Source organism: Romboutsia sp. BSD2780061687b_171204_C1 (genome assembly GCF_015560225.1).
GTDB lineage: Bacteria > Bacillota > Clostridia > Peptostreptococcales > Peptostreptococcaceae > Romboutsia_C > Romboutsia_C hominis.
The window spans coordinates 173,015-230,685 of sequence record NZ_JADMRK010000004.1 but is presented as its reverse complement, the minus strand read 5'-3'; the positions used below and the strand labels follow the sequence as shown (position 1 = coordinate 230,685).

The following is a 57,671-nucleotide window of genomic DNA, read 5'->3' as shown; positions in this document are numbered from 1 at the left end:
GAGGCTAATATAAAAACAACAGTGCTATATTCAATAGACAATATAAGTAAAAAGGATTTTGACAATAATAAAGATTACATATCTTTAATGAATAAAAACTTAGAAACACTAAATTTAGTTTTAAAGTAGGGATAAATATGGATAAAGTAATTAAATTTAACGATGTAAGCTTTGGATATGAAGATAAAGTTATATTAGATAATATAAACTTAAATATAAATAAAGGTGATTACATAGGTATTATAGGGCAAAATGGTGTTGGTAAAAGTACTTTGCTTAAGCTTATGATAAATAAATTAAAACCAGTTAAAGGAAGTATTGACTTACTTAATAAAAATATAAATAACTTTGATGAATGGAATAAAATCGGTTATGTAGACCAAAAATCAAATTCATTTTCTAGTTCATTTCCTATAACAGTAGAAGAAGTAGTATCATTAAGTGTAGTATCTAAGGTAGGTTTGTTTAAAAGAGTAAGTAAAAAATACAAAAAAGAAGTTGATGAAGTTTTAAAATTAGTAGGAATGTATGAGTATAAAGATAGACTAATAGGAAGTTTATCCGGAGGTCAACAACAAAAAGTATTTATAGCTAGAGAACTTGTAAAATCACCTGAAATACTATTTTTAGATGAACCAACAGTTGGAATAGATGTAAACGGACAAAAAGAATTTTATAAAATACTAAAAGAGTTAAATAAAAAATTAAATTTAACTATAATAATAGTATCTCATGATTTATTTATAGTTAAAGAAGAAGTTAAAAAATTAGCATTAATAAAAAATAAAAAAATAGAATTAATAGAAAATAGCAAAAAAGATATAGATGAATCTATAATGCTTAATTTATTTAGTAGTTAAAGTGGGGAGGCAATATTTTGGAAATTTTTCAATATGATTTTATGGTAAGGGCACTTACAGCTTCCTTAATAGTTGGGCTTATATGTCCATTAATGGGAATGTTTATAGTATTTAAAAAATTATCGTTAATAGGAGATAGTCTGTCACATATAGCACTATCAGGTATAGCATCAGCTACTATAGTAGGTGTAAATCCTTTAATAGGATCTTTAGTAGCATCAAGTATAGCAGCTATAATAATAGATAGATTAAGAACTTACTTAAAGGAATATGCTGATTTGTCAATAGCTATAATAATGGCTTTAGGAGTTGGAATATCAGGTATACTTATAAGTATATCAAATACAAACTTTGATTTATTCTCATTTATGTATGGAAGTATAGCTACAGTAAGTAGTGAAGATATAAAAATAATCATTATGGTAGCAATTATAATTATTTTATTTGTAAGTTTATTATTTAAAGAATTATTATATATAACATTTGATGAGGAAAATGCAAAATTTTCTAAAATACCTGTAAAACTTATTAACACAATATTTATGATATTAGTTGCAGCAAGCATAACAATAACACTTAGAATAGTTGGGGTATTATTAGTATCATCCCTTATTTCAATACCAGTAGCTACAAGCTTAAAAGTAGCAAAAAGTTTTAAACAATCAATATTTTATTCAGTATTATTTGGTGAGATAGCTATAATAAGTGGGGTATTAATATCTTTTTATTTAGACATAGCACCAGGAGGAACTATTGTTATAATAAGTGTATTAGAGCTTTTAGGAGTAACTGTATTTTCAAAGTTAATAAATTCTAAACATAAAAAAATAGTATTAAACAAATAATAAAAGAGTAGGTTACTACTCTTTTTAATTTTTAAATTTAAAATGATTCTAAAAAAGTAGAAAAATCAACAGATATAGAGAAAAATAAAATATAATTTGAAAAAATATACAAAAAGTGTTGACGAAACAAAAAAAAACGAATATAATAATATTTGTGGTTGAGAGAAGTAAACAAAACAAATGACCCATTAGCTCAGTCGGTAGAGCACCTGACTTTTAATCAGGGTGTCCCGCGTTCGAGTCGCGGATGGGTCACCACTTTGGGATTATAGCTCAGCTGGGAGAGCACCTGCCTTACAAGCAGGGGGTCACAGGTTCGAGCCCTGTTAATCCCACCAAAACTTATAGTTATTTAGATAGTAGAGCAGATAACTTGCAATGAGTAAGTTGCTGTAAGCTTATGTTATTAAATTATATAAGACCCATTAGCTCAGTCGGTAGAGCACCTGACTTTTAATCAGGGTGTCCCGCGTTCGAGTCGCGGATGGGTCACCAGTTTTGAAACCTCATAGATATCTATGAGGTTTTTTTGTAAAAAAATTATATTATATATATAAAATATAATTTTTGGGGTAAGAATATCTTAAGGCTATAAAAAATAATAAAACATTGAAGGGTGAATCATATGGAGAATGAACAAGACTTTATAAAACAAAAATTTAGTTATATAGAAAGAAAATTAAATAGAGAGCTTATAGGGCAAAAAAAATTTATCAAGGAAATATGTGAGTATTTTGAAGAAAAATTTATAAACAAAGAAAAAGGAATATTATTTTTAATAGGGGATAAAGAAACTGCTAAAAAAACTAGTGTAAGAAGGATATTTGAATACCTAAATAATTCAGATTTTATAGATAATACACATATACAAGAAATAGATTTAGCATCATATAATTTTAATTTAGGATATAGCGCATTTTTAACAGATTTATATGAAAAACTAAGTAGTGATTCTTCTTGTATACTATTTAAAAATAGTGAAAAAGCTAGTGAAGATATGCTAAATGTATTATCAAATGTATATCCAAATACTTGCTTAAACTTAGACAATAATTACATAATAAAAAATAAATTTTTAATACAAGCAAATGATGAAGATGAGGATACTATAAATAATATAGTTTGTCATAATAAGTTCTTAGTATATACAACTAATGATGAGAAGTTTAATATAGAAGAACACTTTACTAAGTCATTTAGCAATAACATAGATAAAGTATTATATACTAAGCCTCTTAATAAGGAGGAAAGAAATAAAATAGTAAAAAGAGAAGTTCTAGAAACTATAAAAATAAAAGAAGAAAATCACAACGTAAAAATAGTATTAGATATTAAAGAAGATGATCAAAGCGATGAATACTTTGGAATTTGCAAATACTTACAAGAAACATATAAAAAAGATTCAAATTTTGGAATTAGTGAATATGTATCTTACAAGCTATGTAAACCTTTAACAAACTTGATTTTAAAAGAAAATATTAAAGAAAATAGTACAATATTAATATATGTAGATAATGACGAAATATATTGCAACATAAAAAATGAAATATTCTCACTTAGTGATTATTCAACACCTACATTAGAAGAAGTTGAATACAAATTAAATTCTATTATAGGAATGAAAGATTTAAAAGAATTTTTAACAAGCGTTAAAAACAACTACAAAGTACAAAAAATTAGGGAAAGACTTGGACTAAAAACATCTAATATATCATTAAATATGATATTTGCAGGTAATGCAGGAACAGGTAAAACTAATGCAGCTAGAGTAACTTTTGAATATTTAAATGCACTAAATATATTATCTAAAGGTATATATAGGGAAGTTAGCAAAGCTGATTTTGTAACAGAAAACCCAGCAGAAACAGCTAAAAGAACTATAGATATAATAAATTCTGCTATGGGAGGAGTATTATTTATAGATGAAGCATACTCACTATGTGAAAGTGATGATGATAAAGTAGGAAAAGAAATAATAGATGCATTATTAAAAGGTATAGAAGATAATAGAGATGATTTAGTTGTAATACTTGCAGGATATGAAAAAGATATGGATGAATTTTTAGCATTTAATCCAGGTCTTAAATCAAGATTTTTAAACACTATACATTTTGAAGATTATACTCCGTATGAAATGTATGAGATAGCTTTAAATATTGCAAAATCAAAAGGATATAGAATAGCAAAAAACGTTAAAAATGAATTAATAGACTTATTTGCGAAAAATCAAATAAGTGGTAAAAATGATTTAGGTAATGCTAGATTTGTAAGAAATATAGTTGAAAATGCTATATTAGATTCATCTAAAAAGTATATAAATGATAAAAGTAAGGAAATAGATTTGCTAGAAAGAGACAATTTCAACTTTAAAGCAAAAGCAAAATTTAATTTAGAAGAAAGACTAAGCCAAATAGTAGGTTTAAATGAAGTTAAAAGCTTACTTAGAAACCAATATAAGCTTATAGTTGCACAAGAGAAGAGAAAAGCAGCGGGAATAGATACTAAAATAGAGCAAAACTTAAATATGGTGTTTGTAGGTAATCCAGGAACAGGAAAAACTAGTATAGCAAGATTAGTATCAGAAATGCTAAATAGCATGGGTCTTTTAAAGGTAGGTCAGATGATAGAAACGGATAGATCAAGTTTTATATCAGAGGTACCAGGTGAAACTAGTAAAAAGACTGAAGAAAAGTTTAAAGAGGCTATAGGAGGAGTTTTATTTATAGATGAGGCCTATACATTAGCTAATGATTCATTAGGTAGAGAGGCTACAGAAACACTTCTTAAGCTTATAGAAGACTATTCTAAAGAGGTTGTAGTAATACTTGCAGGATATGAAGAAGAGATGGAAGATTTCTTTGATGTTAATATAGGATTAAAATCAAGATTCCCAATTTGGACAACTTTTGAAGATTACAACCCAAATGAACTATTAGAAATGGCTATTAATTTAATAGATTCAACAGGATTCAAATTATCTAAAAATGCATATGTATCTCTTAAAAAAAGCTTTGAAGATATATATGAAGAATCAGATTCTACATCAGGAAATGGTAGAATGGTTAGAAATTATGTAGAAAATCTAATAAGAAATCAAAGCATAAGAATAGCAGAAGAAAACATAAGCACTTATGAAATGAATCTAATTACAACTAAAGATATAGAAAAAATTAAAGTATCAGAGTATGAGTTTGATTTAGAAGAAAAACTTAAATCTCTTAAAGGAAATGAAAAAGCAAAAGAATTTTTAAGAAATGAATACAAACTTATTAAAATACAAGAAAAGAGAGTAAAACTAGGCAAAAAAAATAATAGAAATAAGTATAGTAACATAGTATTTACAGGAAATGTAGGAACAGGTAAAAAATCTATTTTAAACATATTAGCAGAAATGTATTACTCAAGGGATATGATAAAGTCTAAGAATATAGTAGAAATTGATATAAGAGAAATAATAGGTGAAATAAATAGTGGCTTAAAATTAGAAGATATACTAAATAAATCTTTAGGTAAAATAGTATTAATAGATAAGGCTCACTTATTATTAGATATTAATAATTACAAAGAAATAATTTCTATACTTTTAAAATTTATAGATAACAATAAAAATAAAATAAAAATAGTTTTATCTGGCCAAAAAGATAAAATGAAAGAATTAGTTTTATTAAATGAGTCTTTAAATTATAGATTCCCTATATGGTTAGACTTTGAGGACTATACAAATATTGAATTATATGAAATATGCCTAGACATATTAACTAATAAAGGATTTATATTAAGTAAAGAATCAAAAGACAGCTTAAAAGAAGTGATCTATAGTCTTTACGAGAATGATAATTTAAAGCTTAGAAATAGTCTTATGATAAAAAATTATATAGAAAAATTAGTAAGAGTTCAAAGTGTAAGGGTATATGACAACAATATATTACAAAGAGATATAAATAATATAGAAGTAGAAGACATAATAAGTAGCAAAGAAATATTTGTAAATGAAAATACATTTATAAGTAATAATGTAGAGCCAATTGCTGATAATAATTTAAAAGAGAATTATAAAATTAATAACTCTAATGAAAATTTATCCTATGATGTAGGAAATGAATTATTAAAGATAAAAAATTTATATGACTTAGGTGTAATAGATGAAGTAGAATTTAAAATACTTAAGGGAAAAATAATAAATAATATATAATGTATGCTAAAAATGAGTATTTACTAAATTTATTTAAAATACTCATTTTGGTATAAGTATACAGTAAAATTTAAAAAGGACATTTGATAAATGTCCCTTTTTTGTGTAAAATTTAAGTACTAAAAAGAAATAGGAGAATATTATGAGCCTTAAAGAATTTGAATTTATAGACGAGTCAATTGATTTATTAAACTCCTTAACACCTACATTAAATATGCTATCAAAAGAACTAGAGAACTATTTTGAAAATATACTTGAATCTAGTGACCAAGAATATTTAAATGTTAATTCAAGAGTAAAAACAGAATATAGTTTAAGAGAAAAAATAATAAGAAATAGATATTTAAAAAGATATGAGACACCACAAGAGCTTATACATAATCTATCAGACTTAATAGGTGTAAGACTAGAGTGTAGATTTATAGAAGAAGAGAAATTAATATATAAAGTATTAAAGTCTTATTTTGATACTACAGATGATAATATATATTTTTATAATAAAAGTAATGACAAGGTTAAGATAAGGCTAGATAAAGAGCAGCCACGAAAACAAAAAAATGGATTTGAAATATATAGAATAAATGGTTTATTTACATATGGAAAAAACAAAATAAATTTTGAAATACAGATAAAATCCATGGTAAATATATTTTGGAGTGATATAGAACATCAAGTTATATATAAAAATAATACTTATGTAATGGTAGATAAATTTTTAAGTGATGTTATGGCATCAATAAAAAATAATCTAGCAATGATAGACAACCAGCTTTTATCTGTTTATAAATCTTTTAATGAAAACACTTCAAAAGATAAAACATTAAAGCAAAAGTCTATGGAAAAGTTTTTAGCTAAAATTGCATATGATACTTTTGCTGAAAAAATGGAAAAAGATATAGGATTTATAGTAGATTTTAAAAAGCCTTGTGAAACTATTATAAACTATTCATTTAATAAGAATAAAGATGGCTTAGATATAAGTGAAGATACAACAATACAAGGTCTTATGAGGCTAAATGAGATAGCTAAGAAAGATATAGACTTTAACTCGAAAATAAAATTTGGTAAAAGCCCTGAATTTGAAGATGAATTTTGTGAAAAACTAGGTAGCTTTATAATGAGCAAGCTAAACTGTGAATTTATATGGAACTTATTCTTTAGGATACTATTTGAAGTAGAGCCTCTTAATAATAAAAAGGATTTCGAAAACTTTATATTATTTATAAAAGAAAAAATAGTCCCTATAAAACATCAAGGTAAACTAGAGCTTAATTTTAAATCAGATAGTAAATATATATTACATGATATATATATGGAGGTAGCAAGTACATTAATACAAATAGATTCTATAGAGATATTATATGAACAAAGTTTAGATAGTATAAATAATGTAGTTAGAAATGAAATAAATAGCATATGTAGAAATATAGACTCTTATAATGAATACAAAATAAAACGAGATAAGTATATGGATAACATAAATAGAAAAATTAAAGATGCTATAATTGGATAAAAATAAAGAGTTGCTTTATAAGGCAGCTCTTTATTTTTATAATATAAATTAGAAATTATGTAGAAAAAAGTAATATTGTATGATATTTTATATATGGAAAGGATGATTTAAGTGAAAGCTAAGAGTAAGGATAATGTAGTTATTTCATCTTTATTATTTTCTATATTAGCTCTAGTTGCATATAAATTGTTTTATGATGTAAATATGCCACTATTTTGGGTAGCTTTTGTATGTGAAAGACTTTATAGCTTAGGAGCTAAAGAAGATTTTGACAGATGCTTAGACGATTTAGACTATGATGAAGACAATAAAAAGATTTTAATAAAAATTATAGGATTAATAGTCATTATAATAGGTATATTTATTTATATAACTTTTACAGAACCAAAAATATTAATTTACATAGCAATAGGCGAAGTTGTAGATATAATTATACAAAAACCATATAAAAAATTAATTAATAAAGATAATTAACATATAGAAAAAGAGTAAGTTAATCCTTACTCTTTTTCTATAGTTATAGTATATAAACTATTAAATGACTCTAAAGGTTTAAGTTTATTTATATAAGCTTTGTTAGTATATATTTTATCCGAATTTACACTGTCAGCTAGTCCAAACCATGGTTCAATACATACAAATGGAGCAGTAGAGTTTGTATCTTTGTAGTAAGGAGTCCATATTCCAACTAGTGGAAAATCTTTAAAATTAATGTTTATGTAATCTTTAGATTTATTAGATTTTAAGTTAATACTATCTATATTAGTATATATTAATGCATCCTTTTCAAAAATCTTAGGTTCTAATCTTAAATTGTTTAAATTATAAACTTCTTTTACACTATTAAAATAAGGACCCTCTAAGCTTATTCTTTTTACTATATCTCTAGATTTAAACTCTAGGTAGTAATTGCACAAATCATCATATATATTAAATGCCGGGTGTGCTCCTATTGAAAAATACATATCTTTTGTATCTTTGTTTAAAACAATCCAATTAGTATTTATGCTATTATTAATAATAGTATATTTTATTAAAAGTTCAAAAGAATAAGGATATAGTTTTTTAGTTTCATCACTAGATATTAATCTATAAGTTATTGAGGTATTATCATTATAAATAATTTCAAAATCCATATCTCTAGCAAATCCATGTTGACTCATATTATAGAACTTATCTTCTATATAAGTTTTGTTGTCTTTTAATCTACCGACTATAGGAAATAATATAGGAGAGTGTCTTGACCAATGAGTGCTATCTCCATTCCATAGTATTTCCTTTTTTAGATCTTTAGAGTATATTCTAGTTAGTTCAGCACCACTATTTTTAGATTCTATTATAAGTTTATCATTTTCTAATATATTCATATTATCACCTCTTAGATAAGCATATTATATATAATATAATTTCGCAATATATGTAAAGGTTAAATAAACTTATATTAGAGAAAATAACTTTATAAATATTGTTATGCTGTATATTTAAATGATATAATTATGAATTAACAAATACTATGTAAGTATATAATATATAGTAGTTTAACTAGAAAGGAAGTTTAACATGGAAGAAATATACAGATTAATAGAAGAGAAAATAAAAAATTCTGGATACCAAAGAAGTGTAAGTGGTGAAGAAATATATGAAGAAATATGTGATGAAATAGAAGATAAAGATAATGGTAGCTACATATTTATGTCTAAGAAAGAAGATGATGTTTTATTTGAATATAAAATAGACGTAATGGATGAAAATTTTAATTTATCTTATTTAGATATAAATTCACCAGAAGGAAAGTTTCATATAGATTTTGATGCAGAGTAATAAAAAATGTAAGTTTTTATTAAATAGAGTAAAAGAAATAGGGGATAAATAGTGATATGGCTAATTATCCCCTATTTCTTTTCAATTATTAAAATTATTAAGGGTATAAAGCTTAATTTATATAAAAAACATTTAAAAAGTAACAAAAAAATTTCAAAACGGTAACAAAAAAATTTCAATATATTAAATTTCATATAATTTAGATGTAAAGTATGCTAATATAAAATAAGCTTAAAGACGACTATTTTCGACATATAAATAAAAATAGTAGGTGGTGTGAAAATGAAAGACAAAAAAGATAAAAAAATAATGGGGATAATAATAGTTGTGTTAGTAATATTTGGTGTACATACAGCATACTCTCAGTATAATAATGGCAATATTAAAAGATTTAAAGATCATGTGGTATTTTACCCACAACATCAAGATGATGAGGTTTTATGGGGAGGAACTGCTATAGTAGATGCTATTAAAGAATGTGGAACGGACAATGTATATGTAACTTTAGTATCAGATGGGTCGGGAGTTAATGTGTTTAAAAATAACCCAAAATTTAAGGGTATAGATAGAAAAGAAAAAGAAAGACTAAGAAACAATGAGTTTAAAGCATGTCTAAATAAACTAGGAGTAAAAAAAGATAATGTAATAATACTAGCAGATGAAGCTAAAAAACCAGGAACTCATTATGATCTAATGGAAAAGACTATACTAAACTTTGAAAAAAAGTTAGGAAGCGTTACACATATAGCACATCACTATAAATATGATGATCATATAATGCACAGAAAAAATGGTCAAGTATTAAAAAAGCTTAGTGATGAACATAAAGTAGATGATGCAAGATATTTTATGAAGCCTAACTATGTATCAAATATACCTAACGATAAAAGAGATATATACAAAGTTAATAATATGAAGGACTATAATACAGTAAAGAGTGCTTTAGAAGAATATAAAAATGTAGATAATAAAAATGAAAAGTATGGAATTGGATATACTTCAGCCCATAGTTACTTTGATTATTTATTAAATGATCCTAGTTTAACATCAATTTTAAGTATATATTAAGTAAAAAATAAGTGTAGGACACGTCCTACACTTATTTTTTACAAAAAGGGTAGCTTTTCTTTTTTTATAGTGATAAATTAGATTTACAAAAAATTAAACAAGGTGGATAAAATGAATATAAATATAGAAGAAATATTAAAAACATATACAGATAGAAGTAAATACAATTCTGGACATTACATATACAAAAATGGAGTAATTTTAAATAATTATGCTAAACAAAATGGCAGTAAATGTATATTTTATGGAACTGTGTTAGATGAACAAAGAAGAAGAGATTATACATCAATGATAAGTATAAATACTAAAACTAGAGAAATATCAAATGTAAGTTGTGATTGTTTTTCAGAGTCACAAAGTATAAAATCTAATAATTTATGCTCTCACATAGTAGCGATAGTACTAAAGGGTATAGAAGATTTAAATAATGATAAAGAATATGAAAGTAAAGAAGGCACAAAGTTAAATCCAAATATAACATTTAATATATTATCATCAAAAGATGGTTATATGAATGCAAGACTAGAAATAGATGGAATAAGTGAAGGTGAATATAAAAATATATATAATGCATATAAAGAAAACAATAAATTATATAGATTTAAAAGTGGAAATTACTTGGATTTAAGTGAGAAGAATTTAAAAGAATCATTAGAACTAATAGATACTTTGGGGATGTATGAAAATCTTACTTCTATGAAAATAGACAATAATAAATCACTATATCTAAAAAAATATATAGAAGATAATGATAGTTCTATTATAAAAGGAAGTCATCATATAGACAATATAGTCGAGAACTTTAAAAAAGTAGAAAATTTAAAAATTGATCAGCCTAATATAAATGCAAAACTTAGAGAGTATCAGATTAAAGGATATGAATTTTTAAAAACTTTGTCTAGATATGAGTTTGGAGGAATTTTAGCAGATGAGATGGGGTTAGGTAAAACAATACAAACAATAGCTTTTTTACAATCTAATGAAAATAAAAAAGCTATTGTATTAACACCAACATCACTTATTTATAATTGGCTTGAAGAATTTAAAAGATTTTCTCCTAATCTAAAAATAGGTCTAGCTTATAAGTCTAAAAGAGAGGATGTTATAAACCATATAGATAATTATGATGTAATACTTACAACTTATACAACCTACAAAAACGATACAGAAAAATATAAAAATATAAAATTTGATTACTGTATAATAGATGAAGCCCAGAATATAAAAAATCCAGATTCTATAATAGCTAAGTCTGTAAAAAAAATTAATGCAAAAGTTAAGTTTGCGCTAACTGGAACTCCAATAGAAAATAACTTAATAGAGTTATGGTCTATATTTGACTTTGTAATGCCAGGATATTTATATGATAAATCAAAGTTTAAAAAAATATTTTTAGACAAAGGTAATATAGACGATTTAAAAAAGCTTATAAAACCATTTTTATTAAGAAGAACAAAAAAAGAAGTTATAAATGAATTACCAGAAAAAATTGAGCAAAAGTATTATGTAGAGCTTAACAAAGAACATAAAAAGGCATACTTAGGTTTACTTAGTTTAGCTAAAAATAAAATTCAAATAAATGATAATATGTCTGTATTATCTTATTTAACTAAGCTTAGACAGTTAGCGATAGCCCCTGAATTAATGGTTAAAAACTATGAGATAAAAAACTCTAAATTAGAGGTGCTTGTAAAATTGTTAAAAGAAAATAAAGACAAAAAAATATTAGTATTTTCACAGTTTACAAAAGTATTAGAGAAAATAAAAGATAGATTAGACTATGAAAATATAAGCTATAGCTATTTAGATGGAAAAACTAACCCAAAAGATAGAGTTAATTTAGTTAAAGATTTCAATAAAAATAATGATAATGTGTTTTTAATATCGTTAAAAGCAGGAGGTACAGGTTTAAATTTAACTAGTGCATCTATAGTTATACACTTTGACCCATGGTTTAATCCTGCAGTAGAGAATCAAGCAAGTGATAGAGCTCATAGAATAGGGCAAAAAAATGTTGTTAATGTTATAAAACTAATATCTAAAGATACAGTAGAAGAAAAAATTATAAGATTACAAGAAATGAAAAAAGAATTAGTAAAAGAGCTTATAGATAGTAATACAGATAGTGGAAATTTTCTTAGTAAAATGTCAGTAGATGATATAATAGATATAATGTTTGACTAAAAAATTAGAATATAAAATCAAAAATACGAAAAACTACATATAGATGTGATTAATCATAAAAAGGCTAGGATTAAATCTTAGTCTTTTTTATATACATAAATAGTAAATAAGTACATGTATTAACTTTTAAATAATACAAAAGATATATATGTACTTGTGAAAGGAATGAATATAAGTGTATATGACAAAAGATAAATCGTTTTATAAAAGTATAATAGATATATCAATACCAATAGCTATACAAAATTTAATAACAGTATCTGTTAATATGGCAGACACTGTTATGTTAGGTAGACTAGGCGAAGTAGAGTTATCATCAGCAGCTATAGCTAATCATCTTTTTTTTATATTGATGATATTAATGTTTGGGATTTCTGGAGGCTCTAACGTTATGTGTTCTCAATACTATGGGAAAAAAGATATAAAATCAATACACAAGGTAATTACTATTACATACTGGCTAAGTATAGCACTATCAATATTATTTGTATTAGTGGCTATGGTTATGCCAGGTGCATTTATGAAGCTATTTACAGATGATATATCAGTTATATCAATGGGGGAGAAGTATATAAGGATAGTTAGTATAAGTTATGTATTCTATTCATTAACAGTTTCTACTGTCGGTGTACTTAGGTCCATTAAAACTGTTAAAATACCTATGATCATACATAGTATATCTTTATTTATAAATATATTTTTAAATTATATATTAATATTTGGAAGGTTTGGGATAAGTCCATTAGGAATTAAAGGAGCAGCTATTGCAACTGTTATATCTAGGATAATAGAATTTTTTATAATATTTGCATATATAATTTTTAAAGAAAGTAAAATAAAATATAGGTTAAATTATATTTTGAAAATAGATAAAATAATATTTAATGATTATGTAAAAGTAACATATCCCATATTTTTTAATGAACTATGTTGGTCAGTAGGATCGTCTATGATATCTATAATAGTTGGTAGGATGGGGACTAGTGTAGTTGCAGCAAATAGCATAAATAATGTAGTAAATCAATTTGCAACTTTATTTATACAAGGATTATCTAGTGCTTCATCAGTTATAATAGGTAATGCTATAGGCAAAGGAAACTATGAAAAAGTAAAAGAATATGCAAACACAATAAGCATACTAAGCATAATAGTTGGAGTTATATCAGCTTTAATGATTTATTTATGTAAAGATGCCATATTAGGATTTTATAATATATCACAAGAAACGAAATTAATATCAAAAGAAATAATGACAGCAACAGCTATAGTAGCATTGTTTAGGTCTTTATCTTCAAATCTTATGATGGGTGTTTTAAGAGGAGGAGGAGATAATAAGTATGTATTTAAATATGAAATGATATTTATGTGGGGATTATCTATACCACTTGGATTTATAGGTGCATTTATATTTAATTTACCAATATCTATTGTATTTTTTCTATTAAAAAGTGATGAAATATTAAAAGGTATAGTTGGATTTATAAGAGTTAAAAGTGGCAATTGGATAAATGATGTAACTCGAGATAAAAAAGATATGTAAATTATATATTATAAAACATTGTATCTATAAATACTTTTGTATTTCTAAAAATGTCTATGTAAAAAATAACATAGACATTTTTAATTGTTGCTATATTCAGAAAATTTATAATTATTAAAATTAATAAATAAAAAAGACTCAAATAAATTTGAGTCTTTAAAACGTATCTATATGATTATAATATAGTTATGTTTTCAGCTTGAGGACCTCTAGCACCTTCAACTATATTAAAGCTTACTTTTTGACCTTCTTCTAAAGTTTTGAATCCATCAACTTGTATAGCTGAGAAATGAGCGAATACATCATCTCCACCTTCTACAGATATAAATCCAAATCCTTTTTCACTATTGAACCATTTTACTATTCCTTGAATCATTTTCAATTCTCCTATAAACCTACATCAAGATTGTTTCTTGATTTACTGTAATTTAAGTGTAACACTTATTTAAGCAAATGTACACACTTTTTTTATTTATTTAAATAATTACCTTAAATACTAATAAATATACCTAAATTTTCTAAAAAATATAAAAAAAATGATTGTACAAAAACTAACAATATTATGGTATATTCTTATAAGAGGAGGAATATTATGTCTAAATTTTATATAAAATACTTATGTATGTTTATAGGATTGGGGTCATTTATGACTTATTTACCTGTATACTTAGAAAAAACATTAAACTTTAGTCCATCGCAAATAGGGATTATAGTATCAATACCATCTATAATTGGTATAGCACTTGTACCTATATGGGGGATTATAAGTGATATTATAAAAAAACAAAAGCTTATATTATGGATAAATGTATTAGTAGCATTTTTACTGGGATATTTATATTCAAAAACAACGTCTTTTATACCGATATTTATAGTAGCGATATTTTTTGAAATGTTTAGAAATTCATTATTGCCACTTGCAGATACTATAACAACTTCATATTGTAAAGAACAAAATAAAAATTATGGAAAAGTAAGGGTATTAGGTTCTATAGGATATGCACTATCTGCTTTTATTTGTGGTCATATAATGAATTTAACAGGAAATGATTTGGCATTTTTCTACATGTTTATGTTTAGTATGCTACTATGTTTATTTATAACTCCATATTTAAATACACCTAAAGAAATGGAGTCTAAAGAAAAGTTAAATTTAAAAGTAGATATAAAAAAATTATTTACTAATAAACAATATGTGTTAATACTTTTAGCAAGTATAAGTATTGTTGCCTTAAGTGATGGGGTAAGCGCCTACCAAGGTATACATTTATTAAACTTAGGAGCAGGCAAGGAACTTGTAGGAATGTTGACTGTGTTTATGGTAGCTCCAGAACTTTATTTTATGGTTAAGACCAAAGATCTTTTAAAAAAATATGGAAATACAAAAATGATTACTGTAAGTGCAATTGCACTTTTTATTAGATGGATAATATATACATTTACAAATAATATAGCATTATTTATATTAGCATCAGCTTCTCATGGTGTAGCAATAGCTATAATGACTATAACTGTTTTTGACTTTATAGGAAACGTAGTAGAAAAAAAATTATACACTACAGCCATGACTATATACACTTTTTGTATAGGAATTGGGTCATCAGTTATAAAACTTATATATGGAAATATAATAGACTTATATGGAATGAAAGCCATATTTATATGCTCAATAATAATTTCTATCATAAGTTTTGGAATTATATTTGCAATAAATAAATTAGAATATAAGAATATAAATAATACAAATATAATAAGCGAATAAAAAGGAAGAACATAATTATGTTCTTCCTTTTTTAGATTACCTAACTATAGTATATATCATATATACTATATATAAAGCTATTAATATAAAACCTTGTTTTTTTACAAGACAATTATCTTTTTTCATAAAGATATAAAGTAAAACTGTTATAAATGTCATAAATATTATATCTATAAGAGCAAATGTACTTATAGATATCGGACTTATAGTTGTAGCTAAACCTAAAACTAAAAGTATATTAAATACGTTTGAGCCTATTACATTACCTATAGCTATTTCAGTTTCACCCTTTTTTATAGCCATAATAGAAGTAACAAATTCAGGAAGTGAAGTACCAACTGCAACTATTGTAAGTCCAACTAAGTTTGCACTCATACCAAATGATGTTGCAATAGTCGTGGCAGAATCAACAACCATATCTCCACCAACAATAATTCCTGCTATACCAATTAAACTTAATATAATTGTTTTAAACATGGGAACATCTTCACTTACTTCAGCTTCTATAGCTATAGCACTTTCACCACCAGATAAGTCTTCTTCATTATTAGAGTTTTTAGCACTTTTTACAGTATTTATTAAGAAGTAGGCAAATACTAATAAGAAAAAAATACCTTCAAATCTATTTATATGTAAATCAAGTGAAAATAGTAACAACATAAAGCTTATACCTATTAAAAATGGAGTATCTTTTTTTATAGTATCTTTTTGAACTGGTAACTTTGCAATTATTGCAGATACACCTAACACTACAAGTATGTTAAAAAAGTTAGAGCCTACGATGTTAGCAACACTCATATCATTTTGTCCTGCTAATGAAGATGTAATACTTACTGCGGCTTCAGGTGCAGATGTACCCATAGCTACTATAGTAAGACCTATAACCATAGCTGGAACATTAAATTTTCTAGCAATTGAAGCAGCACCATCGACAAATATGTCAGCACCCTTTATAAGGAAAATAAAACCTAATATTAATATTATAAATGCCATTAATATTCCTCCAAAAATATATATTTATAAAGGACAGTATACCACTTTATGTATTCTTTTGTAAATCATTAAAATATGATGAAACTTAGTTATGCAAAGAATATAATAGATATTTATAATATTAAATTAAGTATGTAACTAATTATCTGCTCTTAATAAATTTAAGTCTTTACCACTCATTATTTTATTCATATTTCTCATAGAACACATCTTACCGCACATTGTACAGCTATCATCATGTTTAGGAGTTGACTCTTTTCTATATCTTCTAGCTTTTTGTGGGTCAATAGCAAGTTCAAACATTTTTTCCCAATCAAGTTCTTGTCTAGCTTTACTCATTTGATTATCTATATCTCTAGATTTAGGAATTTTCTTTGCGATATCTGCAGCATGAGCAGCTATTTTAGTAGCTATAATACCTTCTTTAACATCATCTAAGTTAGGTAGTCTTAAATGTTCTGCTGGGGTTACATAACATAAAAAGTCAGCTCCATAACTAGCAGCTAAGGCACCTCCAATAGCACTTGTTATATGATCATATCCAGGGGCTATATCTGTAACTATAGGACCTAGCACATAAAATGGTGCACCATGACAAAGTTTCTTTTCAAGTAACATATTAGACTCAATTTCATCTAATGACATATGTCCAGGACCTTCTATTATTACTTGAACATTTCGTTTCCACGCTCTTAGAGTAAGTTCACCTAATATCATTAATTCTTTTATTTGACAAGCATCTGAAGAGTCATTTATAGACCCAGGTCTTAGAGCATCTCCAAGGCTTAATGTTAAGTCATATTCTTCGCATATATCAAGTAATTCATCAAAGTATTCATAAAAAGGGTTCTCACGTTGGTTAAGCTCCATCCAAGCATACATTAAAGAACCGCCTCTAGATACTATATTAGTAAGTCTTTTGTTTCTTTTAAAAACAGATGCAGTTTCTTTGTTTATACCAGCATGTACAGTAACGAAGTCTACACCATCATTTGCATGATTTCTTACTACATCTAAAAATTCTTTAGCAGTTATATCTTTTAATTCTTTATCGTAAAAACCAACAGCATCGTATATAGGAACAGTTCCTATCATAGCATTAGAAGATGATATAAGTTTTTTTCTAAATTCTTTGGTTTTACCAAAAGAACTTAAATCCATTATAGCTTCGGCTTTCATATCTAATGCCAAATTAACCTTTTTCATCTCTTCATCAATATCACAACAATCTTTTGATATACCTAAATTTACATTTATTTTGGTTCTTAGATTTTCGCCTACACCTTCAGGATTTAAAGATTTATGATTTTTATTAGCAGGTATTGCTACTTTACCTTTAGATATTAGCTCTCTCAAAATATTAACATCCATATTTTCTTTTTTTGCTACTATTTCCATTTCTTTAGTAATTATCCCCTTTTTAGCAGCATCCATTTGAGTAGTATACATCATATTAAAATCCCCCTTATTATATTTTAATAAATAAAAAAAGCCTTACCATAAGGCAAAGCTTCTCAAAATATGTATTAATAAATAGACTATATTTGTTTTATAGCTATTAATAAACACAAAAGTAACTTTCCTACGGTAGTATAAACTACATCAGGTTCGAAGGGTTAATGAATTTATCATTTCTCAGCCTAAAAGGCACCCCTAGTTAGATATCTTTTCAAAAACATTGTAGTTCTTTATTTATGTATTGTAAAGAAATTTTTTGTACTTATAAAAACGGAAAGGCACCTATCAAAAGATAAGTGCCTTTATTTGGGCTAGCGTAATACTTATATAAAATATAAGTTCCCACTTAACTTAAGAATATCATAATGAATATTATTTGTAAATAAAAAAAGCAATTATAAAAAATTATCAATGCCTTATGTGTTGAAAAAACTATATATTAAAAAGAATAAAAAAAATAAAATATAATAATAGATTAAGAATACTTTTATTGGTGTATATACAATATATAGTATTTGGTTTAAATATTATATCTATAAGTGGTAGATAATGATTAGTAAAACATTAAATAAAAGGTGGGAAAAATGAACTGGATAGAACTAAATAATCAAGTCATAATAAAAAATAAAGAAGGAAAATATCAATTAGAAAAAGATAAAGAAGCATTATACAGTTATATAAATGAATATATAAAACCTAGAACAAAGGTATTTAATAGTCTTGAAGAAAGGCTATCATATTTAATAGATAATAATTACTATTCTAAAGAAGTAATAGAAAGATATGATATAGACTTTATAAAAGAAATAGAAAGAATCATAAAAAATTATGGATTTAAATTTAATTCATATATGAGTGCAAATAAGTTTTATCAAAACTATGCACTTAAGACTAATGACAATAAAGAAATATTAGAAAGCTATAATGATAAAGTTCTTATAGTATCTTTAGCACTTGGAAATGGTGATAAAAATTTAGTAAGAAAATTAGCAGAGAAACTAGTAAAACAAGAATTTCAACCAGCAACACCTACATTTTTAAATGCAGGTAGAGCTAGAGCAGGAGAAATGGTATCGTGCTTTTTGATATCTATAGAAGATAGTACAGAAGGTATATCATATGCAATTTCATCAGCAAATCATTTGTCTAAAATAGGTGGTGGGGTAGCACTTAATCTATCAAGGTTAAGAGCTTCAGGAGACCCTATTAAAGACATAGAAGGAGCAGCAGGCGGTGTGGTAGGAGTTGCTAAAATGCTAGAACAGTCATTTACCTACTTTAACCAAATGGGTGCAAGACAAGGTGCCGGGGCTGTATATTTAAGTGTATTTCATCCAGATTTTGAATTACTTATGGATACCAAAAAGATAAATGCAGATGAAAAAATAAGATTAGCATCATTATCTTTAGGGGCATTAATACCAGATAAATTTATGGAATTGGCAGAGAAAAATGAGGTGGCTTATGCATTTTATCCTCATTCTGTTTATAAAAAATATAATATAAATCTTGATGAGATGGATATGGAAAAATGGTATGATATTTTAAAAAATGATGAAGATATACGAAAAAAAGAAATAAATCCTAGAAAAATGCTAACAAAGATAGCACAGATGCAACAAGAAAGTGGATACCCATATGTTGTATTTTTAGATACTGCAAATAGAGAACATATACTAAAAGACGTTGGTAAAATCAAAATGTCTAATTTATGTTGTGAAATATTTCAATATCAAACACCATCAAATATAAAAGGATATGCTGGAGAAAATATATGGGGACAAGATATAAGTTGCAATTTAGGTTCTTTAAACATTGCTAATGTAATGGATAATAAAGATATAGAAAATTCAATTGATACTGCAATAAGAGCATTAACTTTTGTTTCTGATAACACTAGTATAAATGAAGTGCCAACAATCAAAAATGGAAATGATTCGTCACATGCAGTAGGTCTTGGTGCTATGAATTTACATGGATACTTAGTGAGAGAAAATATACTTTATACATCAGAAGAAGCAATAGACTTTTGTAATGTATTTTTTGCAATGGTTAGACATTTTGCTATAAAGTCATCTATGAATATAGCTAAAGAGAGAAATAAAACATTTGTTGGGTTTGAAAAATCAGAATATGCAAAAGGAAAAGATAGTAATGTATTAAAAAAATATTATAAAAATTCATACTTACCTAAGACAGATAAAGTAAAAAAATTGTTTGAAGGTATACATATACCTACAACTAAAGAATGGGAAGCTTTATTAGATGAAGTAAAAGTACATGGATTATATAATGCATACTTAACAGCAATAGCACCAACTCAAAGTATTAGTTATGTTCAAAATGCAACATCAAGTATAATGCCAATTACAGAGCCGGTTGAAGTTAGAACATATGGTGATTCTACAACTATATATCCTATGCCCTTTTTAACTAATGAAAACATGCTTTATTACCAATCTGCATATAGAATGGATATGAGAAAAGTTATAGATATAGTTTCAACAGTCCAAAATCATGTTGACCAAGGTATATCAACAACATTATTTGTAACAGATGATAAAACAACTAGAGATATAGCTAGATTATATATATATGCTTACAAAAAAGGACTAAAAAGTCTTTACTACACAAGAACTAAAATGACTAGAGACAACAATGAGTGTCTTATGTGTTCAGTATAAGGGGGAGTACTATGACATTTAAATTAGAAAAAATACACAAAGCAGTAAACTGGAATAAAGAAGATGATGGATTTACTCAAGCCTTTTGGGAACAAAATGTAAAACAATTTTGGTTACCAGAGGAAATATCAGTTTCAAAAGATTTAAAAGTATTTAATGAATTAAATGAAAAAGAAAAAGAATTATATAAAAAAGTATTAGGTGGACTTACATTACTAGACACTAAGCAAGGAAATGATGGGGTACCATCTATGATGAGCCTTACAGATAACCTTCAAAGAAAAGCAGTATTATCATTTATGGGAACTATGGAAGAAATACATGCTAAAAGTTACTCATCTATATTTATGACACTGCTTTCTAATGATGAAATTGAAGAATTATTTAAATGGATAGAAAGTGAAGAAACACTTCAGAAAAAGGCGGACTTAGTACTAGCCCAATATAAAAATACAAAAGATGAAGAAAGTTTATATTTATCTATGGTAACAAGTGTATTCTTAGAAAGCTTTTTATTCTACTCAGGTTTTTTCTATCCACTATATCTAGCAGGCCAAGGTAAAATGGTTGCAAGTGGAGAAATAATATCTCTTATACTTAGAGATGAATCACTACATGGAAAGTATATAGGACTTCTTTCTCAAGAAATATATGAAAAGTTTGAAGAAGCTAAAAAAGAAGAATTAAAAGATAGAATGTACAAAATACTTGAAGATTTAATGGAAAATGAAATAAACTATACAAACACTATATACAAAGATAGCGGTCTTGAAAGTGAAGTTATAAATTTCTTAAAATACAATGCTAATAGGGCATTAGAGAATTTAGGGTTTAATGAATACTATAAAGTAAGTGAAATAAACCCAATAGTACTAAATGGACTAAGTACAGAAACCAAAAATCACGACTTTTTCTCGACTAAAGGTAATGGATATCAAAAAGGTGTATATGAAGAATTAAAAGATGAAGATTTCTTAATATAAAAAAATCACTTGGATAAAACCAAGTGATTTTTTAGTTTAATGTTTTATATTAGGTAAAAGCATTTTAATAATCTTATAAATCAAAAATACATAATAATATCATTTAAATTTGATAAAAATATATAAGAAAGTTTAAGGAGGTATTAAAATGTCTAAAAAACCAGCAATAAGTAATGCTAAACAAGCTCTAAATCAAATGAAACTAGAAATAGCAAATGAACTAGGAATATCAAATAGTCATATAGATGGATCTAATGATACATCATATAAAAATTGACATATAGGTGGAAACTTAGGTGGTGTGATGAGTAGAAGATTAGTAGAAATGGGTGAAGAACAGCTACTAAGAGAATATAATAAAAAAAATAAATAATTAACAGGCATTGAGTTGAAAGTCAGTAAACAACTCAATGCTTTTTTTAGTAATTAAAACCATTTTAGTGTAAAAAGTTGACGAATTAAGTAGATGAAATTATAATGAAAGTACAAAGTATAACCACGATTAATAGGTAGGCTATATAAAGGAGATTAAGGATGAGTTCAGAGTTAGCAAGACTAAAAGAATTGTATGAAATATTTTTAGATATGGAAAAATATTCAGTATTATTACCAACAGAAAAGAGGCTTTCAGATTTCGTAAAGGTTACGTTAGACAAAGAACATGAAGTAGTGTATTTAAAAGAAGAAAAACAAGAAAGAAAGTTAAATTCAGATGGGTTTAAGATAAATTTAATTTGTATATTAGAAAGTGTAGAAGATTTTTTAGATAATTCTAATATTATTGATAGATTTAGTGAAGTTGAAGAAGGAAAACTTAGTGAAGAAGAATATATAAAGTATGCAGGTGGTATTTGCTTGGCTAGAGGTAAATATGATAAGATAATTTCAAAACTTTATGTTATATAAATATATATTATGCCTTTAAGTAGATGCTTAAGGGCTATTATTAAAAAAGACAGAATTTATTTCTGTCTTTTTTTAATAATAAACTGAAAAATAAAGCTATATAAAATTAATGACTAAGGAGCATGATTAAAGGGATAGTAATATTATTACTAAAAAAATATATTATATACATTTATGTTAAATAAGTAGTTAAATATTACAAATTTATAATAACTCTTGAAAAAATAATGACGTGTGAGTTAAGATGATTTTAAGAAAATAAAAAATAAGATTATAGATGCGGGTATAATGATTAGATTTAACTAAGGTTATAGGGATTTTGACATATAAAGATATTTATAAATAATAAATGAACAGAAGGAGCATATCATATGAGAAAATTATTTACAGAGTGGGCGATGGATATAGCCGAAGATAGTAAAGTTAGAAGTACGTGTGTTTCAAGACAAGTAGGAGCTGTAATTATAAAAGGAAAGCAAATTATAGCTACAGGTTATAATGGAAGTCCTGCTGGAACTATTCATTGTTCAGATATTGGCTATTGCGAGAGAAAAAAAAGAGGTATACCTTCAGGACAAGGCTTAGAACTATGTCGAGCTGGGCATGCTGAAGCAAATGCTATAATACAATGTGCTAAACATGGAATAAGCTGTGAAGGAGCTACATTGTATGCTACTACTCAACCTTGTGTATTTTGCTCAATATCTATTATTCAAGCAGGAATAAAAAAAGTAATATTTAAAGGAGAGTATCCTACAGGCTTAGGGCAGCAGCTATTTGAAGAAGCTGGAATAGAATACATTAAATATGAAGATGCATTAAAACAAGAGCAAGAAGAACAAGAAGCTAAACGTGAGAAAGAGAAGAAACGTGTTCAAGAATTCTTAAGTAAGCCAAGGAGCTATTAAAAGGCTAGGCTAAACAATTTAGCTTTTATAGAAAAATATATAATAATTCATTGTTTATTTATATTCAACAATGATTACTGTAAAAAGATATATTAAATATAAACAAAGCTACTTAACATATGTTAAGTAGCTTTGTTTATATTTAATAGTGTTGAGTTTAATATAATATTTTACCTTAAATACTTTCTATAGTAATATACAATCATAAAAAAAGCACCACATGAAGCATCTATTAAATCTATCATGGTATCTTTTAAACCGCCAGATTGCGTATTCATCTTAAATAAGACATCTAGTAAATATTCACATATTTCACAAATTGCTGATATGCCCATTGCAAAGAAGAAAAGAATCATACATATTAAAAGTTTATTATTTTTACTACTAATATTTTTTAGTATATTAAATCCAATTTTAACAGATATAAATCCAGACCAAAAATGAAGAAAATCATCATAAAATGGGATTATATCGTAAAGTCCATAACATGAACCTAGTAAAAAAGAAGATAATATAAAAATGTTTCCAATTATGTACAATGGGCAGTCAAGTATAGCTAAGTTTTTTAAATAAGCTTTAGTAAGCACAAAAGTAATTATAAGCGAAATTAAGCTAATTACGCTTTTTCCAAATTCTTTGTTAAATAGAAAAAATATTATAGATAAAATATAAATAATGTAAAGTAATATACTAAATTTCTTAATATCTTTATGTTTCATAGCAATTCCTACCTTCCATAATTATTATATTATTATGTGCATACGTATAAATAAAATGTAAGTTTAATTTATATAATTTAATTTAGCTGAAATATAAAAAAATAAATAGAAAAATAAATTATTTTGTTTTAAAACTTACTAATTTGGGTATATATGTATTAGAAATATTAGAAAAATAGTAAAAAATGGTATAATACAAATTAACAATAGGAGTGATGAGCATGAGTTTAGCAAAAAAAATAGAACAAAAGAAAAAAGCTAAAAAAGCAAAAGAAAGAAATAAAAAGATAAAAATAGCTACACTAGGTGTTGCAACAGGTGCTATAACAGGAATACTAGGTGGGGTTTTATTAGCTCCTAAGTCAGGAAAAGAAACTAGAGAAGATATAAAAAATACAGCTAAAGATATAAACACAAATGTAAGTGAAAAGGCTGCCAAAACAAAAGAAAAATTAACTACAAATGTAAATGAATCTAAGAGAAGAATAAAAGAGTATTTAGATAGTAAAAAGAAAGAAAATGAAGACGTAGTAGATACTAATGTTGTAGAATTATTACAAGCTCCACAAGAAGCTAAGGATAAAGAATAATTGCTATGGAGAATAACATTATGTACATAGATTTAAATGTAATATATATAATACTAGCATTATTAGGTATAGGTGCATTAATATTTTTAATAATAACTTTAAAAAATATTAATGAATTTATTAAAAATATCAATACAGTGGTATCAACAAATTCTGATGACATACATACAGTAGTAGGTAAATTACCTAATTTAGTTGATAATATCAGCGATATTAGTGAAAATGTAAAAGACGTTGCGGAAGTTGCAACAGATGTAACAGCAGATATAGTAGTGGCTAAAGAAAATGTAAAATCTAATGTTGAGATATTTACTGAAATATTAAATATATTAAAATCTGTATTTATTAATAAATAGTCATAAAAGTCATAATTAAATCATAATTTAATTATGACTTTTTTTATTTGCTAATATATCATAATAAATTAAGATGTATAAAAAATTAATATATATAATTTATAAGTAGATTTATTAGAATAATTAAAAAATAATATTGACAAAATTGTGAAAATTAACTATTATATAAATAATTAAATAATTCTTATCAAGAGTGGCGGAGGGACTGGCCCGACGAAGCCCAGCAACCAGTATTATTATACGGGTGCTAAATCCTGCAGCATAAGCTGAAAGATGAGAGTATAATTTTTGCTGTCAAAGCCTGAGTTATCTCAGGTTTTTTTTATTAAAAAATATCAGGTATATTTAAATAAATTAAAATTATACTCTTTAGAAGTTTTAATATAAAGGGAGGTATATTATGAAAGAAGAAGCAAAAAAAGGTAGTATATTAGGATTATTACCACTGGGTGTATTTTTAATAGTATTTTTAGGTAGCGGGGTAATAACTGGGGATTTTTATAAAATGCCAGCAATAGTAGCATTTATAATCGCAACTATAGTAGGATTTTCTCTTAATAGAAAAGTTAGTTTAGGAGAAAAGATAGAAGTATTTTGTAAAGGAGCAGGTAATATAGATATAATATCTATGATTATGATATTTATACTTGCAGGTTCTTTTTCAAGTGTAGCTAAGGCAATGGGAGGTGTTGACTCAACTGTTAATTTAAGTTTATCAATTCTTCCTCCTAATCTTTTAGTATCAGGGTTATTTGTAATAGGATGTTTTATATCTATATCTATGGGAACATCAATGGGAACAATAGCAGCACTTGGGCCAATAGGCATAGGAATTGCAGCTAAAACAGGAATACCAGCACCATTAGTAATAGGAGCTGTTGTAGGTGGAGCTATGTTTGGAGATAATTTATCTATGATATCAGACACTACAATAGCAGCAACCAAAACTCAAGGATGTGAATTAAAAGATAAATTTAGAGTAAATTTCTTAATAGTTTTACCAGCAGCTATTATAACTGCTATATTATTAGCTACTATAACATCAGGGTATAGTTTAGGTGGTAGCACAAGCTATAGATATGATTTTATAAAAGTTTTACCATATTTAGGCGTTTTAGTAGGGGCTTTATGTGGAGTAAATGTATTTGTTTTACTTAGTTTTGGAGTAGTATTTGCAGGTGCAATAGGATTATTTACAAATTCATTTGGGTTATTTGGATTTATAGAAGCTATATCAGGTGGTATATCAGGAATGTATGAATTATGTCTACTTGTTATAATAATCGGAGGACTTGTAGAACTTATAAAATTAAATGGTGGAATAGACTTTATACTTAATTTTATAAGTAGTAAAATAAAAACTAAAAAAGGTGCAGAGTTTGGTATAGCAGCATTAGTAAGTATAGTAGATTTATGTACAGCAAACAACACTATAGCAATAGTAACAGCAGGGCCACTTGCAAAAGATATAGCTACAAAATTTGATATAGATAATAGAAAAACTGCAAGTATATTAGATATATTCTCATCTTGTTGGCAAGGCATAGTTCCATATGGTGCACAAGTATTAACAGCTGCAGGGATGGTAGGAATATCTCCTGTTGAATTAATTAAATATCTACATTATCCTTGGTTAATGTTAGCTTGTGGAATAATAGCTATAACATTTGGTATTCCAAACTTAAATAAAGTTAATAAAAGGAAAAAAGAAGTAGCTTAATGTAACTATAAAATTTTAGTTTCATATAATATAAAAAAAGAAATACTGGAGGAGATTATGGCATTAGGTGACTATGATTTCTTAGTAGGAGTAGTATCGACTTTTATAATAACATCATCTTATGAAATATCAATATATACTATAAATCAAGCTCGATGTATAGTTAAATCATATAAGTATATGAAACATAATAATACTTAAAAAGTGAAGTTTTAAAACTTCACTTTTTTTACGCTTAAGGAAATTATGATATTTCAAAAATTAGTAGATAATTATTACAGTTAAGTAATACCAATCAGTTTAGCGAGTGTAAAAAATAAACTTAATATTTTACATTCGTACAATAATAGTTAAATTAACTGAAATATCACATAAAGTTTATAATTAGCATAATTATAATAAATATTATTATGAGAAGGTGAAATATTATTTATGAATAGATACTATAGACAGATAGATTACAGCAAATTTGATAAAAATATGGAAGAGTTTGTAAATGAGAATCATATAAAAAGTGATACAGGCTATATTATAATTACATCTACTAAAGATAAACTTACCTATATATTAAAAAAAGTAGATGATAGATTTAAGGTACTGCACGTTTGGAGTAGCACTGTAGGAAAAAGCTCAACTCCTACAATAAAGGGTATATTTAAGTCAGGTATAAAGTATCCTGCTATAGGGGGAGAAAAAAGTTCAGCAAAATATGCAATGAATATAGTAGATGATTACTATTACCACTCAATACTATATGATCCTAAGGGACTTTATGTAATAGATGATAGACTTGGAGTAGCTATAAGTATGGGATGTATAAGATTAGCTACAGAAAATGCTAGATGGATGTATGATAATATACCTATTAATACTACTATAATAATAAAATAGTTATATAAAAATATAAATATCAAATAATAGTTATAAGAAATAAAAAGGAGATAATTTTATGATTAGCTTTGACCCTATTGAATGGATTGGATATTCAGCATCCTTATTTATAGTTATATCATTAACGATGACATCTATAGTAAAGCTTAGAATTATAAATTCTATAGGATGTTTTTTATTTGTAGTTTACGGATTATATGTAAAAGCATATCCTGTTGCCATATCTAATGCGCTTATAATTATTATAAATATATATAATTTATATAATATTTATAAATATAAAGAAAAAAATTAAATTACAAAATATTATTTAATAGCGTAGATATTTTATCTATGCTATTTTTTGTTAAAAGTAAATATTTTCTATATTAATAGATTAGATAAACTAAAATATTAAAAAGGTATAATATTTTAAATAACAATAGTGAGATAAAATATGTTTATTAACTAAGTAAATTGATATATTATATATAATAATAAAAATTATAATTAAAATAGAAAAGAGGACTAAATGTGAATAAAACAATAAGAGAGATTGATAAGGATATAAATAGATGCAAAAACTTAATTGAAGAAAATAACTATTTAGAAATAGTTATAGGATTAGAAGAACTAATAGATAAATATAATTCATGTATAGAAAATATAAAAAAATATGATGGTAGAGTATGGAATTACTCAAAATCTGATTTAGAAAAATTAATGAAAGAATTAGTAGGATACAAAAAAGAATTAAGTATAAGAGAATATAAAAAGGAATTAACTAAATTAGTAGATTCTTCAATAGATTATATTAAAAATCATGATACACTAAATAAAAGTAAAAAAATAAATATTATAGAAGTAATAAGAGATCTTCATAATATAAGCAATGAAGATCTAGGTAAAGAAAAGCTTTGGGAAGAGTTAAGAATATATATAAGGTTAGCAAGTGATGAAGATATAGAAGTAGGGAGTAAGTTGATATCTATTATTAACTATGTATTAGATTTTGACAAAGCTAAAAACTTAGTTCAATAATTACAAATAAATTAAACTAAGATAATATATTAAAATAAATTTATACTTTAGAATTATCTGTATATGATACATTATACAAATCATTTCTACGATGCTTTAATAAAGGTAGTTGATTTCTTATTTTTTCAACATATGAAAAGTCGATATCTGCTATAAAGTAGCCCTCTTTTTCATCTAATCTATTTAATACTTCCCCAAATGGAGAAACTAAAATAGAGTTTCCATAAGATATATAAGAAGAATTATTGTTTCGGGAAGAAGAACATCCTATTGTATAAACTTGATTATCAACAGCTCTAGATTTAAATAGTAGCTCCCAATGAATAGGTCCTGTAGTCATGTTGAATGATGCAGGAACTATTATAGCCTTAGCGCCTTTATCAACCATTATTTTGCATATCTCAAAAAATCTAAAATCATAGCAAATACAAAGACCAATTTTTCCAAATTCAGTATCAAATACTGTAACATCATTTCCAGATGATAATGTATCAGATTCTAAAAATTTTTGGCCAGCATCTATAGAAATATCAAATAGATGTATTTTTCTATGTTTTGCTATCTTATTTCCACATCGATCAAAAACATAAGAAGTATTATATATTTTACTATTATCTTTTTCAGGAATGGATCCAGCTACCAAATATATATTATATTTTTTAGCTATATCAGATAAAATATTATAAAGATTTCCTCCTTCTACCTCACAATAAACAGGAAAATTCTTATTATCATAAGGGCAGCAAAACATTTCTGGAAGTATAACTAAATCTATTTTAGATTTATTAATGGCTAAATTTATATATCTCTCTATAGTGGATATATTCTTTAATTTATTAGAATTAACATCTATTTGTATAACTAAAGTTTTTATAAAAATCACCTCAATTTAATTAAATCTAGTATAAGATATTTATATTTTAATAGTAGTTTATCTATACAAACATTGCATTAAAAAAATGAAAATATATGAAATCAATTTATAAAGTAACAAATAAAATAATGGACACATATTATATAAAGAATGAACATTGTCATCAAGGGGGATTTAAAATGGATTGTTTACAAATAAAAGAAGGAAAATCTTTAGTTAGAGTATTTCAGGCCGCTCCACAAATCGGTAAAGTAGACATTTATATTGATGGGGCACTTGTATTTAGCGGATTAGATTTTATGGAATTTACAGAGTATGTAGAGTTAGAAGAAGGAGAACATACAGTAGGTATATACTTATCTGGAACTACTGAAAATCCAGTTATAAATCAAATGCTTGAAGTAGATGAAGGGCAAATGTATACCGTAGCAGTGACAGGGAATATAGGGGATTTATCTTTATTAGTTATAAAAGACTATTCAGAAAAACAACCATCAAGCGAATATTCTACATTTAGAGTTATACATTTATCACCAAATGCACCAGCAGTAGATATACTAGTAAATGGAGAGACATTCTTTGAAGATATCGGATTTAGAGAGGGAACTAGTTATGTAGATGTAAACCCAGGAACGTATAATGTAAAATTAGTAGTAAGTGAAAGTAAAGATGTAGTTTTTCCGTTAAGGGTTAAATTAAATCCAGATAGAATATATACTATATATGCAATTGGTCAATTAGGTAGTTTAGGTGTTATACAATCAGTTGATGGGAATACTTATTTATGTAAAGAAGCTTAATTTATATTAAATACTAAAATATAAGAGAAGCATACCTTTGAACATATTAACAGTTTAATGGTATGCTTAATTTATAATTGATAGAATAAATTTAGTAATAAAAAATATAATAAATAATATCAAAATAAAAATATAATCTACAAAAAAATAATAAATAACAATAAATTTTGACATCATATTGTAGTTAATGTAATATATTGAGAGATAATAATATAGATAAAAATTATTATGGAATAATATACAGGGGTGAAGTAAATGAAAATAATGACAGTATTTGGGACTAGGCCTGAAGCCATAAAAATGGCACCTTTAGTTAAAGAGTTGGAGTCTAGAGATAATATAGAGTCTATAGTTTGTGTAACAGCACAACATAGAGAAATGTTAGATCAAGTACTAGACGTATTTAACATAAAGGTTAATTATGATTTAAATATTATGAAGTCAAATCAATCTTTGTCTCAAATAAGCACGAATATAATGAATGGGTTAGATAAAGTTATAAAAGAAGTAAAGCCAGATATAATACTTGTACATGGAGATACAACTACAACGTTTATATCATCCTTAGTTGCTTTTTATAATCAAGTTAAAGTAGGTCATGTAGAGGCAGGTTTAAGAACCTATAATAAATATTCTCCTTTTCCAGAAGAGTTAAATAGACAGTTAACATCTGTTATAGCTGATATACACTTTGCACCAACAGAAAAATCAAAGGATAATTTGATAAAAGAAGGAAAAAATCCTGAAAAAATATATATAACTGGAAATACTGCAATAGATGCATTAAAAACCACTATAGATAAGGAATACAAAAGTGAAATAACTGACAAAATAGGAAAAAACAGAATGATACTTTTAACATGCCACAGAAGAGAAAATCTAGGTAGCAATATGAAGAATATATTTAAAGCAGTAAATAAAATATCTATGGAATTTGATGATGTAGAAATAGTGTATCCAATACATTTTAATCCTCAAATAAGAGATTTAGTTAAAGAAGAATTCAAAGGTAATAAAAAGGTACATGTAATAGAACCTTTAAGTGTAGTTGAATTTCATAATTTATTAAATAAGTCATATCTAATACTAACAGATAGTGGAGGCATACAAGAAGAAGCTCCATTTCTTGGAAAGCCAGTTCTTGTATTGAGAGAAACTACCGAAAGACCAGAAGGGATTAAGGCTAAAACTTTAAAATTAGTAGGTACAAATGAAGAGAACATATATAAATACACAAAGGAATTACTAACTAACAAAAAATTATATAATGAGATGTCAAAGGCTTCAAATCCTTATGGAGATGGGCTTGCAAGCAAATACATTGTCGATATTATTGAAAAAATATATCAAAATTAAATTAAATCAGAAGAATGAATAAAAGAAAGTAGTGAAAATATGAATAGAATTTCCAAGAAGATAGATGGATATTTTTTAGGACTAATATTAGAGTTATTTATAATCACCATGTTATTTGTATTTGATATTAAATTTCAAACACAAAATTTAAGTTTTATAATGTTTTGTATAACATTTTTTACTATAATTATGACTTACACAGGGGGAATAATTATAGGGCTTATAGCAACATCAGTTTCTATATTTATATATGCAGCATATATATTTTATATAAATCTAACGAAAAATGTAGAAATAACATATATGTCTTATATATGGATGATATTTATGCCAATAATATCTTATACAACAGGAAAGTTTACAAATAGTATAAATAATCTTCAACAATCAAATCTTAAGCTAGAAAATGAATATAAAAATTTGGTTACTATACATGAGGATACAGGATTATTTAATATAAAAGCATTTTATATGAATCTAGAAAGAGAGATGAGTAAGGCTAAAAGGCATGAAACTCAATTATCTTTAATGCTTATAAACTTACCATACTATAAAGAAATAAAGAACATACTTGGGGAAGTTAAAACTAACAAACTAATGAAAGATATAAGCAATATAGTTGTAAAGTCTACAAGAATAGAAGATGAAAGATACACAATAGAAAATGATACTATAGCTATAATAATGCCAAATACAGATGAATTTGGTGCTAATATAGTAAAAGAAAGAATAAAAACAGGTATAGATGAACTTAGTCTAAGCTTGAAAAATAATAAAAATTACATAAATATAGACACAAAAATAGCAGCAGTAGAGTATAAAAAAAATATAAAGTCTCCTATTGAATATAAAACATATGTACAAGAGGAATTACAATATGATGTTTAAAAAAAAATTTATAATAGAAATAACTATTATAATTAGTATAATTTTAGCAAGTTCAAGTGGAATTTATAGTGAAAATAATAGCAATAAAAAATCTCTTATAGTTTATGAAACTAAAACTAAATTTAAGTCTAATGTTAATACAGTAAATCACCTTAATGAGCTACTATACGTATTTAATAATAAAGTGGACAATATTAATATAAATGATTATAAAAAAAGATGTTTAAACAATTATGACTATGTCTTTGTTATAAATATAAACAATAATATAGAGAATAAAATATTTTTAGAAGATATTAATAATTACAATAAACGTATATACTGGATAGGGGATAAAATTGCAAATTTACTAGAGTATAATAATAAATATTCAATAAAGTACATATATAAAAATAATAATATAACAAGATTAAACTATAAAGGAGACGATATAGTATTAGAAAATGAAAGTGATTACAACATAATACAACCAAGTAGTAAAAGTAATATTATTGCTACTATGAGTGATGGATATAACACATACCCATATATATTGCAAGATAAAAATTTGTATTATATATCTGATTGGAACATGTATGAATCTTATATATTTGAAGATACGTTAAATGATTTCTTTGAACGAACTTCTTTTGAAGAAAGTAAAATATTTGTAAAAATAGAAGATGTAAATCCTCTTAGTGACACAAAAAAATTAGAGGATTTAGCTAATTATTTATATGAAGAAAATATACCATTCATAATATCTTTAACACCTACTTATCGAGATAAGAGTATTAAAGAATTAATCACTCTAGATGAAAATTTTATAAATACTATAAAATATATGCAAGATAAAGGTGGTAGTGTTATATTAAATGGATACTATCATAATAGAAAAGAAAAATCAGATGAAGATGAGTATGAATTTTTTAATAAAGAGATATTAAATAGTAAAAGTGAAGATATAAATATATATATTAAAAATAGGTTATTAAGTGGACTAAGATTATGTATAGAAAATGATATATACCCATTGGGATTTGAAGCACAAAAATATGCTATGATTCAAGATGGGTATAAAGAAATCAAAAAATACATATCTACATATATGGGGAGATACCAAAATAATAGTGAAATTTTTAATATGAGTACATTTCCATATATAATAAAAGATAGTAAAAATTTTAATACACTAATACCGGAAAATTTAGGATATATAGCTAAAGATGACAAATTAGCGGTAGATAAAATAAAATATAATTATTATAAACTATCTATGGTAAGAGGCCATACTGGAGGATTTTTTTTCCATACTGATGTAGACACAAACTATTTAAAAGAGTGTATAGAATATATTAAATCTAAAAATGTAAGCTTTTTAGATTTAAAAAAAGAAAACAACTATATAAATATAGATGATATAAAAATAGAATCAAATAACAAGAATATAATAACAAGTTATGATAAGTATAAATCTATAAGAAAACACAATGATTTAGTGTTTAATAAGTCTATAAATAAGTTAAATGATATAGTTGTAAAGTTTGTTGTTGTAGTATTGCTAATATTTATATTAATCTTTATAGTATTTAAGATTATAAATAGACGAAAGTTTACAAGGAGATAATTATGATAGGTTTAGTAGATTATATATTTTTAATTTCCTTATCATCTATATGGGCTATACTCTTAACAAATATAATACTAGCTATAAGTGGATATATATATTATTTAAAGAGTCTTAAATTTAAAGATGAAAAATTAAAAGAGTTCCCTTTTGTATCAATACTAGTACCAGCACATAATGAAGGCAAGGTAATTGGTAAAACTGTAGAATCTTTATTACTACTAGATTATCCTATAGATAAAATGGAACTTATCGTTATAAATGATAATTCTAGTGATAATTCCAAGGAAATATTAGAAAATATAAAAAATAGATATAGAAATTATAATTTTACCATCATAAATACGGATAATATAACAGGTGGTAAAGGAAAATCAAATGCACTAAATATAGGATATCAAATATCTAAGGGAGAATATATTGCAATATATGATGCTGACAATACACCAGAAAAAACTGCACTAAGATATTTGATACAGACCATAGTTAAAGATGAAAAACTAGGGGCTGTTATAGGAAAATTTAGAACTAGAAACAAGCATAAAAACATATTAACTAAGTTTATAAATATAGAAACTCTAAGTTTTCAATGGATAGCTCAAGCAGGTAGAAAACAATTATTAGGTCTTTGTACTATACCAGGCACTAATTTTGTACTTAGAAGAAGTACTATAGAAAAATTAGGAGGATGGGACACAAAGGCAATAGCAGAGGATACAGAAATAAGTTTTAGGATTTATAAAATGGGACAAAGAATAACATATGTCCCTCAATCAGTAACCTGGGAGCAAGAACCAGAAACTGTAAATGTATGGATAAAGCAACGAACAAGATGGGTAAAGGGAAATATATATGTATTAGTTAAGTATATTACTAATTTATTTAAGGGCAAACAAAATAGAGTGCTGTTTGATATACTATACTTCTTTTCAGTATATTTTCTATTTTTAACATCTGTTGTATTATCAGATATAATATTTATTTTAGGAATATTTAAAATAGTAACTATAAATATCCCATTTGATTTTTTTACTATATGGATACTATCATATATACTATTTGTAATACAGGTATCTATAACACTTAGTATGGAAAAGGGAGAGAGTAATTTAAGCAATATATTTTTAGTTGGGCTTATGTATTTTACATATTCTCAAATGTGGCTATTTGTTGCTATAAAAGGAATGGTTGGGTATTTTTCTGACGCCATACACAAAAGAGAAGTTAAGTGGTATAAAACCGAACGATTTTAGGAGAAAATAAAATGAGATTAATAGCAATAATGATATCATTAATTATTAGTTTTACAAGCTGTGATATAGTTTTTGCACAGCAAAATGTAAAAAATTACAAATTTAAAAATGACATAACTATGAATGGGGTTATAAGTAGTACTAATAAATATTTTGAAGTTCCTAAAAATGCTTTAGTTGAAAAAACTAAGATTAACTTAGTATTTACAAAAAGTGAACTATTAGATGTGAATTATTCTACAATAACAATAATTGTAAATGATGTGCCAATCCATTCAGAACGATTAGATGGAAATAAGGAATATAAAAAAGAAATAAATATAGATATACCAAAAGATTTAATAAAGACAGGTTATAATAAAGTAGAGATAAAAGCTTATAAAACTATTTCTGATAAGGTTTGTAGAGATGACTCAAATACAGCTAACTGGTTAGTAGTACATAAGGAATCAAATATAAGTGTATCCTATAATTATAAGCCAACATCTAATTTGATAAGCGAGTACAAAGATACTTATATAAATGAAAATGGAAGAAATGAATTAGAAACTAGTATATTAATACCAGATAATTATTCAAGTGAAGAATTAACTTCGGCTATGATACTTAGTAGTGGTTTTGGAGAAAAAATAATAAATGATAATGTTAATTTTGATATAAATCTATACTCTCAATTTAAAAACAAGGATAAAAATGTTATATATATAGGCAATAAAAGTAATACTTCAAGTGAAATACTTAATTTATTAACTGCAAAAGAAAAAGAAGATTTGGATAAAAATTGTATTATAAAAAATACAAATTCAATATTTGATAAAAATAAAAAAATGCTTATCATAATATCCAATAATGAAGAACTACTTAAAAAAGCTAGCAAACTTATAAATAGTAAAGATTTAATAAATGAATTAAACAAAGATAGCATAATTATAAATAAAGATACGGATGTAGATGACATATATAATTATAAAAATAAAGATAGATTGAATTTTAAAGATTTAGGTTATGATAATATTACATTGAAAGGACCATTTACACAAGAATCAATAATAGATATAAGTATACCTAAAAGTAAAGAAGTTAAAGAAGGTAGTAAAATAAATTTAAATATTAGATATGGTGAGAATTTAGATTTTGAAAGATCTTTAGTAACTATATATGTAAATAATATACCTATAGGAAGCAAGAAACTAACAAAGGAAAATGCCAATAATGATACCGTAGAGCTTAACCTTCCAAAAGAAACTTTAAATCAAAATTATTATCAAATCAAAATTGTATTTAATTTAGAACTATTAGATTTAGCTTGTGTAACTAGAGATACTGATAACCCATTTGCATATATATCAAATGAATCATATATAGAATTTGATTACAATGATACCAATAATTTAACTATGAAAAATTATCCGTATCCATTTGTTAAGGATGATAAAGTTAATGATACAGTAGTTGTAGTACCCGATAAATTAGACTCAACAGCATTAACGCAAATAGGTAGTATAATATCCTATATAGGTCATAGTATTAAATATAACAATGGAGATATAAGATTTATAAAATCAAGTGATTTAAAATCAGATGATAAAAAAAGTAATTTAATAATAATAGGAACTCCAACTAATAATTTAACTATAAAAGATGTTAATAAATATCTAAATTTAAAATTTAATAAAGATTATTTAGGATTTGAAAGCAACGAAAAGATAAAATTCATAGGAGATTATTCAAAACAACTATCATCTATACAACTTACAAAATCGCCATATAATAAAGATAAGGGTATGATGGTTATTGCATCAACAGAAATAAAGGATTTAGCATTAAGTACTAGATATTTAAATGATTTAGATCTCACAAAGTCATTAAAAGGCGATACTATAGTAATTGATAGAGAAGGAAATATAAAAGATTTAAATTATAAGTTAGATGATGTAGATGAAAATAAAGAGACTAAAGAAGTAAATAAACTAGATAATAAAAGTAAACAGTTTATAATAGTTGCATCAGTATTACTTTTAATGGTTATATCAGCAACAGTTTTATTAGCTTTAAAATATAAAAAATAATATATAAATATAAAATACTAAGCTTTATAACTAATGCTTAGTATTTTATATTTAAAAAAGATAGGAGAGCTATGAGAAAAAAAATATTAATAATAATTACTTCATTAGTAATACTAAGCGTTATTTTTGCTATTAAAAGTACTAACAAAAATAATACTATAACAGAAAAGATAAAATCTGTTAACTTATCAACTGATTATGAAATAGAACAAGCTTTAAAGGATATAGATGATTTGAAAGTGAATACCGTTAATGTACCTATAGTTATAGAAATACCAGATTTAGACTCAAATAATATGAAAATAAATTCTTATAGTAAAGAAAAAGCCATAAGATTAATAAAAATACTGAAATCAAAAGGTATAAATATTATATTAGAAGCATATCCGTGGATAGCTAATGGAAGTAAATATGAAACTGATTATAACCCCGTAAATAAGGAAAAATTCTTTGAAGATTGGAAAAATATATTAAATATTTTAATTAAGGATATAGCAAATAAGTACGATGTAGATATAATGATTATAGCATCAAATTTCTCAAAGTTAGAGATGTATGAAGATAACTGGTGTGATATAGTTAATTTTGTTAAAGGGCGATTTAAGGGAGAAGTAACATATAAGACTACATGGTGGTATACAGCTAGTTGGGATAGAAAGAGTAATGAGGATTATTACAAAAAATTAAATAATAAAATATTTTCTAAAGTAGATTTTATATCTATAGCAGCTTATTTTGAACTTAGTGATAAAAAAGAAAATACAGTAAAAGAATTAGTAAATGCTTTAAACTCTACTACTATATATAATAGAAATCAAAATGTGGTCGAAGAAATATATAGATTCTATGAAAAATATAATAAGCCTATCTACTTTGCTGAATTAGGATTTCCTAAAAAAGATAATGCAGCAACACATCCATGGAATAGTGAAGTGTCCAATGTAGAAAATACAAAAGAACAATCTAGATGTTTTAATGCTTATAAAATTGTATTTGAAGATAAAGACTATATAAAAGGATTTTCTGTATTTGCAGTAGGAAAAAAGGGAAAAGATAAAAATTTTTATCCATCAAAGGAAAGTATAGAAATTATATCTAAATGGTATTACTAATCTGAATAGAGTTTCAATAAAAAATATATTTAGATAGGAAATGAAATAAATGACAGAAAAAGAATATGAAAAATTATTAAATATAGATACTTTAGGAGAAGAATTATGGAGTGAAAAAGTAAGGCATTATCATCCATATCAAGCTACATCATATGAATGTTTAGACGAATTATTTAAAATATACAGCTTAAATGAAGATGATTTTATAGTTGATTTTGGATGTGGGAAAGGTAGGCTAAACTTTTATATAAATTATAGATTTAATTCTAATGTAGTTGGAATAGAAATGGAGGAAAAGTATTATAAAGAATGTATTAAAAATAAAGAAGCGTATGTAAGTGAACATAAGAAAGGTAAAGAAAAAATAGAATTTAAATGTTGCTATGCACAAGATTATGAAATAAAAAGTAAAGATAATAGATTTTATTTTTTTAATCCATTTTCAGTACAGATATTTAGGAAGATAGTAGAAAATATATTAGATTCAGTATATAAAAGTGAAAGGTATATTGAGTTAATATTGTATTATCCTAGTGATGATTATATATATTATATAGAAAATGAGACACCATTTATGCTAAAAGAAGAAATACAGTTAGAAAAGTTATATAAGAAAGATGTTAATGAAAGATTCTTAGTTTATAATATACCATATTATGCATAATATAATGAGATTAAAAGATACTATATAAAATAGAAATAAGTATTTGAAATGCTCATTTCTATTTTATATAGTTTTTGAAATAAAAGGAAAAAATATAAAAATTATTGAAAAATGTAAAAATTTATGATATATTAATAAATATAAGAGATAAAAATCATTGGAGAGGTGTCCGAGTGGTTTAAGGAGCTGGTCTTGAAAACCAGTGATGCTTAACGGCACCGTGGGTTCGAATCCCACCCTCTCCGCCAAATGCCCAGATAGCTCAGTCGGTAGAGCAGGGGACTGAAAATCCCCGTGTCGGTGGTTCGATTCCGCCTCTGGGCACCAGTAAGGCATCTAGAATATAGATGCTTTTTTTATAAATTTTAAATTAATTATAAATCTACTGATAGATACTTAAATTAAAAATAATGACTATGTACTTTAGATATTATATATGAAATTTTTATTGGAAATTAAAACGCATAAATCCATTAATTTGGATTTATGCGTTTTTTAATACATTTATTACTAAGCCACAATTGGTTTAAAGTATGCATTAAAAAAAACATAGGTGGAAATCTAATAAAAAGAAAAGAAAGGGATGTTTATATGAGAAAAGTAAATAACAGTAAAAGAATATTAGATGAAAATCCACAGTTAACTGATTTAGTTAATCATGCACAAACATATACAGATATAAGAAATGCTATAGAAAATGAAAATGAATCAGTTAGTAAGAAAATACATTATAAACAAAAGCCTAAAGCTTTGACATATGATGAAATGCAACCATATAATACAAAATATAAATAAAATTAAAATAAAAATAGAAAGGAGATATACTTAATAAAGTTAAGTATAAATTAGTATGGAAGAATTCGTAAAAATAATAAATGACGAAGAGTTTAACTCTAAAATAGAAAATGGATCAGGGATAGCTGTAGTAGATTTTTTTGCTACTTGGTGTGGCCCATGTAAGATGTTGGCACCAGTTTTTGAGGAAGCTGCAAAGGATGTAGGAAATAAAGCTAGCTTTAGTAAAGTAGATATAGACCAATGTTTAGAATTAGCTAGAAAATATGGTGTAAGTACTGTACCTACAGTTATGATATTTAAAGATGGAAAGCCAGTTGATAAGATGGTAGGTTTTATGCCAAAACAACAAATAATAGAAAAGATAAATTCTAATTTTTAATATTTAAATATATAAAGTAGAAGAAGTGAATAATATAGGGTTGTAACAATGTGCCAATATAAGTCATAAAATATATTAAGGGAATTCCCTTAATATATTTTATGGAGTTGAGAAGATTGGCAAATAAATTAGACAAGACTGTAAAGAAAGTAACAAAGCCAGTTGGAGATATAGGTAAAGAAGTTATAAATGGCGTAGGAAATGTTGCTAAAGAAGCTGTTGGCGGAACTTTAAATGTAGGAAAAGAAGCTATTAAAACAGGATATAATGTAGGAAAAGAAACATTAAATACTGGAAAGAATGTAGGTAAAGCATTAAAGGATAGTATAAAAAAATAGGTAGTATTTTATAATAATAAAATTTATAAATTACTAAATTAAAGTTTTAAAAATAAGTATGAATAAGAAAAGCTATAAAATATAGACTTAAATATATATTTTATAGCTTTTCTTATTATATTTAATTAAATAGTTATTATATAGTTTATGTAAAAATAAATATACAAATGATAAATGAAAATAAATATCAATAAGTATTGACTATCAATAACCAAAGTACTATTATTTAAGTATAGAAGTATGAGAGGTGAAATATTGTGAACTTAGTAATAGTTGGAGGTAATGAAAAGTTAAAAAAAGATTACATAAATTTAGCAAAAGAAAAAGGTCATAAAACTAAAGTTTACTTGAACATGTCAAGTAAGTTAAATAAATCAATAGGAAGTCCAGATGCTCTTGTAATATTCACATCAGTAGTATCTCATAAAATGATAGATGTAGTACAAAAGCATGCAAAAAAGAAAAATATACCGATAATTAGACATAAAAACAGTAGCAAATGTGCATTTTTAGAATGTTTAGAGATGGTGGATGAGTGTTTAGGAAACTGTAATGAATGTAAGTGTAATAAGCTACTAAAACAAAATAAAAGTTAGATAATTTTAATTATATATTATCAGTTAATAACTTTAAGTAATGAATAATATTAATTAAATGATAATAAATATTAAAATCAACAAAATGGGGAAAATTATGATTAGTGTGGCATTATTAGGAAATCCTAATGTTGGTAAGACTACTTTATTTAATGGATTAACAGGTCTTAAACAACGTGTAGGCAACTGGCCAGGTGTAACTATAGAAAAAAATAGGGGAATATAAATGATAATATAAAAATTGTTGACTTGCCTGGAATTTATGCAATGGATACTTTTTCTAATGAAGAGAAAATTTCAAAAGAATACTTAGAAAATGATAATGCAGGTGTAATAGTAAATATAGTACATGCATCAAATTTATCTAGAAATCTTTATTTAACAACTCAACTTATGAAATATAAAAAGCCTATAATATTAATAGTTAACATGATTGACATGGCTAAAAATATAGGAATAGAGATAGATTTATGAAAAATAGATAATATAAAGGTCGTATAAAGTATTTTATACGACCTTTTGCCGTAATAAAAGAAGCACTATAGTCTATACTAGATAATAGTATATAGTAAGGACAATAATCTATTATTGTGGTATAATACAGAAAAGTTAAAAAGTGGTTGAGGTGGAATGTATATTAAATTAGAAGATATAAAAGATGAAGTAACAATAGATGTACGATCAAAAGAAGAATTTGAAAAAATGCCATTGTTTAAATATAATGTGCCTGTTATAGATGAAAAAGATCATAAACTATTAAAAAAATATATTATGATAGCTTTTCCTATAATACTAATAGGGTTTATAAAAAATAGAAAAAATATTAAAAGAGATTTACTTAGGTTATCTAATAACAAAGAAAAAACAATAGTTTTAGGATGTTCACAGGGAAGACTTAGAAGTCCAATAGTAGCTTTTTATTCAAGGTGTTTAGGTATAGATACTAAGATATTAGAAGGGGGGATAAAACAATATTTTAAGCCAGTTAAAAAAGGAATAAAAAAATGGTTTAGCATATGATTGTATTTGACATTTATCAATTTAAATACTACTATTTAATTAAATATAAATTCTCCGATTTTGTTAACCTAAGGCTATGCTATGGTTAATAAAACGGTAGGGTATAAATAGAAATGTTTATGCCTCCTGTTGGAAAGGAGAAAAGTGTAGTAACCTTTCCTTTTTATGCGGATTTTTAGCCTATCTAAAAGTATGGTTACTTTTAGATAGGCTTTTTTGGTTACTAAAAATAGGAGGAGAAATTTATGTATGGATATAATGGAAAAGTATTAAGAGTAAATTTAAGTGAAAAGACTATTGAGGTAGAAAATTTAGATTTAAAATTAGCTAAAAAATATATAGGGGCTAGAGGTCTTGGTGTAAAAACTTTTATTGATGAAGTAGATCCTATGGTAGAACCATTAAGTTCTGAAAATAAGCTTATAATAGCTACAGGCCCATTAACAGCATCACCTATGCCTACAAGTGGAAGATATATGGTAGTAACAAAATCTCCACTTACAGGAACAATAGCTATATCAAACTCAGGTGGAAAGTGGGGAACTAAGCTTAAAAATGCAGGGTATGATATGTTAATAATAGAAGGTAAATCTGATGATAAAGTATATTTATATATAGAAGATGATAAAGTAGAGATAAAAGATGCTAGTGATTATTGGGGAATGGTATCTAGTGAAATAACTGAAAAATTATCTAAAAAGCATAATAAAGCTAATGTACTTTGCATAGGACCAGCAGGAGAAAATTTATCTCTTATATCAGCAATTATGAATGATGTAGATAGAGCTGCAGGTAGAGGTGGAGTAGGAGCTGTAATGGGTTTTAAAAATTTAAAAGCTATTGTTGTAAAAGGCAGCAAAAAGGTAAATGTAGCTAATGAAGAAATAGTTAAGAGGGTAAATGCTGAAAAGGTAAATATACTTAGAAATGATCCGGTTGCTGGAGGGGGGCTTCCAACTTATGGTACTGCAATTTTAGTTAATATAATAAATGAGAATGGAGTTCATCCAGTTAAAAACTTTCAAGAATCATACACTGATAAGGCGGATTTAATTAGTGGAGAGACAATGACTGAAAATACATTAGTTAAAAAACACGCTTGCTATAGATGTCCTATAGCTTGTGGTAGAGTAGTTAAACTTAAAAATGGTAAAGAGGTAGGAGGACCAGAGTATGAAACACTTTGGTCTTATGGGTCAGATTGTGATGTATATGATTTACATGCTATAAATGAAGCAAATATGCTTTGTAATGAATATGGATTAGATACTATATCAGCAGGAGCAACTATCGCAACGGCTATGGAGCTTTATCAAAGAGGATATATAAAAGACGAAGAAATCAAAGATGACAAACTATCCCTTAACTGGGGTGATGTTGAAGCTGTAGTTAAGTGGACTGAAAAAATGGCTAAAAGAGAAGGATTTGGAGATTTATTAGCAGATGGTGCATATAGATTGTGTGAAAAGTATGATGCAACTCAGTATTCTATGACTGTTAAAAAACAAGAATTACCAGCGTATGACCCAAGAGGAATACAAGGTCATGGTATAACTTATGCAGTTAATAATAGAGGGGGATGTCATATAAAAGGGTATATGATAAATCCAGAGATACTAGGAGTACCTGAAAAATTAGATAAACTAGAAGTAGAAGGTAAACCAGCTTATGCAAAGGTATTTCATGATTTGACTGCTGTTATAGACTCGCTAGGACTTTGTGTATTTACTACCTTTGGATTAGGACTTAATGATTATGTAGATATGTATAATGCAGTATGTGGAGAAATATATACACCTGAAACATTACTTCAAGCAGGCGATAGAATATGGACTTTAGAAAAAATATTTAATTTAAAAGCAGGAATAGATAGTAGTCAAGATACTTTACCAGATAGGCTAATATATGATCAAATTCCAAATGGACCAACTAAAGGTCATGTTCATAGGTTAGATGAACTACTTCCTGAATATTATGAAGTTAGGGGTTGGGATGAAAATGGGATACCATTAGATGAAACATTAAAAGCACTAGGTCTTGAAGAGTATATAGGAAATATATTTGCAAAAAATTAATATATAAATTTATTAAGGGGATAGCATGAAAATAGAGATAAGGTTATTTGCAACATTTAGAGAAGGAAGAGAGAAAAAACAAGTATTAGAAATTGCAGAGGATATGAATATAATTGATATACTAAAAATTTTAAATATAGACAAAGAAGAAGTATCCACACTTTTACTAAATGGTATGGATGGAGGATTTGATAGAAAACTTAAGGACGGGGATATTTTATCTATATTCCCGCCAGTTGGTGGTGGTTGATGAATAAAAGATATGAAAGAAATATAGGAACTTTAACTAAGGTTGAAAATGATAAATTAAAAAATTTTAAAATTTGTATAGTAGGATGCGGTGGCTTAGGTGGATATGTAATAGAAATGCTATCAAGGATAGGTATAGGTTATTTAAAATTAGTAGATGAAGATTCATTTGATATAAGCAATTTAAATAGGCAAATCTTGTGTAATGAAAATAATATTGGGAAAAATAAGGCTATAGAGGCTAAAGAAAGAATAAAATTAATTAATAATAATGTAAACATAGATATAGTTAGTGAGCATTTAGATAGTAATAACTGTGAAAAGATTATAAATAATTGTCATGTAGTTATAGATGCATTAGATAATATAAGCACTAGATTTATACTTCAAAGATATTGTGAAGCCTTAAATATACCACTAATTCATGGTGCTATAAGTGGGTGGTATGGTCAAGTTAGTACTATATATCCAGGAGATAATAATCTAGATTATATATATAAATATAAAAAAGAAACAGATAATAAATTAAGCAATCCTTCTTTTACCCCAGGTCTAGTGGCATCTATACAAGTTAGTGAAGCTATAAAGGTGTTACTTAATAAAGGTGAAATATTAAGAAACAAAGTACTTTTTATAGACTTATTATATGGAGAATATAATATTATAGAGATAGATAAAACATATTAGATTAAATATTTGTAAATATAAATATTAAAATTAAATAATGAAAAAGAAAATATCCTGTAAATTGAATTAAAAAATTTCATTTTATAGGATATTTTTATATAAAATATAAAAAAGTTTGACATAAAACTATTTTTTAGTATACAATTAGTTTGATGACAAACTATTTATAAATAATAAGCAATTATATTTAAATTAGTGATAATACTATAACATATGTATATAGTATAATTATATAAAACATCAAAAGGAGAAGTAAAATGGCAAATTTAGACCTTATATACAATCGTAAGAGTGTAAGAAAATTTAAAGATGAAGAAGTACCAAAAGAAGACATATTAAAAATGCTAGAAGCAGCAACAGAAGCCCCATCTCCAAAGCATCAACAAAACTGGCACTTTGTAGTACTTACTAACCGTGAAGTAATAAATGAAATGGCTGATATAGTAACTAAAAGCCATGAAAAAATAGGTGAATTAGCAAAAACTGAAAAAGATAGAAAAATACATATGAGTGTAATTAAATATTATACATGCTTTAAAAATGCTCCAGTAGTAATAATGGTATATGGATCAGAATATAAAATGATAGAATATAAAATATTAAAAGAAAATAACGCACCTCAAGAAGTGTTAGATGTTTTAGTATCTCCTCAATCAGCAGCTCAAGGAATAGGTGCAGCAGTTGAAAACTTCCTATTAGCAGCAACAGAAATGGGATATGGAACTTGCTATATGACAGGACCTACTCATGCAAAAACTGAAATAGAAAAGTTAATAGGATTTGATAAACCAGGATTTGAATTAATGTCTATGATATCTTTAGGTGTAGCTGAAGAAAATACACCTCCTAAGCCACCTCGTAAACCACTTGAAGAAGTAGTTACATTTATAGACTAATTAAAAAAGTGTCTCTTATAGAGGCACTTTTTATATATACTTATCATTTTCAATTTTAAAATTAGAACTAAGTTTTCTAAGTAATCTAAGAAATTCTTCTTTTTCTTCTTTTGTAAAGTCTTTATAAGCAGTTTCTTTAACTTGAGATGATATAAAGTTAAATTTATCTTCAATATTTTTTGCTTTTTGAGTCAAACTTATATAAGTAACGCGCTTATCCTTAGTACATTTTTCTTTTTTTACATATCCTAAATCTATAAGTTTATTTACTAAAGAAGTAACTGTTGACTTATCTTTACCAATTTTTTTTGAAATTTCTTTCATAGTGAGCTTTTTATCACTTTCATAAAGCGCAGTTAGTATATTGCCATGAGTTGGTATTAAGTCAGTTAAGTCATTTTCTTTTAATTTATTTTCTATGAATTTTATCATATTAGCTTTTGTTCTACTAATAAAATAAATGATGTATTTATCTTTCATTTTAATTCTCCAATCTAGAGGAAATTATACTAATCTCTATTTATATATAATATCATATTTACCCAAATTTTTTTATAAAACATAGAATTTAACAATAAATGGTCTAAAAAATGACAGAATATTTAATTTTAGAGTGATATAATTAACATTAGGGGGAGGGGGTAACTGATGAGAAAAATTCTATACATAAATTTAAAAAACAAAAAGGTGAAGTCAGTGCATCAGTATGACGAACACAAAATAAATTTAAATAATAATAATTTAGTATTTGAAGCTCCATCTTTAGCAGGTTATGGTGTAGTTGGACTTAACAAACTCAAGGTATATAATAAAAATTCTTTATCTCAAACAGGAGGTCATTTTGCACATTTTATGAAGTGTAATGGGTATGATTTTTTAGTGTTTGAAGGAGAAAGTGATACACCTATATATTTATATATAGATAAGGAAAGTGTAAAAATAAAAGAAGCAAGTCATTTATTAGATAAAGATTATGATAAAGTTGTTGAGTCTATAAAAGAAGAATTAAATACTAATGAATTAGAAATAGCATCAATAGGATTGGCATCAGTTAAAAAAATAGATTTCTCTAAAATAATATTTAGAAATGATAAATCCTGCGGAAAAAAGGGATTAGGAAAATTAATGGCAGATAAAAATATAAAAGCTATAGTGCTAAAGAAACAAGAAAATTTAATACCATATGATATATCAACCTTAAAAAAATATAATGATTCTATAGCTAAAAAAATAACTAATAAGTCAAATGCTAATTGGTATGATGAGAACAATACTTGCTACGGATGTTGCCTAAATTGTAAAAATACATCTTTGAGTAAAATAAAAAGGTACGGATTTAGTGAAAAAGAAGCAAGTGATATAAATAAAATATCAAACTTTTATGGATTAGACAGTGTAACATTAGCTAGAGGAATAGACACATATAAAAAGACTTTTGATACAGAGATAGTAGATTTAGAAAATTTTATTGAGGATATTATAAATAACTATTCATATTATAAGCCATTATTTATAAATGAAGGTAAATTTATTAAGAAAAATAAAACATTACAAGACTGTGAAAAGCTAGGTTTTTGCAAACTTTTAATGGAAAAAGATATTTTAAATGATAAAGATAAAAAAATACTAGCAAAATCAATACTTGGAGTTAGTATTGCTATTTAATGTTATTAAAAGGGGATAGTTATGAAATTATTTGATGTAACAACAGTAGATAAAGTATTAGAAATAATGAAAAATAAATTTAAAAAAGATATAATTTCTGAGAAAGTAAGTTTAATAGATGGCTTAAATAGATATATATCAGATGATATTAAATCAAATATAAATGTACCTCACTTTAGAAAATCATTAGTAGATGGATATTCAGTATTATTTAATGATGTATTTTTAGCTAGTGAATCAAATCCTGTATGCTTAAAAAAAATAGACGAAAGTTATATGGGAAAAATTTGTAATACTTTATTAGAAGAAGAAACTTGTGTGTATACTCCAACAGGTGCTATGGTACCAAAAAATTCACAGGGAGTTGTAATGATAGAATATTGTGAAGTGTTAAATGAAAAAGATATACTCATACAAAATTCTATATCATTTAATGAAAATATAGTAGAGGTCGGAGAAGACATAAAAGAAAATGAAGTATTATATGAAAAAGGACATCTTATAAATGAAAGAGATATTGGAGTATTAGCAGGAGCTAATATAAAAGAAGTAGATGTTTATGAAAAACTTACTGTTGGTATAATATCAACGGGAGATGAAATATTAGATATAAGTGAAGATATAAAAGAAGCTAAGATAAAAGATATAAATGCATACATACTATATGGTCAATTAAAAAACATAAATTTAAATCCTATCATATACCCATCAGCAAAAGATAATCTCAATGACATAATAAATTTAATCCAAAAAGCTCTCAATGAATGTGACATAATTTTAATATCGGGAGGAAGCTCTGTAGGTAAAAAAGACGAAACATTAAAAGCAATAGAAAGCTTTGAAAATAGTGAAGTCTTAGTAGAAGGTATAGCTATAAAACCAGGAAAGCCAACTATAATAGCAAGTATATGTAATAAATTGGTAATGGGACTTCCAGGTCATCCTTTATCTTGTGCCTTTGTAATAGAGGCAATATTTAAGAAATATATAAAAAGTTTATATAATATAGATAAGGAAGAATATACACTTTGTGAATTTACATACAACTATCATAAGGCTAAAGGACGAGAAGAATATTTAGGTGTAAATATAGAGAAAAAAGACAATAGGCTAGTATGTGTACCTATATTTTCAAAATCAAGTACTATAAAGCAGTTTGCAAAGTGTGATGGATATGTAAAAATCGATAGAGAATTAGAAGGTATAAAAAATGGAGATATAGTTAAAGTATATACTTTTTAAAGATTTAATCATAGTAAATATAGGGGGAAGGATATGAAGGGATATCTATCTAATATTTCATTAGAAGAAGGATTAAAAAAATATATTAATGAAATATTAAGTCTAAAAAAAATAGATACTAAATTTATAGATGTAGATAAATGTTTAAACAAAGTTACAAGTGATGCTGTTTTTGCAAAGTTATCATCTCCATTTTATAACTGTTCTGCAATGGATGGAGTAGCAGTAAAATCAAAACTTACATTTATGGCTAATGAACAAAATATAATAACTTTAAAAGAGGATAAAGAATATATAGAAGTAGATACAGGAGATCCTATACCTAAGGAATTTGATGCAGTTATAATGGTAGAGGATTTATTAGAGAAAAAGGATGGACAAATAAAAATTTATAAACCGGCAATTCCTTGGCAGCATATAAGATGCTTAGGGGAAGATATAGTTGAAACAGAGATGATAGTTCCAAGCTTTCATAAAATAAGACCTCAAGATATAGCATCTATGATAAGTGCAAAGGTAGATAAAGTAAAAGTATTTAAAGATTTTAAGGTAGGAATTATACCAACAGGAACAGAATTAATAGATAGATATAAAACACCTGAAATCGGAGATATTATAGAATTTAACTCTAAATTATTTGAAGGGCTTATACTAGAGTATGGAGCAACACCTGTTGTTTATCCAATAGTAGAAGATAATTATTATAAAATAAAGCAAAGTGTGCTATTAGCACTAAGTGAGTGCGATATGGTACTTATAAACGCAGGCTCATCACAAGGTAGAGAAGATTATACATATGACATAATAGAAGAATTAGGAAAAGTAGTGATACATGGAATAGCTATAAAACCTGGAAAACCTGCAATACTTGGATATGGTCAAAATAAACCTATAATAGGAATACCGGGATATCCTGTATCTGGATGGGTTGTAATGGAAAACATAGTAAAAGAAGTAATATCAAAACTTACACATAAAGAGATAGAAAAAAGGAATGTTATAAGGGCAAGACTTACAAAGAGAATAATGAGTTCATTAAAGTATAAAGAATTTGTAAGAGTTAAAGTAGGAAATATAAATAATGAATATGTCGCTACGCCTATAAAAAGAGGAGCGGGAACTGTAACTAGCTTAGTACATGCTGATGGAGTTATAACAATACCTCAAAATATAGAAGGAATAGAAGAAGGTAGCTATGTAGATGTACAACTATTGAATGATATAAGCAAAATAGAAAAAACAATAGTATCTATAGGAAGTCATGATATAGTTATGGATCTAATAAATAATGAGTTGACTAAAAAAACTGAAGGAAAATTTAAGCTTAGTTCAACTCATGTTGGTAGTTTTCAAGGAATATTGTCTATAAAAAAGGATGAATGCCATATAGCTCCGATACATTTATTTGATGTAGATAGTGAAACTTATAATAAATCTTATGTAAAGAAATATATAGATGAAGATGTATCTATAATAAAACTTGTAAATAGAACACAAGGTTTAATAGTTAAGAAAGGGAATCCGCTTAATATAAAAGGAATTAAAGATTTGGTTAATATACGATATATAAATAGACAAAAAGGTTCTGGAACTAGAGTGTTATTTGATTATTTACTAAAAAAAGAAAATATAAAAAAGAGTGATATAAAAGGATATGAAAGGGAAGAATTAACTCATATGTCACTAGCCAAAGCAATACAAAATGATGATTGTGATTGTGGATTAGGTGTATATTCAGCAGCTAAAGTATTTGATTTAGATTTTATACCTATATGTGAAGAAGAATATGACTTACTTATTAAAACTGAATACCTAGAACTTGAGTTTATAAAAAATCTACTCGAAGTAATAAAAGACAATAAATTTTTAAAAAATGTTAAAAGCTTAGGTGGATATAATACTAATAATACAGGTGAAATAATAAGTTTATAAAAAATAGGTAAAAAGCAATTAATTGCTTTTTACCTATTTTTTATTTTAAAGATTATATATTTATATTTTACTTTACATATTCATCTCCATTTATAACAATCGATCTGGTATTGTTATTATCAAGTATTGCATCAAAAGGTTGGCTATCTTTGCCATTTATGTGTATATCACCTTGAACATACACTCTATTTCCATTTTTATGCATAGAATTAGGGGATATATTATATTTGCTATTTATAGATAATACACTAACTATATCTTTTTCTAGAATTTTAGAATAAGTGTTGAATTCTTTATCAGAAACAGCAATATTAGTTTGTTTATTAATTGATAAAGGTCTTCCAGTTGGACCGATTTTACCTTTTAAAAGAGTTGAGTCTATAAAAAATATCAAACCAAAGAATAATATTATAGAAAGTATAATGAAAAATATTTTATTATTCTTGATAAAATTAACACTTTTTTCTTTTTTCTTTTTAAACCTAGGATAAGGAATGACTTTACCACAAACATTAGGCTTATCACTAGATTTTACATCGTTGTTTTTATCGTTATCTCTTTGCTTAAATGGAATGGTCTTGTTAACTGTAGTTTTCACATTCATCCCCCTTTTTTTTAATATTCCCTCAATATAATAGTAGTACTTGGAGAAGAAATAAACAATAAAATAAAGGCAAGATAATATTACAAACATGAATAGTTTTCCTCAAATTGTAACAATGATAATCCTTAAAATTCAAATATTTTTAAAAAATACATAAAGATTAGACAAAATATAGTATTTAAATAAATTATAAAAAACAGAACAAAATATACATAAAAAAATAAAAAATAATATTAATATCAAAAAATGTATATTTGCTATTGCTAAGAACGGTTGTTTGGGATATAATCTAAAATGTAAGAAAAGTAAAGGAACGATTGTTTTAAAATTAAAATATATAAATAATTTAAAAAATAGTAATATTTAAAAAAGTTTAAAAATATAATGAGATATAAAGATTTTAAAAAGGAGTGTTACTAAGGATGATAACTACTAGAAATATAAAGGAGATAACATTATCTAATTTAAAAAATGGGGAAGTAAGTTTAAGTGAGTTAAATGAATTGTATAATAGAACAGGATTTATATTTATAGGTAGTAAGGGAAGGTTTACAAAAATTCAAAAGGAAATTAAGCATTAAAAAATAACCTAGCTTAGCTGATAACATGTCTAAGCTAGGTTTTAATATTTTATAAATAAGTGTAATTAAGGAGGCTTTGGTATGAAAATGGTAACATATAATATACATAAGGCTAGTGATTTAAATAATAAAAACACTTTAAATAAGATAACTAAATACTTAAAGAGCAAAGAATTTGATGTTATTTGCCTACAAGAAGTTTTGTATCCACAGTTTGCGAAGTTAAAACAAAACTTAAATATGGATGGAGTATTTTGTGCAAATATTATAAATCAAAATATGATGTATGGTATATGCACTTTTTCAAAATATGAAATAGACGTACACGAACACGTGTTGCTAACTAGTAAAAAAGAACAAAGAGGATTTTTATATACAAACGTATTTTCTAAAAATGGAAAGTTTAATATTATAAATACCCACTTAGGATTAGATAAAAACGAAAGGTATATTCAGATAAATGAGATATTAAATTACTCAAATAAACTACCGAATAAGATTATAATATGCGGAGATTTAAATGAGAAAAATTTAAGTATAAATACGTATAATGATGTAGCTATTTATACAGGAAATTTCCAAAAAGGAACATTTATAAAAAATGATGCTAGAATAGATTATATATTCTCAGACAAACTAATAACTATAGATGATTATTATATAGATAAGATAGACTATTCAGATCATTATCCAATAATCTGTAAATTCAGATAAAATGTAACAATAAAGTTACACATTTTATTCTAATCTTGTTTGAAAAAATTTAATCAAATATAATTTAATTACAATTTAAAATGAGGTGGAGTAATGAGTAAAGAAAAAAAGTCATCTAGGTCTTATAGACTTAAAGAGAATAAAAGAAAGACATCTATTATATCTAGTATAGGGTTAATATTTATACTTGGAATTATGATTAATTATTTTAATAAAAATTGTATTTATAATGATAAAATAGCAAAAAACATATATATAGAAAATGTAGATGTATCTAATATGACAAAAGAAGAAGCTATTAAAGTTGTAGATGAAAATATATCACCACGTGACATAAATCTTTTGTATGAAGATAAATCATATAAGATATCTCCAAATGATATAGATCTAACTTATGATACAAAAAATGTAATTGATAAAGCTTATAACTATACTAAAACTGATAGTTACATAGAAAACATAAAACGATATTTATCACTTAGAAAAGATAAAAAAGAGTTCAATATAAATTCTAATTACAATGAGGCTAAGCTTAGTGAAAAAATACAAAATATATCAAAAGATATAAATGTTGATATGATTAATGCGAAAGTTTATATATCAAATTATGGAGGAATTAGTACATCACCATCAACAATTGGTAAAGAATTAGACATAGCAAACACTAAAGATGTAATATTAAATAATATAAAGAATAAAAACTATAGTGATATAAATTTAAAGATAAATATAAAAAAACCTCATGTTAAAACTGAAGATGCTAAAAGTGTAAATACTTTATTAGGAGAATTTACAACTAAGTTTTCTACATCTTTAACTGGGAGAGTACAAAATATAAGAGTAGCGGGAAATAAAAGTAGTGATGTACTTTTAATGCCTGGTGAAGAATACTCATATAATGAATATACAGGGGTGAGAAATAAGGCTAATGGATATAAGGATGCACCTGTTATTATAAATGGAAAGCTAGAAGATGGATTAGGTGGAGGCGTATGTCAAGTTTCTACTACTTTATATAATGCAGTTTTAGAATCTGGGCTTAAGCTAATTTCAATAACTAATCATTCCTTATTATCAACTTATGTTCCAATAGGTAGAGATGCTATGGTAAATGACGGTGGAACTGATTTTAGATTTAAAAATCAATATAACCATCCTGTATATGTGAAAACCGTAGTAGGAAATGGTACTTTAACTTGTAGGATATATGGAAATGATAGTGATAAAAAAAATATAGAAATATATGTAGAGGCATTTAAACAAAATGGTTTAGATGCATCAAAAACTTATAGAAAATATAAAGATTCAAATGGAAATGTAATAGATACAGAGTACATTCATAAAAGTGTATATAAAAAACCTAATAAATAAAAAAAGCCTATGTATTTTCATAGGCTTTTTTTTCATAAGTTAATATAAAATATCATATTATAGAAGGAATAGAAGTATATATGGTTGAAAATATTAAAACAGTTAAATTTTAATAGGGGGTAATACTTTGGTAAATATAATTATAAATGATACTAAAGTTAGTGTTAAAAAAGGAACCACAATTTTTAATGCTTGTAAAAGTATAGGAATAGAATTGCCGAACTTTTGCAATGATGAAAGATTAAACCCAAGCGGACTATGTAGAATGTGTGTAGTAGAGATTAAAGGAAGCAAAAATTTAGAAGTAGCTTGTGGAAAAATAGTAAAAGAAGGAATGGAAATATTAACAAATAGCAAGAAAGTACAAAGCGCAAGAAAAGAAATATTAGAACTTATGATATCAGACCATCCATTAGAGTGCACAACATGTGCAAGATCAGGTTCATGTAAATTACAAGACTATTCAAGTATATATCTAAATAATTTCAAACCTAAATATGACAACCAGCCTAAGAAATTGCCTATTGATGACAGTAATCCATTTTTTTATTATGACCCAAATAAATGTATTCTTTGTAAAAAATGCGTAAGAGTATGTGAAGAATTACAAGAAGTGAGTGCTATAAGTTCAGTTGATAGAGGTTATGAAACTGAAATTACTCCATTCTTTAGAGAAAATTTAAATGAATCAAGTTGTGTATCTTGTGGTAATTGTGTATCAATTTGTCCAGTAGGAGCACTAGTTCCTAAAAATGCAGATTTTTACAACACTAAAAAAGTGAAGACTACTTGTTCTTATTGTGGAGTGGGATGTCAATTAGAGTTACAAGTTAAAGATGATAAGGTAGTAGGATCTCAACCAGTATTTGGTGAAGTAAATGATGGACTACTGTGTGTTAAAGGTAAATTTGGATACAAATTTATAAATCATGAAGATAGACTTAAAAATCCACTAATAAAAGTTGGTGAAAAATTTGAAGAAGTTACTTGGGAGAAAGCATATGACTACATATTAGAAAACTTTAATAAAACGAAGAAAGTTTATGGTAGTGATGCTTTTGCAGGGCTATCTTCAGCAAGATGTAGTAATGAAGAAAACTATTTATTCCAAAAAATGATAAGAGGAGTAATGGGAACTAATAATGTAGACCATTGTGCTCGACTCTGACATTCCTCAACAGTTGCAGGTCTTGCAACTACATTAGGTAGTGGTGCTATGACAAATAGCATTGAAGAGGTAAGCAATTTAGAATCTATATTTGTAATAGGCTCTAATACAACAGAAAATCATCCTGTTATAGGAGCGAAAATAAAACAAGCAGTAAGTAAAGGAGCGAAATTAATCGTAGCAGACCCAAGAAAAATAGAGCTAGCTAAAAGAGCTGATGTATTTTTACAGATAAATCCTGGAACAAATGTAGCCTTATTAAACACTATGATGAATGTTATAATATCTGAAAATTTACAAGATGATGAATATATAAAAGAAAGAACTGAAAACTATGAAGCTTTAAAAGAATTAGTTAAAGATTATACACCTGAGGAAGGTGCTAGAATATGTGGAGTAGATAAAGATGATATTATAAAAGCTGCTAGAATATATGCAACTAATGACAGTGCAACATTTTACTCTATGGGTATAACTCAACATTCAACAGGAACCCAAAATGTAATGAGTATATCAAATTTAGCACTTTTATGCGGTAATTTAGGAAAAGAATATACTGGAGTAAATCCACTTAGAGGCCAAAACAATGTGCAAGGTGCATGTGATATGGGAGCTTTACCGAATGTATTTACAGGATATCAAAGTGTATTAAATGAAGATATTGTTAAAAAATTTGAAAATGCATGGGGAGTAAAATTGCCTAATAAGGTAGGTTTAACAGTTCCAGAGATAACTAATGCTATAGGACATGGCGATATAAGGTTTTTATATATAATGGGTGAAAATCCTATGATATCAGACCCAGATACAAATCATATAAAAAAGGCTCTAGAAAAACTAGATTTCTTGGTTGTACAAGATATATTCTTAACTGAAACAGCAGAACTTGCAGATGTAGTTTTACCTGCTGCATCTTTTGCAGAGAAAGATGGAACATTTACAAATACGGATAGAAGAGTTCAAAGAATAAGGGAAGCTATAAAGCCTGTATATAATTCAAAACCTGATTGGGTTATATTGATGGAGATCATGAATAAATTAGGATATGATAAAACCTATGAATCTCCAAAAGAAATAATGAAAGAGATTAGTGAATTAACACCATCATACGCTGGAATAACTTATGAAAGAATAGAAATGAAAGGATTACAGTGGCCATGTACCAACATTAATCATGAGGGCACTAAAATATTACATACAGATAAATTTGCAAAAGGTAAAGCAACATTTGTTCCTTGTGATTATACATTAAGTTTTGAAGGTTTAAGTGAAGAGTATCCATATACATTAGTTAATGGAAGGATATTATATCATTATCATACCAGAACAATGACAGGTAAGGTAGAGGGTCTTAATGAAAAGGCACCACATTCATATATAGAAGTAAATCCAATAACAGCCAATAAGCTAGGATTTAAAGAAAATGAAAAAATAAAGGTATCTTCAAAGCGTGGAGAAATAGAAACTTATGTAAGAATAACTGATATAGTTGATGAAGATGTATTTTTTATGCCTTTCCACTTTGCTGATGGAGCTGCAAATTATCTTACTAATACTACATTAGATAAGGTGAGTAAAGTACCAGATTTAAAGGTATGTGCTATAAAAGTAGAAAAAATAAGAAATAAAGAATTAGCACATGCTTAAAATATAGTAAATAAGGATATAAATTAATTTATATCCTTATTTTTAAAACACTACTTTAATATAAAGGTGATTAA

At 25.8% G+C, this 57,671-nt stretch carries 57 protein-coding genes, 5 tRNA genes and 3 riboswitches (1 of these 65 cut by a window edge); of the genes, 54 read left to right on the top strand and 8 right to left on the bottom strand.

Annotated features, from left to right (window positions below):
- The 9 genes from I2H23_RS10330 to I2H23_RS10290 form a co-directional block, all read left to right on the top strand.
- Window positions 1-129: the 3' portion of a metal ABC transporter solute-binding protein, Zn/Mn family gene (locus I2H23_RS10330; protein ID WP_092925149.1), read on the top strand. Its footprint begins 801 nt before the window's first position; only the last 129 of its 930 coding nucleotides appear in the window; its start codon lies off the left edge, out of view; its stop codon occupies window positions 127-129.
- 8 nt (window positions 130-137) lie between these two features.
- Window positions 138-860, top strand: coding sequence for a metal ABC transporter ATP-binding protein (locus I2H23_RS10325; protein ID WP_195581605.1), 723 nt, complete (start codon window positions 138-140; stop codon window positions 858-860).
- 17 nt (window positions 861-877) lie between these two features.
- Entirely contained in the window at window positions 878-1,705 is an 828-nt protein-coding gene (locus tag I2H23_RS10320; protein ID WP_092925153.1) for a metal ABC transporter permease, read from the top strand.
- A gap of 182 nt (window positions 1,706-1,887) precedes the next feature.
- A tRNA-Lys gene (locus tag I2H23_RS10315) sits at window positions 1,888-1,963 on the top strand.
- A 4-nt stretch (window positions 1,964-1,967) separates the two neighbouring features.
- A tRNA-Val gene (locus tag I2H23_RS10310) sits at window positions 1,968-2,043 on the top strand.
- 81 nt (window positions 2,044-2,124) lie between these two features.
- Window positions 2,125-2,200 (top strand) — tRNA-Lys (locus tag I2H23_RS10305).
- A 130-nt stretch (window positions 2,201-2,330) separates the two neighbouring features.
- Window positions 2,331-5,897 (top strand): AAA family ATPase, encoded by a 3,567-nt coding sequence (locus I2H23_RS10300; RefSeq protein ID WP_092925155.1) that lies wholly within the window; start codon window positions 2,331-2,333, stop codon window positions 5,895-5,897.
- 142 nt (window positions 5,898-6,039) lie between these two features.
- On the top strand, window positions 6,040-7,410 hold the full coding sequence (locus tag I2H23_RS10295) for a GTP pyrophosphokinase (protein WP_166505642.1): 1,371 nt from the start codon (window positions 6,040-6,042) through the stop codon (window positions 7,408-7,410).
- A gap of 111 nt (window positions 7,411-7,521) precedes the next feature.
- Complete coding sequence (locus I2H23_RS10290; RefSeq protein WP_092925159.1) at window positions 7,522-7,884, top strand: hypothetical protein; 363 nt, start codon at window positions 7,522-7,524, stop codon at window positions 7,882-7,884.
- Between the two features lie 26 nt (window positions 7,885-7,910).
- On the opposite strand, the gene I2H23_RS10285 is transcribed toward I2H23_RS10290, so the two are convergent.
- The gene (locus tag I2H23_RS10285) at window positions 7,911-8,777 is read right to left on the bottom strand and encodes an aldose 1-epimerase family protein (RefSeq protein ID WP_166505641.1); all 867 of its coding nucleotides are present in this window, start codon (window positions 8,775-8,777) and stop codon (window positions 7,911-7,913) included.
- Window positions 8,778-8,970: 193 nt separating this feature from the next.
- Here I2H23_RS10285 and I2H23_RS10280 point away from each other — a divergent pair, with 193 nt between their 5' ends.
- The 4 genes from I2H23_RS10280 (at window position 8,971) to I2H23_RS10265 (ending at window position 14,023) form a co-directional block, all read left to right on the top strand.
- Window positions 8,971-9,231: a hypothetical protein gene (locus I2H23_RS10280; RefSeq protein ID WP_092925163.1), complete on the top strand. Its 261-nt coding sequence runs from the start codon at window positions 8,971-8,973 to the stop codon at window positions 9,229-9,231.
- 282 nt (window positions 9,232-9,513) lie between these two features.
- Window positions 9,514-10,299 carry a PIG-L family deacetylase gene (locus tag I2H23_RS10275; RefSeq protein WP_166505640.1) on the top strand — a complete coding sequence of 262 codons (786 nt, stop codon included), beginning with the start codon at window positions 9,514-9,516 and terminating at the stop codon, window positions 10,297-10,299.
- A 111-nt stretch (window positions 10,300-10,410) separates the two neighbouring features.
- Window positions 10,411-12,483 carry a DEAD/DEAH box helicase gene (locus I2H23_RS10270; RefSeq protein WP_166505639.1) on the top strand — a complete coding sequence of 691 codons (2,073 nt, stop codon included), beginning with the start codon at window positions 10,411-10,413 and terminating at the stop codon, window positions 12,481-12,483.
- A gap of 181 nt (window positions 12,484-12,664) precedes the next feature.
- Window positions 12,665-14,023, top strand: a complete 1,359-nt coding sequence (locus tag I2H23_RS10265; RefSeq protein ID WP_207741718.1) for an MATE family efflux transporter — start codon at window positions 12,665-12,667, stop codon at window positions 14,021-14,023.
- Window positions 14,024-14,198: 175 nt separating this feature from the next.
- On the opposite strand, the gene I2H23_RS10260 is transcribed toward I2H23_RS10265, so the two are convergent.
- The gene (locus tag I2H23_RS10260) at window positions 14,199-14,399 is read right to left on the bottom strand and encodes a cold-shock protein (protein ID WP_092925171.1); all 201 of its coding nucleotides are present in this window, start codon (window positions 14,397-14,399) and stop codon (window positions 14,199-14,201) included.
- A gap of 216 nt (window positions 14,400-14,615) precedes the next feature.
- Here I2H23_RS10260 and I2H23_RS10255 point away from each other — a divergent pair, with 216 nt between their 5' ends.
- Window positions 14,616-15,785 carry an MFS transporter gene (locus tag I2H23_RS10255; protein WP_166505637.1) on the top strand — a complete coding sequence of 390 codons (1,170 nt, stop codon included), beginning with the start codon at window positions 14,616-14,618 and terminating at the stop codon, window positions 15,783-15,785.
- 36 nt (window positions 15,786-15,821) lie between these two features.
- On the opposite strand, the gene I2H23_RS10250 is transcribed toward I2H23_RS10255, so the two are convergent.
- Both I2H23_RS10250 and thiC read right to left on the bottom strand, forming a co-directional pair.
- Window positions 15,822-16,778 carry a calcium/sodium antiporter gene (locus I2H23_RS10250; protein WP_092925175.1) on the bottom strand — a complete coding sequence of 319 codons (957 nt, stop codon included), beginning with the start codon at window positions 16,776-16,778 and terminating at the stop codon, window positions 15,822-15,824.
- Between the two features lie 138 nt (window positions 16,779-16,916).
- Window positions 16,917-18,230, bottom strand: a complete 1,314-nt coding sequence (thiC, locus tag I2H23_RS10245; RefSeq protein ID WP_092925177.1) for a phosphomethylpyrimidine synthase ThiC — start codon at window positions 18,228-18,230, stop codon at window positions 16,917-16,919.
- A 110-nt stretch (window positions 18,231-18,340) separates the two neighbouring features.
- Window positions 18,341-18,443: riboswitch (TPP riboswitch) on the bottom strand.
- Window positions 18,444-18,820: 377 nt separating this feature from the next.
- On the opposite strand from thiC, the gene nrdE reads away from it, so the two are divergent.
- From nrdE to I2H23_RS10220, 5 genes are all read left to right on the top strand, one after another.
- Window positions 18,821-20,920: a class 1b ribonucleoside-diphosphate reductase subunit alpha gene (gene nrdE / locus I2H23_RS10240; RefSeq protein ID WP_195581604.1), complete on the top strand. Its 2,100-nt coding sequence runs from the start codon at window positions 18,821-18,823 to the stop codon at window positions 20,918-20,920.
- Window positions 20,921-20,931: 11 nt separating this feature from the next.
- Window positions 20,932-21,903, top strand: coding sequence for a class 1b ribonucleoside-diphosphate reductase subunit beta (gene nrdF / locus I2H23_RS10235; RefSeq protein WP_166505635.1), 972 nt, complete (start codon window positions 20,932-20,934; stop codon window positions 21,901-21,903).
- Window positions 21,904-22,051: 148 nt separating this feature from the next.
- Entirely contained in the window at window positions 22,052-22,180 is a 129-nt protein-coding gene (locus I2H23_RS15615) for a small, acid-soluble spore protein, alpha/beta type (protein WP_330615410.1), read from the top strand.
- 257 nt (window positions 22,181-22,437) lie between these two features.
- Entirely contained in the window at window positions 22,438-22,809 is a 372-nt protein-coding gene (locus I2H23_RS10225; protein ID WP_092925186.1) for a hypothetical protein, read from the top strand.
- Window positions 22,810-23,180: 371 nt separating this feature from the next.
- On the top strand, window positions 23,181-23,717 hold the full coding sequence (locus I2H23_RS10220) for a deoxycytidylate deaminase (RefSeq protein WP_092925188.1): 537 nt from the start codon (window positions 23,181-23,183) through the stop codon (window positions 23,715-23,717).
- Window positions 23,718-23,887: 170 nt separating this feature from the next.
- On the opposite strand, the gene I2H23_RS10215 is transcribed toward I2H23_RS10220, so the two are convergent.
- Entirely contained in the window at window positions 23,888-24,436 is a 549-nt protein-coding gene (locus I2H23_RS10215) for a hypothetical protein (RefSeq protein ID WP_195581603.1), read from the bottom strand.
- A 221-nt stretch (window positions 24,437-24,657) separates the two neighbouring features.
- Between I2H23_RS10215 and I2H23_RS10210 the strand changes: the two genes are divergently transcribed.
- The 7 genes from I2H23_RS10210 to I2H23_RS10180 all read left to right on the top strand — a co-directional run bounded on the left by I2H23_RS10210 (window position 24,658) and on the right by I2H23_RS10180 (window position 29,013).
- A complete protein-coding gene (locus I2H23_RS10210; protein ID WP_240275736.1) occupies window positions 24,658-25,026 on the top strand; it encodes a YtxH domain-containing protein in 369 nt (122 codons plus the stop codon).
- A gap of 5 nt (window positions 25,027-25,031) precedes the next feature.
- A complete protein-coding gene (locus tag I2H23_RS10205; RefSeq protein ID WP_243248274.1) occupies window positions 25,032-25,382 on the top strand; it encodes a hypothetical protein in 351 nt (116 codons plus the stop codon).
- Between the two features lie 181 nt (window positions 25,383-25,563).
- Window positions 25,564-25,662: riboswitch (SAM riboswitch) on the top strand.
- A gap of 120 nt (window positions 25,663-25,782) precedes the next feature.
- The gene (locus I2H23_RS10200) at window positions 25,783-27,102 is read left to right on the top strand and encodes a Na+/H+ antiporter NhaC family protein (protein WP_166505633.1); all 1,320 of its coding nucleotides are present in this window, start codon (window positions 25,783-25,785) and stop codon (window positions 27,100-27,102) included.
- 57 nt (window positions 27,103-27,159) lie between these two features.
- Window positions 27,160-27,303 (top strand): hypothetical protein, encoded by a 144-nt coding sequence (locus I2H23_RS10195; RefSeq protein WP_166505632.1) that lies wholly within the window; start codon window positions 27,160-27,162, stop codon window positions 27,301-27,303.
- A gap of 231 nt (window positions 27,304-27,534) precedes the next feature.
- Window positions 27,535-27,993 (top strand): L,D-transpeptidase family protein, encoded by a 459-nt coding sequence (locus I2H23_RS10190; protein WP_195238259.1) that lies wholly within the window; start codon window positions 27,535-27,537, stop codon window positions 27,991-27,993.
- Window positions 27,994-28,051: 58 nt separating this feature from the next.
- The gene (locus I2H23_RS10185; RefSeq protein WP_166505631.1) at window positions 28,052-28,288 is read left to right on the top strand and encodes a YgjV family protein; all 237 of its coding nucleotides are present in this window, start codon (window positions 28,052-28,054) and stop codon (window positions 28,286-28,288) included.
- A 218-nt stretch (window positions 28,289-28,506) separates the two neighbouring features.
- Window positions 28,507-29,013, top strand: a complete 507-nt coding sequence (locus I2H23_RS10180; RefSeq protein WP_166505630.1) for a hypothetical protein — start codon at window positions 28,507-28,509, stop codon at window positions 29,011-29,013.
- A gap of 40 nt (window positions 29,014-29,053) precedes the next feature.
- Here I2H23_RS10180 and I2H23_RS10175 read toward each other — a convergent pair whose 3' ends face one another.
- Window positions 29,054-29,896 (bottom strand): carbon-nitrogen hydrolase family protein, encoded by an 843-nt coding sequence (locus I2H23_RS10175; RefSeq protein ID WP_195581602.1) that lies wholly within the window; start codon window positions 29,894-29,896, stop codon window positions 29,054-29,056.
- Between the two features lie 170 nt (window positions 29,897-30,066).
- Here I2H23_RS10175 and I2H23_RS10170 point away from each other — a divergent pair, with 170 nt between their 5' ends.
- The 21 genes from I2H23_RS10170 (at window position 30,067) to I2H23_RS10075 (ending at window position 46,673) form a co-directional block, all read left to right on the top strand.
- On the top strand, window positions 30,067-30,687 hold the full coding sequence (locus I2H23_RS10170; RefSeq protein ID WP_166505629.1) for a DUF4397 domain-containing protein: 621 nt from the start codon (window positions 30,067-30,069) through the stop codon (window positions 30,685-30,687).
- A 255-nt stretch (window positions 30,688-30,942) separates the two neighbouring features.
- Entirely contained in the window at window positions 30,943-32,043 is a 1,101-nt protein-coding gene (gene wecB / locus I2H23_RS10165) for a non-hydrolyzing UDP-N-acetylglucosamine 2-epimerase (RefSeq protein ID WP_176698667.1), read from the top strand.
- A 39-nt stretch (window positions 32,044-32,082) separates the two neighbouring features.
- Window positions 32,083-32,931: a diguanylate cyclase domain-containing protein gene (locus I2H23_RS10160; protein ID WP_092925208.1), complete on the top strand. Its 849-nt coding sequence runs from the start codon at window positions 32,083-32,085 to the stop codon at window positions 32,929-32,931.
- On the top strand, window positions 32,921-34,537 hold the full coding sequence (locus I2H23_RS10155) for a DUF2334 domain-containing protein (protein ID WP_195581601.1): 1,617 nt from the start codon (window positions 32,921-32,923) through the stop codon (window positions 34,535-34,537). The genes I2H23_RS10160 and I2H23_RS10155 overlap by 11 nt, the downstream gene beginning before the upstream one ends.
- Before the next feature lie 2 nt (window positions 34,538-34,539).
- Window positions 34,540-35,790 carry a glycosyltransferase gene (locus tag I2H23_RS10150; protein WP_166505626.1) on the top strand — a complete coding sequence of 417 codons (1,251 nt, stop codon included), beginning with the start codon at window positions 34,540-34,542 and terminating at the stop codon, window positions 35,788-35,790.
- Window positions 35,791-35,801: 11 nt separating this feature from the next.
- Window positions 35,802-37,859: a cellulose biosynthesis cyclic di-GMP-binding regulatory protein BcsB gene (locus tag I2H23_RS10145; protein WP_195581600.1), complete on the top strand. Its 2,058-nt coding sequence runs from the start codon at window positions 35,802-35,804 to the stop codon at window positions 37,857-37,859.
- Between the two features lie 71 nt (window positions 37,860-37,930).
- Window positions 37,931-38,971, top strand: a complete 1,041-nt coding sequence (locus tag I2H23_RS10140; RefSeq protein ID WP_195581599.1) for a glycoside hydrolase family 113 — start codon at window positions 37,931-37,933, stop codon at window positions 38,969-38,971.
- Window positions 38,972-39,020: 49 nt separating this feature from the next.
- Window positions 39,021-39,635 (top strand): methyltransferase, encoded by a 615-nt coding sequence (locus tag I2H23_RS10135; protein WP_092925218.1) that lies wholly within the window; start codon window positions 39,021-39,023, stop codon window positions 39,633-39,635.
- A 159-nt stretch (window positions 39,636-39,794) separates the two neighbouring features.
- Window positions 39,795-39,883 (top strand) — tRNA-Ser (locus I2H23_RS10130).
- A gap of 3 nt (window positions 39,884-39,886) precedes the next feature.
- Window positions 39,887-39,962: transfer RNA gene (locus tag I2H23_RS10125), tRNA-Phe, on the top strand.
- Between the two features lie 264 nt (window positions 39,963-40,226).
- The gene (locus tag I2H23_RS10120) at window positions 40,227-40,430 is read left to right on the top strand and encodes a hypothetical protein (protein ID WP_092925220.1); all 204 of its coding nucleotides are present in this window, start codon (window positions 40,227-40,229) and stop codon (window positions 40,428-40,430) included.
- Between the two features lie 55 nt (window positions 40,431-40,485).
- Complete coding sequence (gene trxA / locus I2H23_RS10115) at window positions 40,486-40,812, top strand: thioredoxin (RefSeq protein ID WP_195238244.1); 327 nt, start codon at window positions 40,486-40,488, stop codon at window positions 40,810-40,812.
- A 116-nt stretch (window positions 40,813-40,928) separates the two neighbouring features.
- On the top strand, window positions 40,929-41,150 hold the full coding sequence (locus I2H23_RS10110; protein WP_240275741.1) for a hypothetical protein: 222 nt from the start codon (window positions 40,929-40,931) through the stop codon (window positions 41,148-41,150).
- 257 nt (window positions 41,151-41,407) lie between these two features.
- Window positions 41,408-41,746 (top strand): DUF2325 domain-containing protein, encoded by a 339-nt coding sequence (locus I2H23_RS10105; protein WP_092925226.1) that lies wholly within the window; start codon window positions 41,408-41,410, stop codon window positions 41,744-41,746.
- A 97-nt stretch (window positions 41,747-41,843) separates the two neighbouring features.
- Entirely contained in the window at window positions 41,844-41,972 is a 129-nt protein-coding gene (locus tag I2H23_RS15610) for a FeoB small GTPase domain-containing protein (RefSeq protein ID WP_330383726.1), read from the top strand.
- A gap of 23 nt (window positions 41,973-41,995) precedes the next feature.
- Entirely contained in the window at window positions 41,996-42,220 is a 225-nt protein-coding gene (locus tag I2H23_RS10100) for a FeoB small GTPase domain-containing protein (RefSeq protein WP_334298506.1), read from the top strand.
- A gap of 156 nt (window positions 42,221-42,376) precedes the next feature.
- On the top strand, window positions 42,377-42,766 hold the full coding sequence (locus I2H23_RS10095) for a rhodanese-like domain-containing protein (RefSeq protein WP_195581598.1): 390 nt from the start codon (window positions 42,377-42,379) through the stop codon (window positions 42,764-42,766).
- A 40-nt stretch (window positions 42,767-42,806) separates the two neighbouring features.
- Window positions 42,807-42,922, top strand: a riboswitch (molybdenum cofactor riboswitch).
- A gap of 89 nt (window positions 42,923-43,011) precedes the next feature.
- On the top strand, window positions 43,012-44,841 hold the full coding sequence (locus I2H23_RS10090) for an aldehyde ferredoxin oxidoreductase family protein (RefSeq protein ID WP_166505624.1): 1,830 nt from the start codon (window positions 43,012-43,014) through the stop codon (window positions 44,839-44,841).
- A gap of 25 nt (window positions 44,842-44,866) precedes the next feature.
- A complete protein-coding gene (locus I2H23_RS10085; protein WP_195581597.1) occupies window positions 44,867-45,091 on the top strand; it encodes a MoaD/ThiS family protein in 225 nt (74 codons plus the stop codon).
- The gene (locus tag I2H23_RS10080; protein WP_092925234.1) at window positions 45,091-45,777 is read left to right on the top strand and encodes a HesA/MoeB/ThiF family protein; all 687 of its coding nucleotides are present in this window, start codon (window positions 45,091-45,093) and stop codon (window positions 45,775-45,777) included. The genes I2H23_RS10085 and I2H23_RS10080 overlap by 1 nt, the downstream gene beginning before the upstream one ends.
- A gap of 257 nt (window positions 45,778-46,034) precedes the next feature.
- The gene (locus tag I2H23_RS10075; protein WP_092925236.1) at window positions 46,035-46,673 is read left to right on the top strand and encodes a nitroreductase family protein; all 639 of its coding nucleotides are present in this window, start codon (window positions 46,035-46,037) and stop codon (window positions 46,671-46,673) included.
- Between the two features lie 30 nt (window positions 46,674-46,703).
- Here I2H23_RS10075 and I2H23_RS10070 read toward each other — a convergent pair whose 3' ends face one another.
- The gene (locus tag I2H23_RS10070; RefSeq protein WP_092925238.1) at window positions 46,704-47,153 is read right to left on the bottom strand and encodes a MarR family winged helix-turn-helix transcriptional regulator; all 450 of its coding nucleotides are present in this window, start codon (window positions 47,151-47,153) and stop codon (window positions 46,704-46,706) included.
- A gap of 168 nt (window positions 47,154-47,321) precedes the next feature.
- Here I2H23_RS10070 and I2H23_RS10065 point away from each other — a divergent pair, with 168 nt between their 5' ends.
- From I2H23_RS10065 to I2H23_RS10055, 3 genes are read left to right on the top strand one after another with little or no spacing between them, the layout of a single operon-like run.
- A complete protein-coding gene (locus I2H23_RS10065) occupies window positions 47,322-48,338 on the top strand; it encodes an aldehyde ferredoxin oxidoreductase N-terminal domain-containing protein (protein ID WP_195581596.1) in 1,017 nt (338 codons plus the stop codon).
- Between the two features lie 21 nt (window positions 48,339-48,359).
- Window positions 48,360-49,580: a molybdopterin molybdotransferase MoeA gene (locus I2H23_RS10060; protein WP_195238240.1), complete on the top strand. Its 1,221-nt coding sequence runs from the start codon at window positions 48,360-48,362 to the stop codon at window positions 49,578-49,580.
- 33 nt (window positions 49,581-49,613) lie between these two features.
- Window positions 49,614-51,512 (top strand): molybdopterin biosynthesis protein, encoded by a 1,899-nt coding sequence (locus I2H23_RS10055; RefSeq protein WP_195581595.1) that lies wholly within the window; start codon window positions 49,614-49,616, stop codon window positions 51,510-51,512.
- Between the two features lie 67 nt (window positions 51,513-51,579).
- Here the strand turns inward: I2H23_RS10055 and I2H23_RS10050 are convergent, their stop codons facing one another.
- Window positions 51,580-52,110, bottom strand: coding sequence for a hypothetical protein (locus I2H23_RS10050; protein WP_195581594.1), 531 nt, complete (start codon window positions 52,108-52,110; stop codon window positions 51,580-51,582).
- A 428-nt stretch (window positions 52,111-52,538) separates the two neighbouring features.
- On the opposite strand from I2H23_RS10050, the gene I2H23_RS10045 reads away from it, so the two are divergent.
- The 4 genes from I2H23_RS10045 (at window position 52,539) to fdhF (ending at window position 57,597) form a co-directional block, all read left to right on the top strand.
- Entirely contained in the window at window positions 52,539-52,697 is a 159-nt protein-coding gene (locus I2H23_RS10045) for a hypothetical protein (protein ID WP_092925248.1), read from the top strand.
- Window positions 52,698-52,778: 81 nt separating this feature from the next.
- Window positions 52,779-53,411: an endonuclease/exonuclease/phosphatase family protein gene (locus I2H23_RS10040; protein ID WP_195238236.1), complete on the top strand. Its 633-nt coding sequence runs from the start codon at window positions 52,779-52,781 to the stop codon at window positions 53,409-53,411.
- A 93-nt stretch (window positions 53,412-53,504) separates the two neighbouring features.
- Entirely contained in the window at window positions 53,505-54,782 is a 1,278-nt protein-coding gene (locus I2H23_RS10035; RefSeq protein ID WP_195581593.1) for a VanW family protein, read from the top strand.
- Between the two features lie 127 nt (window positions 54,783-54,909).
- Window positions 54,910-57,597: a formate dehydrogenase subunit alpha gene (gene fdhF / locus I2H23_RS10030; RefSeq protein ID WP_195581592.1), complete on the top strand. Its 2,688-nt coding sequence runs from the start codon at window positions 54,910-54,912 to the stop codon at window positions 57,595-57,597.
- Window positions 57,598-57,671 lie beyond the last annotated feature (74 nt).

Excerpts from the sequence above, each read along its gene's own strand:
- I2H23_RS10325 (WP_195581605.1), top strand. The coding sequence starts at position 138 with ATGGATAAAGTAATTAAATTTAACGATGTAAGCTTTGGATATGAAGAT.
- I2H23_RS10300 (WP_092925155.1), top strand. The coding sequence starts at position 2,331 with ATGGAGAATGAACAAGACTTTATAAAACAAAAATTTAGTTATATAGAA.
- I2H23_RS10295 (WP_166505642.1), top strand. The coding sequence starts at position 6,040 with ATGAGCCTTAAAGAATTTGAATTTATAGACGAGTCAATTGATTTATTA.
- I2H23_RS10285 (WP_166505641.1), bottom strand. The coding sequence starts at position 8,777 with ATGAATATATTAGAAAATGATAAACTTATAATAGAATCTAAAAATAGT.
- I2H23_RS10280 (WP_092925163.1), top strand. The coding sequence starts at position 8,971 with ATGGAAGAAATATACAGATTAATAGAAGAGAAAATAAAAAATTCTGGA.
- I2H23_RS10275 (WP_166505640.1), top strand. The coding sequence starts at position 9,514 with ATGAAAGACAAAAAAGATAAAAAAATAATGGGGATAATAATAGTTGTG.
- I2H23_RS10270 (WP_166505639.1), top strand. The coding sequence starts at position 10,411 with ATGAATATAAATATAGAAGAAATATTAAAAACATATACAGATAGAAGT.
- I2H23_RS10265 (WP_207741718.1), top strand. The coding sequence starts at position 12,665 with ATGACAAAAGATAAATCGTTTTATAAAAGTATAATAGATATATCAATA.
- I2H23_RS10260 (WP_092925171.1), bottom strand. The coding sequence starts at position 14,399 with ATGATTCAAGGAATAGTAAAATGGTTCAATAGTGAAAAAGGATTTGGA.
- I2H23_RS10255 (WP_166505637.1), top strand. The coding sequence starts at position 14,616 with ATGTCTAAATTTTATATAAAATACTTATGTATGTTTATAGGATTGGGG.
- I2H23_RS10250 (WP_092925175.1), bottom strand. The coding sequence starts at position 16,778 with ATGGCATTTATAATATTAATATTAGGTTTTATTTTCCTTATAAAGGGT.
- thiC (WP_092925177.1), bottom strand. The coding sequence starts at position 18,230 with ATGATGTATACTACTCAAATGGATGCTGCTAAAAAGGGGATAATTACT.
- nrdE (WP_195581604.1), top strand. The coding sequence starts at position 18,821 with ATGAACTGGATAGAACTAAATAATCAAGTCATAATAAAAAATAAAGAA.
- nrdF (WP_166505635.1), top strand. The coding sequence starts at position 20,932 with ATGACATTTAAATTAGAAAAAATACACAAAGCAGTAAACTGGAATAAA.
- I2H23_RS15615 (WP_330615410.1), top strand. The coding sequence starts at position 22,052 with ATGTCTAAAAAACCAGCAATAAGTAATGCTAAACAAGCTCTAAATCAA.
- I2H23_RS10225 (WP_092925186.1), top strand. The coding sequence starts at position 22,438 with ATGAGTTCAGAGTTAGCAAGACTAAAAGAATTGTATGAAATATTTTTA.
- I2H23_RS10220 (WP_092925188.1), top strand. The coding sequence starts at position 23,181 with ATGAGAAAATTATTTACAGAGTGGGCGATGGATATAGCCGAAGATAGT.
- I2H23_RS10215 (WP_195581603.1), bottom strand. The coding sequence starts at position 24,436 with ATGAAACATAAAGATATTAAGAAATTTAGTATATTACTTTACATTATT.
- I2H23_RS10210 (WP_240275736.1), top strand. The coding sequence starts at position 24,658 with ATGAGTTTAGCAAAAAAAATAGAACAAAAGAAAAAAGCTAAAAAAGCA.
- I2H23_RS10205 (WP_243248274.1), top strand. The coding sequence starts at position 25,032 with ATGGAGAATAACATTATGTACATAGATTTAAATGTAATATATATAATA.
- I2H23_RS10200 (WP_166505633.1), top strand. The coding sequence starts at position 25,783 with ATGAAAGAAGAAGCAAAAAAAGGTAGTATATTAGGATTATTACCACTG.
- I2H23_RS10195 (WP_166505632.1), top strand. The coding sequence starts at position 27,160 with ATGGCATTAGGTGACTATGATTTCTTAGTAGGAGTAGTATCGACTTTT.
- I2H23_RS10190 (WP_195238259.1), top strand. The coding sequence starts at position 27,535 with ATGAATAGATACTATAGACAGATAGATTACAGCAAATTTGATAAAAAT.
- I2H23_RS10185 (WP_166505631.1), top strand. The coding sequence starts at position 28,052 with ATGATTAGCTTTGACCCTATTGAATGGATTGGATATTCAGCATCCTTA.
- I2H23_RS10170 (WP_166505629.1), top strand. The coding sequence starts at position 30,067 with ATGGATTGTTTACAAATAAAAGAAGGAAAATCTTTAGTTAGAGTATTT.
- wecB (WP_176698667.1), top strand. The coding sequence starts at position 30,943 with ATGAAAATAATGACAGTATTTGGGACTAGGCCTGAAGCCATAAAAATG.
- I2H23_RS10160 (WP_092925208.1), top strand. The coding sequence starts at position 32,083 with ATGAATAGAATTTCCAAGAAGATAGATGGATATTTTTTAGGACTAATA.
- I2H23_RS10155 (WP_195581601.1), top strand. The coding sequence starts at position 32,921 with ATGATGTTTAAAAAAAAATTTATAATAGAAATAACTATTATAATTAGT.
- I2H23_RS10150 (WP_166505626.1), top strand. The coding sequence starts at position 34,540 with ATGATAGGTTTAGTAGATTATATATTTTTAATTTCCTTATCATCTATA.
- I2H23_RS10145 (WP_195581600.1), top strand. The coding sequence starts at position 35,802 with ATGAGATTAATAGCAATAATGATATCATTAATTATTAGTTTTACAAGC.
- I2H23_RS10140 (WP_195581599.1), top strand. The coding sequence starts at position 37,931 with ATGAGAAAAAAAATATTAATAATAATTACTTCATTAGTAATACTAAGC.
- I2H23_RS10135 (WP_092925218.1), top strand. The coding sequence starts at position 39,021 with ATGACAGAAAAAGAATATGAAAAATTATTAAATATAGATACTTTAGGA.
- I2H23_RS10120 (WP_092925220.1), top strand. The coding sequence starts at position 40,227 with ATGAGAAAAGTAAATAACAGTAAAAGAATATTAGATGAAAATCCACAG.
- trxA (WP_195238244.1), top strand. The coding sequence starts at position 40,486 with ATGGAAGAATTCGTAAAAATAATAAATGACGAAGAGTTTAACTCTAAA.
- I2H23_RS15610 (WP_330383726.1), top strand. The coding sequence starts at position 41,844 with ATGATTAGTGTGGCATTATTAGGAAATCCTAATGTTGGTAAGACTACT.
- I2H23_RS10095 (WP_195581598.1), top strand. The coding sequence starts at position 42,377 with ATGTATATTAAATTAGAAGATATAAAAGATGAAGTAACAATAGATGTA.
- I2H23_RS10090 (WP_166505624.1), top strand. The coding sequence starts at position 43,012 with ATGTATGGATATAATGGAAAAGTATTAAGAGTAAATTTAAGTGAAAAG.
- I2H23_RS10085 (WP_195581597.1), top strand. The coding sequence starts at position 44,867 with ATGAAAATAGAGATAAGGTTATTTGCAACATTTAGAGAAGGAAGAGAG.
- I2H23_RS10080 (WP_092925234.1), top strand. The coding sequence starts at position 45,091 with ATGAATAAAAGATATGAAAGAAATATAGGAACTTTAACTAAGGTTGAA.
- I2H23_RS10075 (WP_092925236.1), top strand. The coding sequence starts at position 46,035 with ATGGCAAATTTAGACCTTATATACAATCGTAAGAGTGTAAGAAAATTT.
- I2H23_RS10070 (WP_092925238.1), bottom strand. The coding sequence starts at position 47,153 with ATGAAAGATAAATACATCATTTATTTTATTAGTAGAACAAAAGCTAAT.
- I2H23_RS10065 (WP_195581596.1), top strand. The coding sequence starts at position 47,322 with ATGAGAAAAATTCTATACATAAATTTAAAAAACAAAAAGGTGAAGTCA.
- I2H23_RS10060 (WP_195238240.1), top strand. The coding sequence starts at position 48,360 with ATGAAATTATTTGATGTAACAACAGTAGATAAAGTATTAGAAATAATG.
- I2H23_RS10055 (WP_195581595.1), top strand. The coding sequence starts at position 49,614 with ATGAAGGGATATCTATCTAATATTTCATTAGAAGAAGGATTAAAAAAA.
- I2H23_RS10045 (WP_092925248.1), top strand. The coding sequence starts at position 52,539 with ATGATAACTACTAGAAATATAAAGGAGATAACATTATCTAATTTAAAA.
- I2H23_RS10040 (WP_195238236.1), top strand. The coding sequence starts at position 52,779 with ATGAAAATGGTAACATATAATATACATAAGGCTAGTGATTTAAATAAT.
- I2H23_RS10035 (WP_195581593.1), top strand. The coding sequence starts at position 53,505 with ATGAGTAAAGAAAAAAAGTCATCTAGGTCTTATAGACTTAAAGAGAAT.